The sequence below is a fragment of the Verrucomicrobiia bacterium genome (assembly GCA_035946615.1).
Classification (GTDB): domain Bacteria; phylum Verrucomicrobiota; class Verrucomicrobiia; order Limisphaerales; family UBA8199; genus DASYZB01.
The window spans coordinates 1-50,124 of the sequence record DASYZB010000053.1; the positions used below are offsets into that span (position 1 = coordinate 1).

48 protein-coding genes, 3 tRNA genes and 1 pseudogene are annotated in these 50,124 nt (G+C 57.1%); 28 read left to right on the forward strand and 24 right to left on the reverse strand.

Annotated elements, in window-relative coordinates:
- Positions 1 to 250: 250 nt before the first annotated feature.
- The 4 genes and pseudogenes from VG146_08565 (at position 251) to VG146_08580 (ending at position 2,096) form a co-directional block, all read left to right on the forward strand.
- Entirely contained in the window at positions 251 to 667 is a 417-nt protein-coding gene (locus VG146_08565) for a hypothetical protein (GenBank protein HEV2392402.1), read from the forward strand.
- Positions 668 to 855: 188 nt separating this feature from the next.
- Positions 856 to 1,038, forward strand: a pseudogene (locus VG146_08570) (prepilin-type N-terminal cleavage/methylation domain-containing protein).
- A 498-nt stretch (positions 1,039 to 1,536) separates the two neighbouring features.
- Positions 1,537 to 1,734 carry a hypothetical protein gene (locus VG146_08575; protein HEV2392403.1) on the forward strand — a complete coding sequence of 66 codons (198 nt, stop codon included), beginning with the start codon at positions 1,537 to 1,539 and terminating at the stop codon, positions 1,732 to 1,734.
- A gap of 128 nt (positions 1,735 to 1,862) precedes the next feature.
- Positions 1,863 to 2,096, forward strand: a complete 234-nt coding sequence (locus tag VG146_08580) for a ferredoxin (protein HEV2392404.1) — start codon at positions 1,863 to 1,865, stop codon at positions 2,094 to 2,096.
- On the opposite strand, the gene VG146_08585 is transcribed toward VG146_08580, so the two are convergent.
- Positions 2,093 to 3,361, reverse strand: a complete 1,269-nt coding sequence (locus VG146_08585; protein HEV2392405.1) for a competence/damage-inducible protein A — start codon at positions 3,359 to 3,361, stop codon at positions 2,093 to 2,095. The genes VG146_08580 and VG146_08585 overlap by 4 nt on opposite strands.
- A gap of 99 nt (positions 3,362 to 3,460) precedes the next feature.
- Between VG146_08585 and VG146_08590 the strand changes: the two genes are divergently transcribed.
- From VG146_08590 to VG146_08670, 17 genes are all read left to right on the forward strand, one after another.
- Complete coding sequence (locus VG146_08590) at positions 3,461 to 4,453, forward strand: hypothetical protein (protein HEV2392406.1); 993 nt, start codon at positions 3,461 to 3,463, stop codon at positions 4,451 to 4,453.
- A 3-nt stretch (positions 4,454 to 4,456) separates the two neighbouring features.
- Positions 4,457 to 5,056 carry a MotA/TolQ/ExbB proton channel family protein gene (locus VG146_08595; protein HEV2392407.1) on the forward strand — a complete coding sequence of 200 codons (600 nt, stop codon included), beginning with the start codon at positions 4,457 to 4,459 and terminating at the stop codon, positions 5,054 to 5,056.
- A 2-nt stretch (positions 5,057 to 5,058) separates the two neighbouring features.
- Positions 5,059 to 5,484, forward strand: a complete 426-nt coding sequence (locus VG146_08600) for a biopolymer transporter ExbD (protein HEV2392408.1) — start codon at positions 5,059 to 5,061, stop codon at positions 5,482 to 5,484.
- Between the two features lie 134 nt (positions 5,485 to 5,618).
- Entirely contained in the window at positions 5,619 to 5,864 is a 246-nt protein-coding gene (locus tag VG146_08605) for a hypothetical protein (GenBank protein ID HEV2392409.1), read from the forward strand.
- Positions 5,864 to 6,790 carry a sulfite exporter TauE/SafE family protein gene (locus VG146_08610; protein HEV2392410.1) on the forward strand — a complete coding sequence of 309 codons (927 nt, stop codon included), beginning with the start codon at positions 5,864 to 5,866 and terminating at the stop codon, positions 6,788 to 6,790. Before VG146_08605 ends, VG146_08610 begins: the two co-directional genes overlap by 1 nt.
- Before the next feature lie 10 nt (positions 6,791 to 6,800).
- Positions 6,801 to 7,733 carry a universal stress protein gene (locus tag VG146_08615; protein ID HEV2392411.1) on the forward strand — a complete coding sequence of 311 codons (933 nt, stop codon included), beginning with the start codon at positions 6,801 to 6,803 and terminating at the stop codon, positions 7,731 to 7,733.
- Positions 7,734 to 7,824: 91 nt separating this feature from the next.
- A complete protein-coding gene (locus VG146_08620; GenBank protein HEV2392412.1) occupies positions 7,825 to 7,980 on the forward strand; it encodes a small basic protein in 156 nt (51 codons plus the stop codon).
- A 19-nt stretch (positions 7,981 to 7,999) separates the two neighbouring features.
- On the forward strand, positions 8,000 to 8,695 hold the full coding sequence (locus tag VG146_08625) for a pseudouridine synthase (protein ID HEV2392413.1): 696 nt from the start codon (positions 8,000 to 8,002) through the stop codon (positions 8,693 to 8,695).
- 3 nt (positions 8,696 to 8,698) lie between these two features.
- Positions 8,699 to 9,847 carry an SH3 domain-containing protein gene (locus VG146_08630; GenBank protein HEV2392414.1) on the forward strand — a complete coding sequence of 383 codons (1,149 nt, stop codon included), beginning with the start codon at positions 8,699 to 8,701 and terminating at the stop codon, positions 9,845 to 9,847.
- Positions 9,825 to 10,727, forward strand: a complete 903-nt coding sequence (locus tag VG146_08635; protein HEV2392415.1) for a tetrahydrofolate dehydrogenase/cyclohydrolase catalytic domain-containing protein — start codon at positions 9,825 to 9,827, stop codon at positions 10,725 to 10,727. The genes VG146_08630 and VG146_08635 overlap by 23 nt, the downstream gene beginning before the upstream one ends.
- Positions 10,728 to 10,798: 71 nt before the next feature.
- Positions 10,799 to 11,239, forward strand: coding sequence for a hypothetical protein (locus VG146_08640; GenBank protein HEV2392416.1), 441 nt, complete (start codon positions 10,799 to 10,801; stop codon positions 11,237 to 11,239).
- A gap of 102 nt (positions 11,240 to 11,341) precedes the next feature.
- Entirely contained in the window at positions 11,342 to 12,160 is an 819-nt protein-coding gene (locus VG146_08645) for a hypothetical protein (GenBank protein HEV2392417.1), read from the forward strand.
- A gap of 31 nt (positions 12,161 to 12,191) precedes the next feature.
- Entirely contained in the window at positions 12,192 to 12,950 is a 759-nt protein-coding gene (locus tag VG146_08650; GenBank protein ID HEV2392418.1) for a LysM peptidoglycan-binding domain-containing protein, read from the forward strand.
- Between the two features lie 265 nt (positions 12,951 to 13,215).
- Positions 13,216 to 14,568: an outer membrane beta-barrel protein gene (locus tag VG146_08655; GenBank protein ID HEV2392419.1), complete on the forward strand. Its 1,353-nt coding sequence runs from the start codon at positions 13,216 to 13,218 to the stop codon at positions 14,566 to 14,568.
- A gap of 64 nt (positions 14,569 to 14,632) precedes the next feature.
- Positions 14,633 to 16,798: a polysaccharide biosynthesis tyrosine autokinase gene (locus VG146_08660; protein ID HEV2392420.1), complete on the forward strand. Its 2,166-nt coding sequence runs from the start codon at positions 14,633 to 14,635 to the stop codon at positions 16,796 to 16,798.
- Between the two features lie 24 nt (positions 16,799 to 16,822).
- A complete protein-coding gene (locus VG146_08665) occupies positions 16,823 to 17,533 on the forward strand; it encodes a polysaccharide biosynthesis/export family protein (protein ID HEV2392421.1) in 711 nt (236 codons plus the stop codon).
- Complete coding sequence (locus VG146_08670; GenBank protein ID HEV2392422.1) at positions 17,533 to 17,922, forward strand: FHA domain-containing protein; 390 nt, start codon at positions 17,533 to 17,535, stop codon at positions 17,920 to 17,922. Before VG146_08665 ends, VG146_08670 begins: the two co-directional genes overlap by 1 nt.
- 18 nt (positions 17,923 to 17,940) lie before the next feature.
- Here VG146_08670 and purH read toward each other — a convergent pair whose 3' ends face one another.
- Together purH and VG146_08680 are read right to left on the reverse strand one after the other, a co-directional pair.
- On the reverse strand, positions 17,941 to 19,494 hold the full coding sequence (purH, locus tag VG146_08675) for a bifunctional phosphoribosylaminoimidazolecarboxamide formyltransferase/IMP cyclohydrolase (protein ID HEV2392423.1): 1,554 nt from the start codon (positions 19,492 to 19,494) through the stop codon (positions 17,941 to 17,943).
- Positions 19,495 to 19,740: 246 nt separating this feature from the next.
- Entirely contained in the window at positions 19,741 to 20,466 is a 726-nt protein-coding gene (locus VG146_08680; GenBank protein HEV2392424.1) for a tetratricopeptide repeat protein, read from the reverse strand.
- Positions 20,467 to 20,732: 266 nt separating this feature from the next.
- Between VG146_08680 and VG146_08685 the strand changes: the two genes are divergently transcribed.
- Both VG146_08685 and VG146_08690 read left to right on the forward strand, forming a co-directional pair.
- On the forward strand, positions 20,733 to 21,143 hold the full coding sequence (locus VG146_08685) for a response regulator (protein HEV2392425.1): 411 nt from the start codon (positions 20,733 to 20,735) through the stop codon (positions 21,141 to 21,143).
- A gap of 51 nt (positions 21,144 to 21,194) precedes the next feature.
- A complete protein-coding gene (locus VG146_08690; GenBank protein ID HEV2392426.1) occupies positions 21,195 to 21,980 on the forward strand; it encodes a hypothetical protein in 786 nt (261 codons plus the stop codon).
- Between the two features lie 37 nt (positions 21,981 to 22,017).
- On the opposite strand, the gene VG146_08695 is transcribed toward VG146_08690, so the two are convergent.
- Positions 22,018 to 22,737 carry a hypothetical protein gene (locus tag VG146_08695; GenBank protein HEV2392427.1) on the reverse strand — a complete coding sequence of 240 codons (720 nt, stop codon included), beginning with the start codon at positions 22,735 to 22,737 and terminating at the stop codon, positions 22,018 to 22,020.
- A gap of 139 nt (positions 22,738 to 22,876) precedes the next feature.
- Complete coding sequence (locus VG146_08700; protein HEV2392428.1) at positions 22,877 to 24,127, reverse strand: MFS transporter; 1,251 nt, start codon at positions 24,125 to 24,127, stop codon at positions 22,877 to 22,879.
- A 286-nt stretch (positions 24,128 to 24,413) separates the two neighbouring features.
- On the opposite strand from VG146_08700, the gene VG146_08705 reads away from it, so the two are divergent.
- Positions 24,414 to 26,447 carry an ATP-binding protein gene (locus tag VG146_08705; protein ID HEV2392429.1) on the forward strand — a complete coding sequence of 678 codons (2,034 nt, stop codon included), beginning with the start codon at positions 24,414 to 24,416 and terminating at the stop codon, positions 26,445 to 26,447.
- 254 nt (positions 26,448 to 26,701) lie between these two features.
- Here VG146_08705 and VG146_08710 read toward each other — a convergent pair whose 3' ends face one another.
- From VG146_08710 to hisH, 3 genes are all read right to left on the reverse strand, one after another.
- Positions 26,702 to 27,790 (reverse strand): methyltransferase domain-containing protein, encoded by a 1,089-nt coding sequence (locus VG146_08710; GenBank protein HEV2392430.1) that lies wholly within the window; start codon positions 27,788 to 27,790, stop codon positions 26,702 to 26,704.
- Positions 27,791 to 27,795: 5 nt separating this feature from the next.
- Positions 27,796 to 28,212: a PAAR domain-containing protein gene (locus VG146_08715; protein ID HEV2392431.1), complete on the reverse strand. Its 417-nt coding sequence runs from the start codon at positions 28,210 to 28,212 to the stop codon at positions 27,796 to 27,798.
- Positions 28,213 to 28,279: 67 nt separating this feature from the next.
- Positions 28,280 to 28,930: an imidazole glycerol phosphate synthase subunit HisH gene (gene hisH / locus VG146_08720; protein HEV2392432.1), complete on the reverse strand. Its 651-nt coding sequence runs from the start codon at positions 28,928 to 28,930 to the stop codon at positions 28,280 to 28,282.
- A 180-nt stretch (positions 28,931 to 29,110) separates the two neighbouring features.
- Here hisH and VG146_08725 point away from each other — a divergent pair, with 180 nt between their 5' ends.
- Positions 29,111 to 29,740, forward strand: coding sequence for a superoxide dismutase (locus VG146_08725; protein ID HEV2392433.1), 630 nt, complete (start codon positions 29,111 to 29,113; stop codon positions 29,738 to 29,740).
- Positions 29,741 to 29,843: 103 nt separating this feature from the next.
- Here the strand turns inward: VG146_08725 and VG146_08730 are convergent, their stop codons facing one another.
- From VG146_08730 to VG146_08795, 14 genes are all read right to left on the reverse strand, one after another.
- Positions 29,844 to 30,746, reverse strand: a complete 903-nt coding sequence (locus tag VG146_08730; protein ID HEV2392434.1) for a methylated-DNA--[protein]-cysteine S-methyltransferase — start codon at positions 30,744 to 30,746, stop codon at positions 29,844 to 29,846.
- A gap of 235 nt (positions 30,747 to 30,981) precedes the next feature.
- Positions 30,982 to 35,136, reverse strand: coding sequence for a DNA-directed RNA polymerase subunit beta' (gene rpoC / locus VG146_08735; GenBank protein HEV2392435.1), 4,155 nt, complete (start codon positions 35,134 to 35,136; stop codon positions 30,982 to 30,984).
- An 18-nt stretch (positions 35,137 to 35,154) separates the two neighbouring features.
- Positions 35,155 to 39,009: a DNA-directed RNA polymerase subunit beta gene (gene rpoB / locus VG146_08740; protein HEV2392436.1), complete on the reverse strand. Its 3,855-nt coding sequence runs from the start codon at positions 39,007 to 39,009 to the stop codon at positions 35,155 to 35,157.
- A 226-nt stretch (positions 39,010 to 39,235) separates the two neighbouring features.
- Positions 39,236 to 39,625, reverse strand: coding sequence for a 50S ribosomal protein L7/L12 (rplL, locus tag VG146_08745; protein HEV2392437.1), 390 nt, complete (start codon positions 39,623 to 39,625; stop codon positions 39,236 to 39,238).
- A 9-nt stretch (positions 39,626 to 39,634) separates the two neighbouring features.
- Positions 39,635 to 39,760 (reverse strand): hypothetical protein, encoded by a 126-nt coding sequence (locus VG146_08750; protein ID HEV2392438.1) that lies wholly within the window; start codon positions 39,758 to 39,760, stop codon positions 39,635 to 39,637.
- 17 nt (positions 39,761 to 39,777) lie between these two features.
- Entirely contained in the window at positions 39,778 to 40,314 is a 537-nt protein-coding gene (gene rplJ, locus VG146_08755; GenBank protein HEV2392439.1) for a 50S ribosomal protein L10, read from the reverse strand.
- A gap of 22 nt (positions 40,315 to 40,336) precedes the next feature.
- Positions 40,337 to 41,029, reverse strand: a complete 693-nt coding sequence (gene rplA, locus VG146_08760) for a 50S ribosomal protein L1 (protein HEV2392440.1) — start codon at positions 41,027 to 41,029, stop codon at positions 40,337 to 40,339.
- Between the two features lie 113 nt (positions 41,030 to 41,142).
- A complete protein-coding gene (rplK, locus tag VG146_08765) occupies positions 41,143 to 41,568 on the reverse strand; it encodes a 50S ribosomal protein L11 (protein HEV2392441.1) in 426 nt (141 codons plus the stop codon).
- Positions 41,569 to 41,619: 51 nt separating this feature from the next.
- The gene (gene nusG / locus VG146_08770) at positions 41,620 to 42,168 is read right to left on the reverse strand and encodes a transcription termination/antitermination protein NusG (protein ID HEV2392442.1); all 549 of its coding nucleotides are present in this window, start codon (positions 42,166 to 42,168) and stop codon (positions 41,620 to 41,622) included.
- Between the two features lie 22 nt (positions 42,169 to 42,190).
- Entirely contained in the window at positions 42,191 to 42,451 is a 261-nt protein-coding gene (gene secE, locus VG146_08775; GenBank protein ID HEV2392443.1) for a preprotein translocase subunit SecE, read from the reverse strand.
- A gap of 110 nt (positions 42,452 to 42,561) precedes the next feature.
- Positions 42,562 to 42,651: transfer RNA gene (locus VG146_08780), tRNA-Ser, on the reverse strand.
- A 37-nt stretch (positions 42,652 to 42,688) separates the two neighbouring features.
- Positions 42,689 to 42,764, reverse strand: a tRNA-Trp gene (locus tag VG146_08785).
- An 11-nt stretch (positions 42,765 to 42,775) separates the two neighbouring features.
- Positions 42,776 to 43,966 carry an elongation factor Tu gene (gene tuf / locus VG146_08790; GenBank protein ID HEV2392444.1) on the reverse strand — a complete coding sequence of 397 codons (1,191 nt, stop codon included), beginning with the start codon at positions 43,964 to 43,966 and terminating at the stop codon, positions 42,776 to 42,778.
- A 45-nt stretch (positions 43,967 to 44,011) separates the two neighbouring features.
- Positions 44,012 to 44,087 (reverse strand) — tRNA-Thr (locus VG146_08795).
- Between the two features lie 430 nt (positions 44,088 to 44,517).
- On the opposite strand from VG146_08795, the gene VG146_08800 reads away from it, so the two are divergent.
- Complete coding sequence (locus VG146_08800; protein HEV2392445.1) at positions 44,518 to 45,600, forward strand: PRC-barrel domain-containing protein; 1,083 nt, start codon at positions 44,518 to 44,520, stop codon at positions 45,598 to 45,600.
- Between the two features lie 22 nt (positions 45,601 to 45,622).
- Positions 45,623 to 45,988, forward strand: a complete 366-nt coding sequence (locus VG146_08805) for a response regulator (GenBank protein ID HEV2392446.1) — start codon at positions 45,623 to 45,625, stop codon at positions 45,986 to 45,988.
- A 58-nt stretch (positions 45,989 to 46,046) separates the two neighbouring features.
- Here the strand turns inward: VG146_08805 and VG146_08810 are convergent, their stop codons facing one another.
- Positions 46,047 to 47,525 (reverse strand): serine/threonine-protein kinase, encoded by a 1,479-nt coding sequence (locus tag VG146_08810; protein HEV2392447.1) that lies wholly within the window; start codon positions 47,523 to 47,525, stop codon positions 46,047 to 46,049.
- A 56-nt stretch (positions 47,526 to 47,581) separates the two neighbouring features.
- The gene (locus tag VG146_08815; GenBank protein HEV2392448.1) at positions 47,582 to 48,361 is read right to left on the reverse strand and encodes a sigma-70 family RNA polymerase sigma factor; all 780 of its coding nucleotides are present in this window, start codon (positions 48,359 to 48,361) and stop codon (positions 47,582 to 47,584) included.
- Between the two features lie 209 nt (positions 48,362 to 48,570).
- Here VG146_08815 and VG146_08820 point away from each other — a divergent pair, with 209 nt between their 5' ends.
- Positions 48,571 to 49,956, forward strand: coding sequence for an APC family permease (locus VG146_08820; protein ID HEV2392449.1), 1,386 nt, complete (start codon positions 48,571 to 48,573; stop codon positions 49,954 to 49,956).
- The last annotated feature ends 168 nt before the right edge of the window (positions 49,957 to 50,124 follow it).

Genomic DNA, 50,124 nt, shown 5'->3' on the forward strand with positions numbered 1-50,124 from the left:
TCTACTCAGGGAACCGACTGGCTTGGTCGGGTTTTTAAGGCCAAGTTGCAGGTGAATGGGAGTGGCCGGCCGACCGGCTTGTCGATTGAGTACCCCCAAGAGCAACCGCATGCCGGGCGCAGTTTGAACTCGCAGATTGAAAGCGGCAGATTCGCTCTGCGAGCTATTTCTTCTTTTGCATTGCCACGGCGAGCGTCGTAGCCGTGGCGATCGCAAAAGAGAAAAAGAAAACCAAAACCAAAGCAGTAATATGAGACGAAGAAACACAAATATAATGTGCATTGCCGCCATTTGGGCGGCGCTCGTGGTGGGCAGCTACGCCCTTCATGCGTGCTGTTACCAACCAAGCAACACGGACGCTTGCCGAAACGTTCTGAACCCCCCACCCGACACCATAGTCGATATAAATGGCGAGGAGTGCGACATCACTACCGACTCCTCGTATGATGACCTCGTTGGCTGGAACTTCGAGACCTGTACCGGGCTCGGTACCATGTGCGCATGGAACACCACCTATTGTAACGTGGCATACGATTGTCCGTCGGGAATGGAGTCCATAGAGTATTATCTACCTTCTGGCCCGCCGACGTTAGTCGTAGTTTATGGCTCCTGCGGCAGTGACTGCAGCAACCCCGGCGGTAGTTGCGCAGACTGCCAGGACTTTTAGGGGTGCGTGGAGATCTCCACTTTAACGGGCGCTGAGAATTTTAAAACATCCCTCAACGAGGCGATCATTTGCGATAGAATTCATTCGCGCCCGCTCAGCGTCCTGGAGGACAGTCCCAGTGAGATCTTGATTTACCTGCGTACTAGTAGCGGGGTTGATGGTGTTTGAAACTAGACGGAGATACCGCCATGCGCACAAGCTTGTTTTGTGGTGAGCCCCCGAATTCTCGTGGGTTTACACTTATTGAACTGCTGGTGGTGATCGCCATCATCGCGATTTTGGCCGCGATGCTGCTGCCGGCGCTGAATCGCGCCAAGAGGAAGGCACACACGGTGGTGTGCCTGAGCAATCAACGGCAGATAAACCTGAGCTTTGGTGTGGCTAAAGACGGGCTGAATGGCAGGTTCGACCAGCCGGAACTGGGTGACTGGTACGCCAATGAGGTTGGACGGCTCGGCTCTCCGTGGATTTGCCCGAGCGCTCCGATAGTGCTTTCGTGGACGGATCCTATCTTTAACCGGGAGTTTGGAAACTATGGGGGTGCCGCCTCTGCCTGGATGTTTCCCGACTGGTGGGATTTCTATTATTTCAAGGGGGCGCCAAACGTCCCTTCTACAAAAAACGAGCGTCGGGCAGGAAGTTACGCGATGAATGGGTCATTTTTTGAAAAGGCTATAGATCTGCGGTTTCGACACAACGACTTTGGTACAACGATCGGTGGTAAAAATTGTTTCGTGACGGAGAATTGGATAAAGCAGCCGATGTGAACTCCGGTTGTCGCCGAGTGCAGGGAGAACACGTTGGAGCCAGCGGCGACGGACCGGCCCGCAATCAATCTCCGCGACTGTACTCCTGCTTATGTTTGGAGCATGGGCACAATGACTATGCCACGTCACGGCAACAGCCCTGCGTCGGCTCCGACGTACTGGCCGATGAATCAGCCGCTGCCAGGGGCGATTAACGTTTCATTTTATGATGGCCATGGCGAGACCGTCCAACTGGACCGCCTGTGGCAGTTGTATTGGGGACCGTATTATCAGCCGCCCGCCAGGCGCCCGGGATTGTGAGACAATCCCATCATGACCACGCAGCAATCCGCCACGCCCAACAACAGTTTCCCAGAATGCCCAGAATTAATGCGCTTGCCATGCCCCGGGGCGCTGCCCATATTGCGCGCCTGAACTGAAAGATTTTTATGGCTGATGTTGCAAACAAATACCCTGAAAATACAGCGGGCAAATATTACGTGGACAATCAATGCATCGATTGCGATTTGTGCCGCGAAACCGCTCCGGACAATTTCAAACGCAATGAAGACGGCGGCTATTCTTATGTCTATAAGCAACCCGAGTCGCCCGAAGAAGAAGCCCGCTGCAAGGAAGCCAAAGAGGGATGCCCGGTGGAAGCCATTGGTGACAACGGGGCTTAGCGCCCTGCTTGTATCGTTCGCCGCAACAAGTCCATTGCTTGCTGGCCGGTGATTTGCTTGAACGTTTCCCGGTCCAAAGGATTGTAGTTTCGAAGGACCTTGGCGCCAAACTCGCCGCTTAAACCGATGTACACCGTGCCGACCGGCTTTTCCGCCGTGCCGCCCGCCGGACCTGCTATGCCCGTGACCGACAAGGCATAATCAGCCCCGGTTTGGCGCCGCGCGCCTTCGGCCATCTGCCGCGCGACCTCCTCGCTGACGGCGCCGTGCTGGGATATAGAGGCGGCATCAACGCCCAGGAACTTGGTCTTTGCCTCGTTGCAATAAGCTACGATGCCGGCGAGAAGAACGGCTGAGGCGCCGGGCACATCGGTGATTCGATTGGCGATGCTCCCGCCGGTGCATGACTCGGCAAGCGCCAGGGTCTCGTGGCGTTGGGCGAGCAGTCGAACCAGCGTCCGTTCCAGCTCCTCTTCTTCAGAGCTATACAGGTCGAGCCCAAGTTGAGGGCAAACCAGGGCCTCGGCCTGAGCCACCAGGTCCGCAGCCTTTGGCCCGTGGGCCGCCAGGCGCACATCGACCTGGCCCGGACGGGCGCAATAACCCAATTCCAATCCGGCTTCCACCAACTGCAGCAAGAGCCCTCCGATTTTTCCTTCAACGCCTGATTCGGTTGTGCCCGTGGCGCGCAGTGTGCGGCATACAAAAATGGATTCACCGGCCGGAATGCGTCGCAGCAAAGGAATCACCGAATCAGTAAACATCGGGCGCAACTCACGAGGGGGGCCGGGCAACAGGATGAGCCAGCTCGATTGGCGCCCGGGACGGAAAAGATTGGGTTGCACCTCAATCGCCAGGCCCGGAGCAGTGCCGTGCGGGTTGGGCAATACCAGCGCACCGTCAGGCACTAGGGCTTGAACCCGCGTTTTCTGTGGCATCGCGCGGTTGCGCGCCTCGAAAAAGCCGCTGATATGCTTGAGGACAGCAGCATCTTCCCGCAGCGTTTTGCCAAGCAAATGCGCTATTCGGTCCCGCGTCAGGTCATCGGAAGTGGGCCCCAAACCCCCTGTGACAAAAATCAGGTCCGCCCGCCCGAGGGCTTCACGGACGGCGGTCTCTATCGAATCGGCGTTATCCGGAACAGCCACCTGGCGCTTGACGACATGGCCCAAGTCCGCCAGTTGCCGGCACAGCCATTGCTGGTGCGTGTTGAGAACCCGGCCCAAAAGCAACTCGCTGCCCGTATTGATCAATTCAACAGCCATGCCGGGCAGTGTCGGTAGGGATTTGGCGGGTGGCAAGTTTGTTAGGAGCGCTTCCTAAACAGTTGCCCCTCCAGCCGGGGTGCGGCAAGATGATAGCTGATGTCTGTTGCCGGAACGCCATCATTACACCAGGACCGGGCTGAGGCCTCGCGCCTGGTTTGGGCATTGGTCATATCATTGGCCATCCACCTGTTTTTTTTCGGCAGCTATTATGGCGCTAAGAAACTCCTCGCGTGGTATGATATCCATCACACGGCCTGGCTCCGCCCGCTCGCACAAGTGGCGGAGCTGTTGAACAAGAAACCAAACCCGCTCCAGCCCAGGCAGCAAGAGGCCCCGCTGATGTTCGTGGAAGTCACCCCACTCCAAGCCACCACCGAACCCCCTAAGGACGCCAAATACTATTCCGATAAAAGTTCCAAGGCCGCAAACCCGGACGCGAACAAAGACACCGCCACTCCGCTTATCAATGGCAAACAGACCGACATCGCCAAAACTGACGATGTCCCCCGCCCGAAATTTGTTCCACTTCAACCCACACCTCCTCCGCAGCCGGCCCAAAAGGAACTACCCGAGCTCAAACCACGCCCGACGCCCGAACCCGGGGACCTGACGATGGCGAAGCCTGAGCCAAGCCCGCCTAAGGACCCGGGAGAAGCGCCGGTTTCACGACCGCGGACGATAGCCGAGGCGCTGGCGCGCAAGCAGGACTTCAATCGCTTGGCAGGAGAAAAGATGAAAGAGGAGGGCGGAGTCAGCCGGCGTTTCAATACTTCACTGGATGTAAAGGGAACGCCCTTTGGAGCGTACGATTACGCATTTATCCAGGCGGTCGAGCAACACTGGTATGACCTGTTGGATGAGCGCCAGTACGCCTCGGACAGCCGCGGTCGAGTGGTGCTGCACTTCACTTTGCACTATGACGGGCGCGTTACCGATATGGAGATGGCCGAAAACACTGCCGGGGAGGTCCTTGGGTTGATCTGCGAAAAGGCCGTCCTGGACCCCGCCCCTTTTCAGCCTTGGCCGATTGAGATGCGGCGCGTGATGGGCGAAACCCGGAACATTCAATTCACCTTCATTTATTACTGATTTATGGAAACCATCGTTTATGTCCTGCTGGGCCTGACCTCGATTGTGGGTCTGGCATTTATTATCGAACGAGGGATTGCCTTGCGCTGGCGCCGGGTGCTGCCGGTTGAAATCGAGGCGGCGGTGCAATCCTGCCAGACTCCCGAGGATGTCCCGATGCTGCGCCGGGTTTGCCAGCAGCACCGCGCCCCCATGAGCAGCCTGCTCATCCTGACTGCCGACCACATGGATTGGCCCAAAGTCGAGAATGTCGAGGCCCTCCAAACCCGCGCCCGGCACGAGATCGCCAGGCTCGAACGCGGGTTGGTGGTGCTGGAAATCATTGTGGGCATTGCGCCGCTGCTGGGCCTGGTCGGCACCATCCTGGGCATGATGACCGTCTTTGGTGATGTAGGCGAGAAGGGCCTGGAGAATGCCGCCAAGCTGGCCCAAGGCATCTCTCTTATTCTACGGGCGACCCTCATGGGTTTGCTCATTGCCATCCCGGCGCTGATTTTCTGGAGTTATTACACCAAAAAAGTCGAGACCATCGCAGTCGAGATGGAGACGATTTGCGATGAATTTATCCGCCGCCAGTACCGCGAAGAGGTGGCAAAAAGGTAACCATGCGCTTTTACGTTCATAAACGGCGGCATCCGCCCGCCATTATTATTGTCGCTTTAATCGACATCCTCATCGTTCTGCTGATTTACCTCATGGTCACCACCACCTTCAAGCAGCAGCCCGCGCTCAAGCTGGCTTTACCCGAATCGTCCCAGGCCCAAAAGACCGGCGCGAACGAAAGCGCCCCGTTGGTTGTGAGCATCGATCCTAAAGGAAACCTGCGTCTGGGACCGGATGCCATCCCGGTCACAGCCGATGGCCTCAAGCAGCGATTGGTCGATGCAGCCGTCAAAACCCCGGGACTCAAACTGGCGATTAACGCCGACCAAAGCGCCCCGTTTGGCCAAATCGTTAAGGTCATGGACGCCGCTAAGGAGGCCAACATCAAAATGGTCAACGCCTTTACGAAGGAAACGCCAAAGCCATAGGAATCATCAAGCCAAGCCAGCGTCCCCTGGGGTAAAAACCGACTATAGGAGCGGCAGTCACCCGGCTAGGTTGTTCCGACTCGCGGGTGCTCGTGTGGATGCGGTATAATGTCGGCCGGCGCGCTCCGGGGACCATGAACCGGGAATTTAAAAATTCACTAAAATCCTTTTCCCTGGAGTTCGTGCTCTATGCCGCTCTGGTGGCGGGCTATTATTTTCTGGTGCTGCATTTCCTGGGCGCCTGGTTGTGGCGCCTTTTTCAAACCGAGCGCCGGGCCTATGCCTTCATCGCGTTGGGTCTGATTGTCGGCCAGGGATTGCTGCTGGAACTGCTCACTCGCCTGCTGCTGGCCTGGCTCAAACCACGCGCGGAGGATTGATGCACTTTCCCATCGCCGGCGTAGTTATCAATCCATTTTATCTGATCGGCGTGGGCTTTATTGTCGGCATCTTGGGCGGCTTTTTCGGCGTTGGGGGCAGCTTTTTGGCCGGTCCCGCCCTCTTTGCCGCCGGTGTGCCGATGAATTTTGTGGTGGGCACTGACCTGGCCCATATCGTGGGAAAATCAATCGTGGCGGCGCGCAAACATCGCGCGTTGGGCAACATCGATATCAAGCTGGGCTCGATTATGGTGGGCGGCACGATCGCCGGTGTGGAGGCCGGAGCGCAATTGATCCAAGCCTTGAAGCGCGCTGCAGATATCGACGCGGTCGTCGGCTGGACGTTTGTGGTGATCCTGACCGGCATTTCCGTGTTTATGAGCTGGGAGAGCATCAAGACCCTGCGCTCGCATGGCCCAGGGGGGCGCTCACGACCGGGGGCGCATCCATCTGGCCGCGATCATTCCGCAGCGGCCCACATTTGGCGCGCGGTGCATCGGATTAGTCTGCCCCCGCATATCAGCCTGCCGGTCTCGGGGATTAAGCGCATCTCAATTTGGGCGGTGTTGCTGGTGGCTTTTGTCGGTGGTTTCTTCAGCGGGTTTTTGGGTGGCGGCGCCGGCTATATCCGGATGCCGTGTTTTATTTATCTTTTGGGCATACCCACTCATATCGCTATTGGAACAGACCTCTTTGAGATCATCATCTCCGCCAGTTATGGCACTCTCACACACGCTCTTAAAGGCAATGTCGATATCCTCATTGCCCTGGTCATGCACACCGGCGCCGCTATTGGCGCTCAAATGGGCGCTACCCTGACCCAGTATTTCGTCGGCCCTCGCATCCGCCTGGCGTTCATCCCGCTGCCCATTATCGGAGCGCTCATCATGATCCATGGCCTCATGATGGGACACCACGGCCACTGATTCCCTGCTCATGAGCGCCACAATAGAAAAGAAAACAGATGCAGGCCCGCTCCGAATGCTCCTGTGCAGCGATGGCTCGGAGCAAGCGGACCGCGCCGTCCGCGTGGGCGCCGCCATCGCCGCCGGATGCCAGGCCGCGGTCACGTTGCTGGGGATTGTGGAAAACCCTGGCAATTTCAATTCCATTCTCGAGTCGCTCAAGCGCGGACAAGCTCTGCTGGAAGATAAGAAAATCCATGCCGAACTCATCACCAAGGCGGGCGAGCCGCTCGAGGAGATTATCCACCGAACGGAAGAGGCCGCCTATGACCTGGTGGTCATTGGCGCCGTGCGCAAGGAAACCCGCGGCTTATTCTGGATGTCCTCCAAATCCTACAAGATCATCAAAGAAATCAAGCCCCCCGTGCTCATCGTTGCGGGCCAGGTCGCCACTATCAAGCGGGTGCTCATTTGCAGCGGCGGCAAGCGCTATATCGATGACGCCGTCCGGTTGACCGGCCAAATTGCCCATGGCGCCCAGGCCGTCGTGACGCTGTTGCACGTGATGCCTGAGCCCCCGGCTATTTTTGCGGGCCTGCCTCGAATCGAACAGACCTCCGCCTGGTTGCTCGAATCCCCTTCGGAACTGGGCCGTAATTTGCGGCACGAAAAAGAGATGCTCGAATCCATGGGAGTGACCGCCGAGGTCCGCCTGCGCCATGGGCCGGTCTTGGAAGAAATTCTGCGCGAGGTGCAACGCGGTGATTATGACCTGGTGGTGACCGGGTCGGCACTCAGCCGCAGCTTGCGCACCTACATGTTGGGCGATATCAGCCGTGAAATCGTCAACCGCGCCAACCGCGCCGTCCTGGTCGTGCGCAGCCGCCACAAACCCCTTGTCCCATCGTGGCGATTGCCAAGCTGGTTCGGGGGCGGGCAACGCTCTAAACCGTTAGCAGATTAGCATTGGCATTCGACCCGCCCCGTGCTACATACACCCTCCGCTTGGAACTTTGAGCGGATTGAAACAACCGAATAAACAGGAATTTTGATTTATGTCACAACACCGGAGTTTGCGCGCCGCCGCCACCTTGGGGGGCAAACGCAATGTGCTGAAACGCTTTGAACGATTGGAGTTGTTGAAAAAGCGCGGTCAATGGAAACCGGGTGATCGCATCACCGGCTTGCGCAAAACCAAGGGCGAGGCCTAAGACCTGTATTCTGGTTCGTTTGCAAAAATATCTTGCCGATGCCGGGATTGCTTCCAGGCGGGCCGGGGAGCAGATGATTCTGGAGGGACGCGTGGCGGTCAACGGCCAATCCATCACGGCTTTAGGCGCCAAGGTCGATGAGGCGCATGACCAGGTCTCGGTCGATGGCCAACTCGTCCGCCCGAAACGCAAAATTTATCTCGCGTTGAATAAGCCGCGCGGGTTGGTTTGCTCACGAAAAGACGAATTCGAGCGCCCGACAATTTACGGGCTGCTGCCCAGAGAATGGGGCCACTTGCACTCGGTTGGACGGTTGGATTTCAATAGCGAGGGCCTGCTCTTTCTGACCAATGACGGCCAGTTGAGCCTGCGGCTGACCCATCCACGCTACGGCATGCACAAGCGCTACCTGGCAACCGTCGAGGGCCGGGTCCAGGAGCAGACCTTGCGCCTGTTCACGCGCGGAATCTCGCATCAGGGCGAAAAACTGAAGGCCGAAAAGGCGCGAATCATTTCCGCCGGAACCTCTCAAAGTGTCGTTGAACTCGATTTAGCTGAAGGCAAATATCGCGAAGTGCGGCGGCTCTTCGAGTCCCAGGGCATTTCTGTGAAGCGTTTGCAACGCATTCAGATTGGCAACATCAAATTGGGCGAGCTGCGCCCGGGCAGATGGCGGACATTGACATCAGCCGAAATTAAATCTCTACTGAGCTAAGTTATGAAAATGACCTGTTGGCTTTTTTTAAGCACGATGCTTTCGACCGGCTTGCTGGCTCAGCAGGCGACCGACGCGCCGCCCGCTGCGCCCATCCAGAGCCCCGAGTTGGCCCCAGCCATTACCAATGCCCCCGGCCCAACCCAGGAGAACTCGACAAACGCCCCGGCCGTCAAAGCGCCCAAACGCAAACACTCTCCCAGGAAACACAGCGCAAGTGCCGCCAGAAAAAAAGACCCCGCCGCTGAATTGAGAACGGTGCCGCTGGTAGCCGGCCCGGCGGTCGTGGATGCCAACCATGTCAATGTGCGCGGGCAAGCCAAACTGAAGAGCGAAGTGGTCACGCGATTGAGCAAAGGCCAGACCGTCACGGTGCTGGAAGAGATTACTCGAAACCACTCAGGACCCAGCGAACCCTCCGCCTGGGCCAAAATCCTTCTGCCAACCAATACGCATGTTTGGGTCAAGTCCTCCTATATCGACGCGACAAACCAAACGGTTCTGGCCAGGAAACTCAATCTGCGCAGCGGCCCCGGGGAGAATTATAGTGTGTTGGGCCGATTGAAGCGCGGGGATTCCGTCAAGGCCGTTGGGGCTAAGAACGACTGGACGCAAATCGAACCGCCGGCTGATGCCTACGCGTTTGTCGCCGCCCAATTCCTGAAGCAGGAGCCGGCGGAGACTGCGCCAACGCCTGCCGCCCCTGCCGAACCGCCCGCTGCCCCGGCGACCGTCGCCGAGGCCACTCCGCTGGCCCCTGCTCCTGCCGCTAACCCGGCTCCGGCGCCGGCCATCGAGAACCCGGCTCCAACCAATGCCCCGCCAGAAACGCCGATGGTTACAACTCCAGCGCCCGAGGAGCCGCCACCCAAGCGCATCGTGCAGCACGAAGGCGTGGTGCGCGGCACCTTCAGCATCCAGGCCCCCACGCATTTCGAGCTCATCAGCCCTGAAAATGGCCGGGTGATTGATTATCTCTACACCACCTCGCCAAACCTCGACCTGCGCCGCTACAAAGGCTTGCGCATCATCGTCACGGGCGAGGAAGCCCTCGAAGAACGCTGGGGAAATACACCCGTCATTACCATCCAGAAAATTCAGGTCCTGGACGATTTTTCCCCGCTGCCTAATGGCGCCGGCCAACCTAATTGACGGGCGCGCCATCGCTCGCCAACTCCAGAGCGAATTGGCCGGACGCATTGCCACTCTCAAATCGCGCGGCATCGAGCCGGGCCTGGCTTTCGTGCGCGTCGGCGAAGACCCCGCCTCCAAAGTCTATGTTGGCCGGAAGGAAAAGACGTGCCACGAATTGGCTATCTATTCCGAAACGCACGTACTCCCCCAGAGCGCCAGCGAAGCGGAGTTGCTGGCATTAATCTCCAGGCTCAACGTCAATCGGCGCCTGCACGGAATTCTGGTTCAAGCGCCGCTCCCGGCCCACATTCGCGCCTCGCGCGTTTATTCGAGCCTGTCGCCCGAGAAGGACGTCGATGGTTTTCATCCGGTCAATATGGGAAAGCTGATGTTGGGTGATACTACCGGGTTCGTGCCGTGCACTCCGGCGGGCATTCGCGAGTTGCTCACGCGCTCTGAAATCACCATCAGCGGCGCGGAGGTGGTCATTTTAGGGCGCGGTAACATTGTCGGCAAACCGATGGCGGCCCTGTTGTGCCAAAAAGAAAAAAATGCCAACGCCACCGTAACGTTGTGCCATTCGGGCACGCGGGACATCGGGACGCATTGCCAGCGGGCGGACATCCTGATCGCGGCGATGGGGGTCGCGCAGTTCGTCAAATCCGATATGGTCAAGCCGGGCGCAGCAGTGATTGACGTTGGAGTCAATCGAATCGTTGATGCTTCAGCCCCAAGCGGCTCGCGTTTGGCAGGGGATGTGGATTTCGCGGCCGTGCAACCGATTGCCGGCAAGATCACCCCCAACCCAGGCGGCGTTGGGCCCATGACCATCGCCATGCTGATGCACAATACCGTCCGGGCTGCCGAGTCCAGTGTGCAATCAACTTCCACCAGATGAGCCTTTCCTCCTGAACCAACTGCAGCCGCCCAGCTCTCAACGTCAATGCAAAACCCTCCTCCCCGAATCTGATGCAAGCCACCCGAATCCTCCCTGATTTGCAATGCTCACTCTTGTGCGAAGAAATCCGCCAGGAAGTCACTGGCAATTTTTTTCTCATCGGCGTGATTAATTTCATTCGAGTCCCCCAACTGCCCGTTGTGGCTCTCAAGCTCAGTTTATTCAATCGCTGGACTGCCGGAGTCGGGCAATTCACCGAAACGGTTCGTTTCATCGCGCCGGACCAAACGACGGTGCTGCGCAAAGGCGAAGTGAAATTCCAGTTGCAGGATGCGACGCTTCACGCGACCAATGTCACCGTTTTCGGCCAGGTCGAATTGAAGGCCGCAGGCGCTTACTACGTCGAAGTCCTCGTCGATGATGTCATGAAGATTCGCTACCCTCTCTCGGTCATCGTCACACCCCCTAACCAGCCGCCGCAGGCCCCGCCACCGCAGACGCCTGCCTCCTGAAGGCCCTGGCGACAGCCGCCGCCCCACCGCTGACCCAGCACTTAACATTTTGCCGCTGAAGCCTGTCGCCGAGCGGCAATTGATGTTAGAACATGAACAGATATGGACTCAGAGCCCTTGGCCTGGCAACCGCTGACCCCTCGATGCATCGCCGCTTTCGCGCGCGCCTCGTTTGGCCGGCTGTGGCTCATTCAGTTTGTGGTGAGTCTGCTTGCAGCCGGAGTCGTGGTTTGGTTCGTCAAAACGGATTGGTATCCCGTGATTGCCGAGGCGATTGGACAACTGCCCCCGCAGGGCCAGGTTCGCTCGAGCCGGCTGCTTTGGAATGCCGATTCACCCGTCAGCCTGGCCGAGAATCGGTTCCTGGCCCTCACCGTGGACCTTAACCATACTGGTGAGGTCCGTTCGCCCGCGCATCTGCAGGCCGAGTTTGGAACCAGCGATATAAAATTGATTTCGTTATTCGGTTTTCTGGAGTGCCCTTATCCGCGTGGCTACGTTGTCCCTTTCAACCGGACGGACCTGGGGGCGTGGTGGGGCGCCTGGGGCCCCATCCTGCTGGCCATAACCGCAGGCGCCGTCGTGCTCTGGCTTTTTTGTTCCTGGTCACTCCTGGCGACGGCCTACTGTTTGCCGGCCTGGTTGCTCGGCTTTTTTGCCAATCGCGATTTAACCCTGGCCGGCAGTTGGCGTTTGGCAGGCGCGGCCTTGATGCCCGGTGCGCTGTGGCTGATCGGGGCCATCCTCCTCTACGGCCTGGGTTGGCTGGATTTAGTGCGCTTGATGGTGGCTGGAGCAATCCATTTTGTTATTGGCTGGATTTATCTTGGTTTTGCAACCTTCAACGCTCCACGCCATCCCGTCGCAACGGAGCCTGCGGGCAATCCATTCGGCAAAACAGAAAACCCAACAGGTCATTGAATGTTCATCCGGCTTTGTTTAGTGTCCTCCTATGACTCGTTCGGCTGGTCTGGTTCGTGTTGCCCTAGGTCTGCTGCTCATTTTTTCCCTGGGCGGCTGCATGCCCGCAGCCAGCCAGTTGGATGAAGAACGAGAACCCCACTTCCTCGCCGGCAAAAGCCGAATCAGCACGATGGATTTTCAGGGGGCGATGGAGGCCTTCGAACAGGCCCTTCAGGTCAATCCCCAATCGGCTTCTGCTCATTTCGAACTCGCCTGCCTTTGCGACCAAAAAGAGTCCGACCCCGCCGCCGCTATTTATCATTATGATTGTTACCTCAAGCTGCGCCCGGGCGCTGAGAATGCCGGGGTGGTCAAAGAGCGCATTATGAAATGCAAACAGCAGTTGGCGCAAACCGTCTCTCTGGGGCCAGTGTCCGAAAAAGTGCAGCACGACCTGCAAGAACTCACGCAGGAGAATCAAAGACTCACCGAACAAAATCGGGTTTTGAAAGCTCAACTGGATAGCTGGCAAGCTTACGCCGCGCGCCTCGATGCGCTCACCAACCAACCACCCGCTGCCATCCCATCCAGAGCCCCTTCTCTTGTCGCTGCGCCTATTCCAACCAACCTTGCCGAGGCTCCCACTGCGCCAACCACTCACCGCACCCACACCGTCAAACCCGGCGAAACCCCCATCCTCATCGCAAAGAGATATGGAATCCGGCTCAACGCTCTCCTGGCCGCCAACCCGGGACTCGACCCGCGCCGATTGCGCGTCGGCCAGAACTTGAACGTGCCCGGTCGATGAAAGGAAAAAAAATCAAAAAAATCTTTGAACAATTCGTCAAGGCGTTAGTCAAAATCCAAATGGCTTCTTGCGTCCTCATGCGGAGCTTGGCGCAGGGAGAGCAGTGTAAGCGGGTGGCAAAGCAGTCTTGCTTTTCTCACCCCTGGACAATGAAAAAAATCTAAAAGATTTATTTGACGTGCTCGCGCAATTTGGATAAAACCTTACAGGATTTAAATTGTTCGCACACTCTCTTTGGGTGTAAAAGAACGCGAAATCAGAACCTATGAAAAAAATCGTTGCCTCCGTCGGTTTGGTTGCGCTCGGCGCGTCTGCAATTCAATCTGCCTGTGCCCAGGATTTGGGGACTCCGGATACCTCGAAGCCCTGGAGCATCTCGGTCGCGCTCCGTGGCTTTTATGATGATAACCCGGGCACACTCCCGAACGATACCCCCACTCCCGCGGGGTACCATCGAAGCTCGTTCGGTTTCCAGGTGAGCCCCCAGGCCGCCTTGGCGTGGTCTGTGGAGAATACCACTGTGAGCCTCGGTGTGCTTTATTCGATGATTTATTACGAGAATAAACCCGTCTTCAGCACCAGCCATATCGACCAGGATTTCACCTTCACCGGCAACCTCACCCACGATTTCAGCGAACAACTCCATGCGCGGGTCACGGATTCGTTCGTGATCGGCCAGGAACCTGACATGCTGCGCGCCGGCAATGCGTTCTCCACGTTTTATCGCGTCTCAGGCGACAACATCCGCAACTACGGCACCATCGCTTTGGATGCCCAGCTTACGCCTGTGTTTGGGCTGAGCCTGGGCTACGATAATGCCTATTACCATTATGTGGCCAATGGGGCGACCGCTGTGCCAGTGGGCCCCTTTGAGGATGTCATTCAACCCAGTATCGCCGGTGTGCTGAATCGGGATGAGAATCGCGCTCACATCGAGGGCACATTCCAACTGCAACCCGAGACCAAGGCCCTTTTGGGGTATCAATTCTCTGATTTCGATTACATGGGTGATGAATACATCGGTGGGTTCATTCCGGCGTTTGGCCCTCCAGTTGGCCTCATCACCAGCCGGATGCGCGACAACCGCGAGCACACGGTTTATGTGGGTATCGAGCACAATTTCCTGCCGAACTTAACCGCAGCCGTTCGCGCCGGCGGCAGCTATACGGATTATTATAACGATCCCAGCACCAAGGCCAGCTACACGCCTTACGTGAACGCGACACTGAAGTACACCTACGCTCCGGGCAGCTTCATCGAGGGCGGTTTTTCTTATGACCGCAATGCAACCGACATTGTCGGTTTCAGTTTCAACGGAACCGGTAGTGATTTCACGACCGATGCCGAGTCAGCGGTGGTGTTCCTGACGCTGCAGCATCAGCTTCTGGGCAACCTCTTTTTGAACCTCAACGGCCAATTCCAGAACTCGATTTACAACGGCGGCGCGTTCAACAACGACGCCGAACAGTTTTACATGGCGGGCATCGACCTGCAGTACCGGTTCACCGCCTTCTTCTCGGGCGATGTTGGTTACAGCTATGACCGGTTGGAATCCAGCATCATGGGCCGTGCCTTTGATGAGAATCGAGTTTACGTTGGCGTTACCGCCACATATTAGTTTAGGATTGATGTAGTAACCGGGGGGCTGGGCTAAAACTAGCCCCCCTTTTTATTGACGTTATATGGATCCATCGAAAACACCACCGCCGCAGGAGGCCAAGCTTCACTTCCTGGATTATTGGCGCATTATTCGTATTCGCAAGACGGTCATCCTGGCGGTTTTTTTGCTGGTAGTGATTACCGCCACCCTGGTGACATTCATTCTGCCCGAGTCGTTCTCAAGCAAGGCCCGCATTAAAGTCGAGCGCGACCAGACGGACATCTCCGGGGTGATGGGCAACCAGCCAATGCTGGGCGTTTATGATCCTTATTTCATCCAAACCGAGTTCGAAGTGATCCAATCCGAGGTTATCCTCGGCGATGTCATCAAGGACCTCAATCTGCAGGAAACCTGGGGCAAGAAATATAATAATGGGCAGCCCTTCACGCGCACTGAGGCCATGACCTGGATCAAAAACCATTTGGATTTGCGGCCCGTCCGCAACACCAGCCTCATCGAGATCGTCTATTACAGCGAGAGCCCCCAGGAGGCCTCCGACCTTGCCAACAAAATCGCTGAAACTTATCGCAAGCACCGTGTGCAAGAGCGCCAGAGCCTGACTCAGGGCGGCATTAAAGCCCTCGAAGAGCGCATCGGCGAACAGGAGAGCACAGTGGACAAGCAGCAGCAGGTCGTCGATGACCTGCGCGATAAACTTAAGATTTCCGACCCCCTCGGCTCATCGGAGGCCCCAACCATGATGCTCTCGGCGGAAACCTTGCGCCACATTGAAGGAATTCGCATCGAAAGCCAGGCTGAGTTCGTTGGGGCCAAGACGTTGCTGGACAGCTTGAAGGGCCTGCCTCCCGACAAACTGGCCCAGGCTATTCCGACCACCGGGGTGCAGGACTCCCTGTTGTCGGGGTTGCTCGAACAATTGACCCTTGCCGATCAAAAGCTGGTTGCCGCTGAGAAGCAATTAGGGCCAAAGAACACAGAGTATGCGACCATCAGCGCTCAGGTCGATGACATCAACAAGAAGATTAGAGAACGTGTGGACGGTATTGTCCTTGGGCTGGACATCAAGGCTGGCGCGCTCCAGCAGCGCCTGATTGACTTGAGCAACGAGGTCACCGCAGCGACCCAAAAGGACATCAACAAGTCCACCGAGAGCCGCCCGTATTGGGAAGCCAAGCGCAAACTCGAGGAGTACCAACGATTCCGCCAGGTCCTCTATATGAAGATCGCCTCGGAAAAGACCGAGTTGGATTTACCCAGGGCCTCGATGGTGGAAATTGTGGACCGCGCCGTGCCCGGCATCAAACCTGTTCGCCCCAACAAGACGCTCAATATAGCTTTAGGCATTATCATCGGGCTGGTGGTCGGGGTCGGGTTGGCCTTCTTCATTGAATACCTCGATACCAGCGTGAAGACCATCGACGATGTCGAACGCACCTTGGGCGCCCCCGTGCTGGGCGTTATCCCGCAGAATGTCGGCTTGCTCACCGAAGAGGGAGGAGAAAGCCCGCATGCGGAGGCCTATCGCGTGCTGCGCACCAATCTGCTATTCTCGCGAAAGGACGACAAGCTCAACACGGTGGCGGTCGTCAGCGCGGGCGCCGGCGAAGGCAAATCCACGACCGTGTTCAACCTGGCAGCCGTCTTTGCCCAGAGCGGCCAGCGGGTGCTCATGGTGGACTCCGACTTGAGGCGGCCCACCCTGCACAAGATGCTCCATGTCAGCAACAGCATCGGGCTGACCAATTATCTTCTGAAGCAAAACACGCTCGAAGAAGTCATCCAGACCTCCAATCTGCCGAGCCTCGACTTTATGGCGAGCGGCAAATTGCCGAGCAGCTCGCTGGGCATTCTCAGTTCGGCCCAGATGCGCGATTTGATCACTGAATTGAAGCAACATTATGACTTTGTCTTTTTCGACTCTCCCCCTGTCATGGGCGTGAGTGACGCCTCCATCCTGGCCAGCGAAGTCGATATGACCTTGCAAGTCATCCAGTATCGGCGGTACCCGCAACCGATGAATATTCGCGCCAAGCAGTTGATCGAGAAGGTAGGCGGCAACCTCATCGGCATCGTGCTGAACAACATCAATATGTCGCAGGATGAGAGCTACTATTATTACAGCGGGTATTACCACGATTATTACACGCATAATGAAGAGGAGCCCGCTGCGCCCGTAAAAGGCGGCAATGGCGAGAAAGACAAACTTGAAATCAAACAAAGATATTGAGAGTGAGATAGTGACATGACGAAGATGAGCGCAAGCAAGTTGGCGGGCGGTTGGAGGGCAGTGTGCGGTTTGGTGTTTGGCGTATTATTGCTGGCCGGATGCAAGAGCGGCGCGGGTGACCCGCGCTTCGCGGACATGCCGGGAGGGCCGGCTGGCTCCTCGGCGATTGCCTCGCCGGCAATTGCCGCCCCGGCTCCTGTCACAGGGGCCGCCATGGACCCAGGGTCCATGGACCAAACCAACGTCCTTGACGTGCTGCACCCCAATGACGCCGTGATTATCACGTTCAGCGATCTGCCAGTCCCACAGCCGCCCATCTCGGACCGGGTCAAGGAAGACGGCACCATTACTTTAATCCAGAACCAGACGTTCCAGGCCGCTGGCAAAACCCGCCGCGATTTGGAGAAGGAGATTCGCGCGCGGTATGTCCCGGATTACTTCAAGACCATGACCGTCCAAGTCGAGCATGCCGAACAGAGCCGGTTTTATTATGTGGGCGGTGAGGTGAAACTGCCTGCTCGCCAGATTTACATCAGCCGCATCACAGTCCTGAAGGCCATTCAATCTGCAGGTGATTTTACAGACTTTGCCAGAAAACGAGGCGTCGTTTTGACCCGCGCCAATGGCAAGACGGTCACAGTCAATTGCGTTCGGGCCCAGCGGCATCCGGAACTGGACCTCGAGATTTTTCCTGGAGACAAAATCTGGGTGCCGCGCCGCAATCCGTTCTGGTAATGGTCCAATTCAAAATCCTGTCCGGCAAACAGGCGGGCGCCACGTGGGTTGCCCGCCGTTTTCCTGTACAGGTTGGCCGCGGCTCACAGAACGGCCTGCGGCTTGAGGAAGATGGTGTTTGGGAGAAGCATTTCGTCCTGGATTGCGACGCGGCCGAAGGCTTCATTCTGAGAACGGAGGCCCAGGCCCTGGTGCGCGTCAACGGCCAGGCTGTCGAACGGCTTTCCCTGCGAAACGGGGACCTTGTCCAACTCGGTTCGGCCAGCCTGCAATTCTGGCTTGGGGATACCCGCCAAAGGGCGTTGGGGCTGCGCGAGGCGGTCTCCTGGGCGTCCATCTGCTTGGTTACCCTGGCCCAAATCGCCTTGCTTTACTGGCTCCTGCAATGAACGAACTCAGCGGATGGATTAATGCCTGAAATGCCGTATTCCTGTGAAGACCATGGCCAGGCCACGACTATCCGCCGCGGCAATAATCTCGGCATCCCGCACTGAACCGCCTGGCTGAATCGCCGCTGTGGCTCCCGCCTCGGCTGCTGCCACCAGCGCATCCGGAAAGGGAAAAAAAGCATCGCTGCATACGGTGCTGCCTGCAAGAGAGAGCCCGGCCTGGCCTGCCTTCCAAACTGCTAAACGGCTCGAATCAACCCGGCTCATCTGGCCTGCGCCAATGCCCAATGTCCGGTCTGCGGTTGCGTACGCAATCGCGTTGGACTTGACGTGCTTGACCACTCGCCAGCCAAATGACATCGCCTGCCATTCTGACTCGGTTGGTTGACGTTGCGTCACGACTTTGCCCCTTTCGCCCATAGCCGGTTTTGCGTCCGGTGCTTGCGCCAAATACGATTCGGCGCCCACACTGCGTATATCGAGACCTTCGGTACTATGAGGCGACCGGAGCATTCGCATCATGCGGAGGTTCTTCTTCTTTCTCAGCAAATCGAGGGCTTCGGGAGTGAAATCGGGGGCCACAATCACTTCGCTGAATATTTCCGCAATCGCCTCGGCAACGGCCAAATCGAGGATGCGATTGACAGAAATAATGCCGCCAAAGGGCGCTTGGCGGTCTGTCGCAAATGCCTTTTCCCAGGCCTCGCGCAAGGTAGCGCCCTGGCCAACACCGCAAGGATTGGTGTGCTTGAGAATCGCCAGGGCAGGGCCGTCGGCGGAAAACTCACTGATTAAGGCGGCAGCGGCTGTGAGGTCCAGAATGTTATTGTACGACAGCTCCTTGCCGTGCAGTTGCCGGAAGTACTCATGGAATCGGCCATAAAGACTGGCGCCCTGGTGTGGGTTTTCTCCGTAGCGAAGCGTTTGAGCTAACGGCGCATGGACCGCCAGAACACAAGGAAGACCTCCCGGCGCGACCACGTCAAAGCTTTTGCTAAAATAAGCGGCAATGGCGGCATCATACCCTGCCGTCCGTGCGAAGACCTTGGCTGCAAGCCTTCGCCGCAGGTCCAGGGTTGTATTGCCCTCGCGCTGAACTTGAGCAGCCACTTCCGCGTAATCAGCCGGGTCCACGACGACCGTGACGCTCTCGTGGTTTTTGGCCGCGCTGCGGAGCATCGAGGGGCCGCCAATGTCGATGTTTTCTATTGCCTCCTGGAGAGTCGCCTCAGGCCGGGCGACGGTCTGCTCGAACGGATACAGGTTCACTACCACGAGATCGATCGGCAGGATGCCATGCTCGCGAATGGCGGTTTCATGCGCCGGATTGGTTCGCACGTAGAGCAGTCCCCCATGAACTTTTGGATGGAGGGTTTTGACACGTCCATCCAGCATTTCAGGAAACCCGGTGTAGGCGCTCAGATCGGTAACTTGCAAGCCCCCCTCGCGCAGGGTTTTGGCAGTCCCTCCCGTGGAAATCAGTTCGACGCCGCCGGCTGCAAGAGTTTTGGCCAAAGAGACCAGGCCCGTTTTGTCTGAAACCGAAAGCAGCGCTCGTTGAATTCGACCCATAAGGCGCAATACCTTTGGTCAACCAGCCCGGCGAGTCAATGCACAAATCGGCTAAGCCGTAACCAGTCAATTTGAACAGGAGATAAGAGAGAAAACAGAGACGTGAACACGAAGCCAAAACTGTTTCTTACACCCTTGTGGCTGCTCACTAAATGGTGAGGCGCTGTTGCGCCTCCCTTGCTCACAAAGTGCTTCAAAAATCTCTGTTCTCTCCGTTTCCTCCTGTTGCATTTTGCGTGTTCCGGGCTAGGGAATCACTGCAGCGTCGCCTGCCTGTTCGATGGCGGGCTCCGCCTCGCGGGTAGCCTCTTCGGCGGCTTCCAGGGTTGCGTAATAAACCCCCAGATTGTGTTGAGCGGTTTTGTCTCCAGCTCGCGCGGAGCGGCAGAACCACTTTACGGCTTCGCGCACGTTCTGTGGCACACCACGCCCGGTCTCGTAACATAGTCCCAGATTGCACTGCGCTGGAGCGCACTCCTGCTCGGCCGCCAAACGGTACCAGCGGACTGCCTCCTCGTAATTCTGCGGCACGACCTGGCCCGTCTCATAAAAGACGCCCAGGTTAAACTGCGCCTGCGGCTCACCCTGTTCGGCAGCCGCATGATACCACTTGACCGCCTCGGCATAATTCTGCGGCACACCTTGCCCGGTCTCGTACAGCACACCCAGATTGAATTGCGCCGCCGGGTCTCCCTGCTCGGCTGCTTCCCGAAACCACTTGGCGGCCTGTCCAAACTCCTGCGGAACGCCCGTCCCGGTTTGAAAACAAAAACCAAGATAACACTGAGCTGACGAATCATTCTGTTCAGCGGCACGGCGGAACCACTTGACCGCTTCGGGATGGTCCTGCTTGACCCCCTGCCCGGTTTGAAAGCAAATCCCCAAATAGCATTGCGCGGCGGCATCGCCCTGTTCGGCGGCTCTTCGCATTTCATCGAACGATTGCCAGCTTCGGCGGTTTATCTGTGTCATACAGCCAGAGTTCAGTAGCCCAGGCCTCCATCGGTTTACCCCTCAAACCCGGTGCTTGCTTTATGATAAAAGTAAATGGGGCGATTTCAAGCCCTGAGTTGGGCCCAGCCATTCCTGCGTGTAGGAGACGACGTAAGGAGTGTCTGATCAGCAACTTCCGGGTGAACCAAAGGCGGCAGTTGACAGTCTTATCGGAGACTGCTGTCATTGGGCCCTGGCTTCCCCCTTGCCAGCAAGCCAGAGCGGGTGTTTACTGAAAAATGGAAATGGAAATTGAAAGGCCAACGGGCGAGCCATCTGAGGAGCGCCCGACCCGGACTTTGGTGTATGTGGTCGATGATGAGGCAATGCTTTTGGAACTGGCTACGGTCATCCTTGCGCCCTTGGGCTATGAAATCCGCGCTTTCCGTGACCCCGAGGCCGCCGTCCGGGCCTATGCTGCCGCCTCCCCTCGGCCGGCCCTGGTCATTACGGACTACGCCATGCATAATATGAACGGCATGGCGCTCATCCAAGCCTGCCGCCGGCTCGAACCGGCCCAGAAGATACTGCTGGTCAGTGGTACAGTTGGTCCGGAGATTTTTGATAAAATGCCTTCCAAACCGAACCGATTCCTGGCTAAACCTTATCAAGCCAAACAACTTGTGGACCTCGTTAAATCCGTTTTAGAAAGTTGAGACCAATTGCCCCTCGAACCCACCGCGCTTTTACCTTAATTCGCACCGTCTATGAAAAAAATCATCGTTCGCGTTTTAGTCGCCTTGGTCATTCTCGTCATTCTGGCGGGTGTGGCAGTCGCACTGTTCCTGGACACCGCTATCAAGCGTGGCATCGAAACCGCAGGGCCCATGCTGGCCAAAGTCGAGGTCAAACTCGACTCCGTCAACCTATCGCTCCTCTCCGGTTCAGGGAAGCTCAAGGGCCTTTTCGTCGGCAACCCACAAGGCTTCAAAACCGCCTCCGCCATCCAGGTCGCCACCGCCAGCCTCGCTCTGGAACCGCGCTCGCTCTTCTCTGACAAGGTCGTTATCCGGGCGATCGACCTGGAAGGGCCCGAAATCACTTTCGAAACGGATTTGAAAAAGAACAATCTCAACCAGATTCTCGACAACCTGCAGGACAGCACAGGTGGCGAAAACGCGCCTCCCAAACCCAACGAGCCCGCCCCGGTGCAACAGGCCAAAGCCACCAAGAAACTGCAGGTGGACGATTTCCTAATTCGTGGCGGCAAGGTGCATGTCAGCGTAACTGGTTTGGGTGGACGGGAGATGAGTGTGGCGTTGCCGGAAATTCACTTGACGGCTTTGGGCCAGGGGCCTGAAGGCATTACACCGGCGGAGCTTGCCAAAGAAGTGCTGCAAGCGGTTGAGAAAGAGGCGGCACAGGCCTCCAGCGCATCGGTGGCCGATTTGAGCAAGCAGGCAACTGGCCTGCTCAAGGGTGTGACGCCAGGCAGCAATAGCGCCGTGGATAACATCAGCAAGGGCATCGGCGGCCTGTTCAAGAAGAAGTAAACTATTGGGGCTCGAGGACGCCTGTAATCTTGGGCGGCTATTTCTGACCCGAGTCTGCTCCAATTTTCGTCAGAATCGCCCGCTTGAACTGCTCCTGATCACTGTACTGGGCGACGTTTCCTGGAGGATCAAATTGGCTCGAATCAGGCTGGATGAATTTAATCTGGCTAAAACGCACAAAGGAGTTATTGCCGTTTTCGGTGGTTTGGATTTGGATTGGAAAATCCTTCAAATCTTTGGCATTCCAAACGATGGCCTTTGTCGTGTGCCCCTTCTCGTCGGTCATGGTGAGCTGGTTCTTTACGCAGGGATGACCTTCCAGAACCTCCTTGCCCAGCGGCGTGGTCGTGATTTTGACTCCGCTTTCCAAGGGACCGCTTAAGAGTATTTTCTGGTCTGGATAGATGAAATACACGGTCTTCTTGTCCGGACGAAATACGCTGACGACCCGAGCCAGTCCCATCTGCTTGAGACTATTGGCCATGCCGGCCGGCATGTTCCGGTTTCTTGCCTGGCTCAGGTCCATTTCTACACGCATCTTTCCGTCCAGAAACGCAAACTCCATCGGCGTATCGATTCGCTCCTGTTGCGAATCATCCAGCACTTGCACCTCGGTCTTTGCAGTAAACGCGCTGATACTGCCGAACATCTGACCGAGTCCGGCCATAATGCCTGACGAGGCGGTTGGCCCGGGCATTTGAGCGCCGGCGCTGAGTCGCATCAGCAGCAGTACCATCGTGCCCACTGTAAATTTCATGCTCAAACAATTGAGTCGTTTCACCATAATTATCAGCATAAAGGTCAAAACCAGCTCCGCCAGCCAAATCTGAGGACACGAAACTGGAGACTGGCAGGAGGTTCAAGCATCACACGCTCTACGCTCTAACGCTCCAGGCTCAACGCCCCAGCCCCTCCCCGAACCGCGCGCCGCGGCGCTCTGAGCCCAAAGCGATAACTATTACCCCAGTAATGAATACCACCACGGCCGTCAGGGCCATGGCCGTCGCATAATCGAGGTTCTTCGCAAAGAGGGCCTCGAGATAGCCTACGCTACCCGCCAGCAACACTCCACATTGGTAGGCGAAACCGGGTAAAAACCCTCGAACCGACCCAGGCGACAGTTCGGTAATATGTGCAGGAATGACGCCCCAGGCACCCTGAACCATAAACTGCATCAGAAACGAGCCGAGCACCAGCAAAGCGGTGGTCGGGGCATAGGCCCAAAGCGGGATAAGGATAGCTGCCAGAACGAACGCCGTCATCATTCCACGGCGGCGCCCCCAGCGGTCAGAGACCCACCCGAAAACTATCCCCCCGCTCAAGGCGCCCAGGTTGTAAATCACCGCTATGATGGCTACCTGGCGCGGCGAGAAACCCCGTTGCTCCTTGAGGAAGGTCGGGTACATGTCTTGCGTGCCGTGTGAGGCAAAATTCATCATCATCATCAGGGTGGTCAGGTAGAGAAAGACTTTCCAGTTCGACAGGATGGCCTTTGTCAGATTGCCCCAGTTCTCCTGCCTTTCCTGCTGCCACACAGCCGATTCCTCGACCTTGAATCGTACGAATACCGCCAGCAGCGCCGGCAACCCGCCCACAAAGAACATTGGCCGCCAGCCCCAGCGAGGAAACACCACAAAATAGCAACAAGCTGCCGGCAGGTACCCCACCGCATATCCTTCCTGCAGCAAACCAGATAAAACACCTCGCCAACGCACAGGCGCCTTTTCCATCACCAGAGATGCCCCCACACCCCATTCTCCTCCCATCCCTATGCCAAAGAGAGCCCGCAACAGCAGAAAGGTCGTGTAATCCGGAGCCAGCCCGGAGAGGACCTCAATGACCGAATAAAAAATCAAGTCCGCCATGAGTGGCCCTCGACGGCCATAACGGTCTGCCAGCAATCCAAAAATAAAGGCCCCCACCGGCCTGAAGGCCAGAGTCACCGCGACAGCTCCCATTATTGCTTTGATATCTGTGTGGAAATCCTTGGCTATTGCTGGTACGGCAAATATCAGGACAAAAAAATCGAATGCGTCCAGAGTCCAACCCAGAAAACTGGCCAGTAATGCGCTCAGATAGTCGCCTGAGGCAGGCAACGCAATGGGCTGATTAGCAAGATGATTGAGGCCCGGAAGGGGATTTTGCACAGAATAGATTGGCTCAGGAAATGCTCTTTCTCAAATGAATCAGTTCGGGGTCGGCTTTCTAACTGGACACTCTTTGTTTCGCCAGAACGAAAGAGCCCCAAAGCGGCCAGTAAGTCGTTCGGCCCAGTCGAAAACCGCCGCTGAATAATTGTAAGTCTTTAAAAATGAGAGACGTAGGTAATCGCCGGTCGCGTGAAAGAGTTTCCGTCAGCTCCTGGCTGACTGAATCTCCCAGGGCGTTTTGCTCCCGATTGCGGTCAATCCACTTACCAACCCATAACTTCCAATGATTGGCGTCAAAGGTTTCGATATTATCTTTCCGCGCGAGTACCTGCGCGCAGCGCTGCTGGTCTCACTGCTGAGCGTTTGGGTCCTGGTAGGGCTCTTTTACTACCTGAATCGCTATACCAAACGGTATTATTTCAATATCTGGACAGCCGCCTGGCTCTTTTATGCCCTGTGGCTGACCATTGGAATTAATGTGCCCAGCCCCGCGCAAGGCTTTTTTGTAGTCATGATTCGGGACTGGTGCATCTCGCTTTCTGCCGCCTTTTTGCTTTGGGGCAGCCTCTCCTTCATGGAATACAAAACGCCCCAAAGTCTGTTTGGCTGTTTTATAGCTTTTCTTCTGGCTTGGGGTTATGCCGGGCGCCTGATTGCCCACGACCCCTTCTACGTTCAATGCCCCACGTTCGTGCTGACCGGCCTGGCCAGCATGTTCGCCGGTTTTAGCTTCTATCGTTTCCGCCAACACCGCCCCTTTGTGGCCGTCGGCATGCTCTTTCTCGGGTTCTTTCTCTGGGGCATTTACTTGATGACCTACCCCATCTCGCAAAAGTTTGATACCCTTATTAACGCAGGGTTTCTCTTCTCGGCTGTGCTCCAGCTCTTCATCGCCGTGAGCATGATCGTGCTCGTGCTCGAGGAAGCGCGGCACATCAACAAAAAAGTGCTCGAACAGATTCAATCGATTGATTCTGAGAAACGCGAACTCCAGATCAAGGTGCTTTCTGCCGAAGAGAAGTGCCGCAGCCTCTTTCAGCAGGCCAGTTTGCGCGAGGAACTCCAGAACGCCTATGACGAATTGCGCCAGACCCAGCAATCGGTCATGCAGCAGGAGCGCTTGCGCGCCCTGGGCCAGATGGCCAGCGGCATTGCCCACGACATCAATAATGCCCTCTCCCCTATCCTCGCTTTCTCCGAGATGTTGCTCAAAAAAGAGCCGACCCTCACCGACAACTCCCGGCGCAACCTCGAGAACATCCGCACCTCGGCTGAGGATATCGCCGAAATCGTCTGCCGGATGGGCGAGTTCTATCGCCGCCGCGAACACAAAGACCCTCTGCGCCTGGTCTCGCTGGAAAAGCTGGTCCAGCAAGTCATCGATTTAACCAGCCCCTGTTGGAGGGACATCCCTCAAAGCCGCGGCACGGTCGTCCAGGTGCGCACCCGCTTCGAGGACCCGTTGCCGGAGCTTTATTGCAATGAATCCGAGTTGCGCGAGGCTTTTACCAACCTGGTGCTCAACTCCGTTGATGCCATGCCCCAAGGTGGATTGATCACCCTTGGCGCCCGCCCCGTCAACCTCGCCACGACTCCCGGCCAGAGCCAAAATCCAACTCACATCGTGCTGGAAGTCACCGATAACGGCACAGGCATGGACGAAACCACCCGCCAACGCTGCCTCGAACCCTTCTTTTCAACCAAACGACAGCGCGGCGGCTCCGGCTTGGGCCTGGCTATGGTCTATGGCACTGTCGAGCGCCATGAAGGTAAAATCGAAGTCCAAAGCGAGCTCAACAAGGGCACCACCGTTCGCCTGGTCCTGCCTCTGCGCCAACCGCCCAAACCGAAAGAGCCGGTTTTGTCTTCCGCGTCCCGCCCCGGCTCCTCGTTGCGGGTGCTGTGCATCGATGATGAACCATTGCTGCGTGAGTTGCTTAAAGAGGTGCTCGAGTTCTATCACCATGAGGTCGAAGCGGCCGACGGCGGCGAACTGGGTCTGGACATATTCAAAAAAGCAAAAACCGCCGGCAAGCCCTTCGATGTCGTCATCACCGACCTGGGCATGCCCGGCCTCAATGGCCGTGAGGTGGCTGAGAGGATCAAATCCGAATCGCCCGGCACCGGTGTGATCATGCTGACTGGCTGGGGGACAATGCTCGAAGAACGAGGAGAAGACGTCGCCAAGGTCGATGCTGTGCTCAGCAAACCCCCGCGTGTCAACGAACTCGTTGAGACCCTTGCCAAAGTCACCGGCACTGCTATGCCTAAGGAAGCCTATGTCGCGCGCGAACCTGCCGAAGCAGCTTGTAACTGAGGGCGCTTCGGCTCCTGGACCCTCCCTGAGATGGGATGATAGTACGCTCCTCACCGACGGCGCCCTGCGCGTACTGCGCACCGGCCCGACGCCCACCCGACTAACATTGTCGTCTCGGTAGCTGCGGGCCAAATCACCCTCTCCTGGCCCAACGATTACCTCGGTTGGACACTGCAGGCTCAGACCAACGTTTTCTTTTCGCGATAATTCTCGTAATTCTCCGCCTCCCTTTGCCACTCAACGTAACTGGGGATTTACAACTTGAGGCTCGCGCGCTGGGCAATCACCAGGTGAACTTCGTAATTCATTGTGCTGCGATCGTGGAGTCGAAGGCGCCACGGGAGCTTCTCACGTTCCGCCACGAGCTTGAGAGTGGTGAGCGAACCGGGATGCGCCCCGGGAGTCAGGAGCGCTCGAAGAACGGCCTCGCAGGAGCCACCCAATGGCCCGCGTTGCGAATGGCCTCCTACCCACGCTTCCAACGCCGTGGCCGTGGGTGACCAGTCGTATGGACAGGTCAATATCGCCTTGCCCCCCTCCTTGAGCAGCCTCCCTATGGAAACGAGTAATTCGCGCGGAGAGGAAACGCAGTCCAGCACATTGAGGTTAACCGCCAAGGCAAATGTGTCCGCTGGGAGGGGGAGCGCAGTGGCATCACAGGCCCAGAAATCCACCTGTTCCGGATGAGCAAACCTGGTGGCGAATTCCCGCCGTTCGTACACTAGACCGGCGCGGCGCAGTGGATAACGCACCGTGCCTTCATGAAGGACTTCCGAGGCGAAGCGCAACATTGGATAATTTAAATCGACGCCCAGGACCAGTTCAGACCCCGCCTCGGCCAAAGCCAATGAACTGCGGCCTACTGAACAGCCCAGATCAATGATTGGACCCGCCTGCAAGGTCGCGGCAAGCTCAAGACCAGCTTGCAGTGACTCCATCATCGAACCCGGTTTGAATTCTCCTGTAGCAAATCCCGGGTCCAGGTCTCCATAGTGCTCCCACACATACGAGCTGATCTGTTGGCGGGTTTGATCGAAAGCAGAGCCAGGCCCGCAACAATCCCCTAGGATGCTCTCGATCAGCGGACTTATATCCCGCCTCATGGAGATAAGGCCAAAGTTGTCCGCCACATACTGGCGCAAGTTGCCAATCAGCAGAGGGATGCCATCAATGATCGGGTACTCCCGCCGGCAATCGGTGTTGCCGCAATGCAGCACCCCCTCCAACACATCGCCCTGTCGCTCCCGGCATACTTGAGCAATGCGGAGCGGAAAATCGCCGTGGCCGGCCCCGCGGCAGACCGGGCAAACTGGGCGCAGTGTTTCGAAATGGCGGAGTCTCACTTGGGTCAACCCCCAATGAGCACCGTTGGGCAGCCGGGAGGCAGAATCATGCCCGTCGGGCTGGGAATTGGAGCGACGCAGGCCGAGTGCATGGTCATGTCGCCCACCCGCGCAGCCGGCAATCCACCGACCAAGACAGTGGCAGAAGCCTGCATAATCATCCCGGGGCCGCCTGGGACACAACCGGGAAGCAAACAAGGCGCCGTCATATCGGTCATACGGGCCGCAGGCGCACCGCCAATGAGAACGGTCGGCTCTCCTTTAATGATGGCCAACGGCAGGGCCGGGTGCGGCACGGGTGTGGGGACGGGCGCTGGAGGATGAATAGGCGCATGACAATGAGGGGCCTGTTGAAGCACTAAATCGCCCATGCGCGCAGCGGGGTTGCCCATAGTTTTACCAAGGATAACCGTTCCGGGCATGGAAGCAAGCCATGTCGCCGTATGCGCGACTTTGCATAAGGCCGCTTGACAAACCAGCCCGGGCCGCTCATCGGGAACGGGTGTCAGCCGAGCTTGAGATTCCGTTCTTTATTTCGACAAAATTCCTTAGCAATTGCAGCCCCGCATTCTGGCTTTTCTCGGGATGAAATTGGGTGGCAAAGATGTTATCCCGCCAAACCGCTGATGCGAAGGTTTGACCATAATCCGTACGGGTCGCGACAATCGAGTCATCAACGGGCTGAGGAAAGAAGCTGTGGACAAAATAGAAATAGCTGCCATCAGGAACACCGTTGAAAAGAGGGCATGCTTTGTTTATAATTTCGATCTGATTCCACCCAATCTGAGGGACCTTCAGCCCATTTGACTGCTCAAATCGAACGACCTTCCCTTTAAAAACTGCCAAGCCGGCAGCGCAACTGTTGAACTCCTCGCTATGCTCAAACAGGGCCTGGTAACCGACGCAGATGCCAAGAAAAGGACGGCCCGACTTGATAAATTCCCGTGTTGCGTCGAGCAACTCCTGCCGTTTCAAGGCAAGCATGCAATCGTCAAAAGCCCCTACACCCGGCAACACGGCTGCTCCGGCGCCGTCCATTTCGTGTGGGTGTCGCGCAATGCGAACCTCTGCGCCAACCTTTAGCAGCGCCTTGTGCACGCTGCGCAGGTTGCCGGAACCATAATCCAGTAATGCGATCACCAGTTCACATTATGATCAGAGCCCGGGTGTTGCAACACAGGCCGCGATAGCTTTTTAGCTTTTTTTGATCTCCGCTTGACTCCGGTACAGAAGTGCTATGTTTTGCTGGTTATTGGATGTATCCCCTGGCTAAAGGGCCTGATGGCATTTACGGAATGAACAATTAACTCAAGAATATTTATGGCATACGAATTACCACCGCTACCCTATCCGAAAGAGGCGCTCGAACCGCATATTGATGCGCAGACCATGGAGATTCATCACGACAAACACCACGGCGCGTATGTGGCAAATGTTAATAAGGCCATTGCGGGCAAAGCCGATTTGGAACGAAAATCTGTGGAAGAGCTGATCAGCAACCTGGATGCGGTGCCTGCGGATGTGCGCGGCGTGGTGCGCAATAACGGGGGCGGCCATGCCAACCACTCGATGTTTTGGAAACTGCTTGCGCCCCGGGCGGGCGGCGCCCCGGCCGGCAAGCTGGCCGATGATATCAAAGGCGCCTTTGGGAGTTTCGACGCGTTCAAGGAAAGGTTCGAGGCTGCGGCGATGGGGCGTTTCGGCAGCGGTTGGGCCTGGCTGGTTGTCAACCAGGGCAAGCTCGAGATCGTTTCTACCGCCAACCAGGACAATCCTCTAATGGGCCGCGGCGTAAGCGGCGCTGAGGGCAAACCGGTCTTCGGCTGCGATGTCTGGGAACACGCTTATTACCTGAAGTATCAGAACCGCCGCGCGGAATATCTCAAGGCATTCTGGAACGTGGTGAACTGGCCTGAGGTGGCAAAGAACTACGAAGCAGCGAAGAAGTAGGTTGGTTCAGAGCTTGCGCCGTCAGCAGTAGTCCGGGGAAAAACGGCAGAGGACTGCCACAGTCCAAGACGCTTCGCGCGATTGAGGCCGATCTGCTCATCCCTCATCCTTCTTCCTTGATCCCCTCGTTACTCATTCCCCTTGCTGCTTCCCAGGCGAGGATGGCCTGCTTGCGGGGCTGTCCCCAACGATAACCGCCCCAAAGGCCTTGCTTGCGGATAACCCGATGGCAGGGGATGAGATAGGCAATGGGATTCGCGCCCACGGCCGAACCGATAGCCCGCGAGGCGCGGGGGGCGCCGATAAAATGTCCCAAAGCCTCATAGCTGACAAGGGCACCCATAGGAATTCGCAGTAGCGCTTGCCAGACTTTGATTTGAAAATTACTGCCCATTAGCAACAGGCTCAGGGGCTTTTTATTTCCATGGCCGATATTCGAAAAAATCCGGTTCACAAGTGAAAGGGTTTGCGCACCGCCTTCAATCAACTCGGCGTTGCGCCAGAGGTCCTTTAGGCCGTCCAAGGCGGTCTCCTCGCCGCCATTGCCGAAGAAACTCAGCCAGCAAATGCCGCGTCCAGTCCGCCCCAGCAAACAGCGGCCAAAAGGTGTTGCCGCAAATCCATAATGAATTTGGATTCCTCCTCCACGGGTTTTGTACTCTCCCGGGGTGACCGCTTCGATATTTAGAAAAAGGTCATGCAACCGGCTTGGGCTCGACAGGCCCGAATCCAGAGCTGCCTCGAGCACGGGTTTGGAATTCAGCAGTTGCTGTTTGGCATGTTCAATGGTTAGGAATTGAAGAAAGCGTTTTGGGCTGATGCCGGCCCAGCGACTGAAGACTCGCTGGAAATGATATTCACTCATGTGAACGGCGCGAGCCACGGTGGCCAGGGCCGGTTGTTGGAGGTAGCGCTCTTGCAGGAAGAGGATGGCGCGTTCGATGCGAGCGTAATCCAAGGCGGCCTGGCTGAGGGGGACAGTGGGGCTATTTGCCATTGAGTTCATTACAGAAGAATACGGCTTAGAGGCCAAAAGCCCCCACCCGATTCTTGCTGAGGTGTGATTCAGGCGAAATCAGAGCCTCCTCACGTCGGCTCCTGCAATTCTAAAGGGCTTTCCAAGACCCTTAAAGCGACGGAGGACTGCCGCAGCCCAAGACGCTAGCGCGCCTCCCGCCAAGCCAACAGGCGAGCGCACGCCAGAGCAGTCCCGCTGCCTTGGCGTGCGCGTCATTATTGCCTTACCCGACAAGTGGATTCTCCGCAGCGGCTAAAGCAGGTGGCGCGAGGGCTTCCTCCGGCTCGGGTTCTTCCTGTATCTCGACGAGGGGTTTGAGGCGTACCTTGCGGTGATAATCGAATCCTGTTCCCGCCGGGATGATGTGGCCCATGATGACGTTTTCTTTGAACCCGCGCAGGTAATCGACTCGGGCGCGAGTTGCGGCCTCGGTTAGAACGCGCGTGGTATCCTGGAAGGATGCGGCACTCAGGAAGCTCTCGGTTTCAAGCGAGGCCTTGGTAATGCCAAGCAGCACCGGCTGCGCCTCGGCAGGCTTGCCGCCCATTTTCTCCACCCTCTGGTTCTCTTCTTCGAACTCGAGCTTATCGACCTGTTCGCCCCAGAGGAAGGTGGTGTCCCCGGGCTCAGTGATGCGAACCTTTCGGAGCATTTGCCGGACGATAATTTCAATGTGTTTGTCATTGATGGTCACACCCTGCAGGCGATAGACCTCCTGCACCTCGTTGACGAGGTGTTCCTGCAACTCCTGCGGGCCGCAAATATCGAGGATTTCATGCGGGTCAATCGGGCCTTCGGTCAACTGCTGTCCTTTTTTGACATAGTCGCCCTTGAACACGATGACGTGCTTGCCGATGGGGATGAGATGCTCCTCTTCGACCTGGGTTTGCTGGTCCTTGATCAGGATGCAGCGCTTGCCCCGTACGCTTGGTCCGAAATCGACGATACCGTCGATCTTCGAGATTTCAGCGGCGTCCTTGGGCCGGCGCGCCTCGAACAACTCGGCCACACGGGGCAGACCGCCGGTGATGTCCTTGGTCTTGGAAGTCTTGCGCGGGGTCTTGGCCATGAGGGTGCCGGCCACAATCCGATCCCCCTCGGCGACCACAATATGGGCTCCGGAAGGAATGGGGTAGTTGGCCAGCGGCTCATCCTGGTTATCCAGGATTATAATCTGGGGATGCAGGTCTTCCTTGTGCTCGATGACGACCATGGCTTCCTGCTGGGTCTGCTCATCAAGTTCCTGTTTCATCGTAACCCCTTCGATGATGTCGGCGAACTTCACCCGGCCAGCTTTTTCGGAGAGGATGGGGACGTTGTATGGGTCCCACTGGACAAAGGTTTCACCCTTCTTAACCTTGCTCCCATCCTTCACCGCGATAACCGAGCCGATGACAACGTTGTGCTGTTCCAACTCCCGGCCATCGTCAGCCAGAATAGAGACGGAGCCGTTTTTGTTGAGCACTATGTTATTGCCGTCCTCCAACTCGACCAGGCGCAGTTCATTATAACGGACGGTGCCGTCGTACTTGGCCTTGATCTGGGGCTGTTTGAACACCTGCGATGCCGTTCCACCGATGTGGAAGGTGCGCATGGTGAGCTGGGTTCCAGGCTCACCGATTGATTGGGCGGCGATAATCCCCGTCGCCTCCCCAAGTTTCACCCGAGCGCCCGTGGCCAGATTTCGGCCATAACAATTGACGCAGACGCCGTGTTTGCTCTCGCAAGTGAGCACCGAGCGTATTTTCACCCGCTCGACACCGGAAGTTTCGATCTGGCGCGCCTTGATTTCATCGATCTCGTCGTTGGCACGTACCAGCAATTCCTTCGGGTTCTGTGGATTGAAAACGTCATCGCAAGAATGCCGGCCAATCAGCCGTTCACTCAGCCGGACCACTTCGTCCTCGCCTTCAAAGATGGCTTGGACCCAGATGCCGTTGGTTGTGCCGCAATCGTCTTCGCGGATAATCACGTCCTGGGCGACATCGACGAGTTTGCGGGTCATGTAACCCGAGTCGGCGGTTTTGAGGGCCGTATCGGCGAGACCTTTTCGTGCGCCGTGGGTCGAGATGAAATACTCCAGGACGGTGAGGCCCTCGCGAAAGTTCGAGAGAATGGGTTTCTCGATGATATCTCCGGAAGGTTTGGCCATCAGACCGCGCACGCCGGCGAGTTGGCGCACCTGCTGTCGATTGCCACGCGCGCCGGAATCAACCATGAGCGAGACGGGATTATATTCGCGTTTGCCCTGGTTGGTTTCGAGGGTGCGCAGCATGACGTTGGCAATCTGGTCCGTGCAGTGGGTCCAGATATCGATGATTTTGTTATACCGCTCACCCGGGGTGATGACACCTTTGCGATATTGTTTCTCGACCTCGCGGATTTGCTTTTGCGCGGCCTCGATTTCTTGCTCCTTCTCTTTGGGAATGATCATGTCATCAATCCCGATGGAAACACCCGCCCGCGTGGCTTCGCGGAAGCCGAGTTCCTTGAGCTTATCGAGCATAATGACGGTCTTTTCGTGGCCGCAAATCTTGTAGCATTTCCAGATCAAATCGCCCAATTCGCTCTTCTTGACCGGTTTGTTTGGGAAACCCATCTCGGGCGGCCAGATTTCGCTGAACAAAATGCGGCCAACGGTGGTCTCGATGACCTTCTTGGTGGCATCGCCATACTCGGTCTTCTTGCCAAAATCAGGATTGGCAAGGCGGACGCGTTCATGGGTGGTGGTAGCGCCGTCGCTATAGGCGAAGATGGCCTCGGTTTTGGAGCCAAACAGCCGCAACAGGTTGGGATTGGTTGCAGGGGGCGTGCGCGGATCGGCGGTGAGATAGTAGCAGCCCAGGGTGATGTCCTGGGTGGGCGTGATAATGGGCTTGCCGCTCGATGGGCTGAAGATGTTATTGGGGGCCATCATCAGCAGTCGCGCCTCCAACTGCGCTTCGACCGAGAGCGGGACGTGCACAGCCATCTGGTCACCATCAAAGTCGGCATTGTAAGCCGTGCAAACCAGCGGATGAATACGAATGGCTTCGCCCTCGATAAGCTGGGGTTCGAATGCCTGCACCGAAAGCCGGTGGAGTGTTGGGGCGCGATTGAGCAGCACCGGGTGCCCCCTGGTGACCTCTTCGAGGATGTCCCACACCTCGGTCGTCTGCCGTTCGATCATTTTCTTGGCAGACCGGACGGTGTGAACGTAACCCAGTTCCTTCAAACGCCGGATGATGAACGGCTCGAAGAGCACCAAGGCCATTTTCTTGGGCAACCCACACTGGTGGAGCTTGAGTTCCGGACCAATGACGATGACGGAGCGGCCAGAGTAATCGACACGCTTGCCCAGGAGATTTTGGCGGAACCGGCCGCTCTTGCCCTTGAGCATATCGCTGAGCGATTTGAGAGCGCGATTGCCGGCGCCGGTGACGGCACGGCCATGCCTGCCGTTATCAAACAAGGCATCCACGGCTTCCTGCAACATCCGCTTTTCATTGCGGATGATGACCTCGGGAGTCTTGAGCTGGAGAAGGTTTTTCAACCGGTTGTTGCGGTTAATGACCCGGCGATACAGGTCATTGAGGTCTGAAGTGGCGAACCGGCCGCCTTCGAGCGGAACGAGCGGGCGCAAGTCGGGCGGGATGACGGGCAGAACGGTCAGGATCATCCATTCCGGCCGGCTCTTGGAGGATTGGAGGCCCTGCAGGAGCTTGATGCGTTTGGCCAATTTCTTGCGAATCTGCTTGCTCTTGGTTTCGGTCATCGCCTGCTGCAAGTGCTCGATCTGCTTGCCCAAGTCCACCCTGGATAAGGCATCGCGGACGGCTTCGGCGCCCATCTTAGCCACAAAGCCCTCCGGACCATAGGTCTCCCGGGCCTCCCGGTATTCATGTTCGCTGAGCAACTGGTGTTGCTTGAGCGGGGTCGAACCGGCGTCCACGACCATGTAATCCTCGTAATAAATGACGCGTTCGAGATTGCGAGCGGTCACATCGAGGACCAAGCCGATGCGGGATGGCATGCACTTGAAGAACCAGATATGGCAAACCGGAACCGCCAGCTCGATATGGCCCATGCGCTCGCGGCGGACGCGGGCCAGGGTGACCTCAACGCCACAGCGATCACAGACTACCCCACGATGCTTGATGCGCTTGTACTTCCCGCACGAGCATTCCCAGTCCTTCACCGGGCCGAAAATGCGTTCGCAAAACAAACCGCCTTTTTCAGGCTTAAAGGTGCGGTAATTGATGGTTTCGGGGTTCTTGACCTCCCCTTTGGACCAGGACCGGATGGCATCGGGCGACGCGACAGCGATCGCGACGTACTCCACTTGGTTGACCTTGTCCAGCCCGAGTAATTCCCGGGCGCTTTCTTTAGTGCTAATCATAAGAGTGAAATAAAAGTTTTAGACTGCCGTAAGGACTGTGGCCGGTTCCGGTGGCTGGTCCACCGGATTGGTGTAGCCGACTTTGACGTCCAGACCCAAGGACTGCATTTCCTTGACCAGCACGTTGAAGGATTCGGGAATGCCCGCTTCGAGGCTGTTGTCGCCTTTGACGATGCTTTCGTAAATGCGAGTGCGGCCCTGGACATCATCGGACTTAACCGTGAGCAATTCCTGAAGGGTGTAGGCTGCGCCGTAGGCCTCCATGGCCCAAACCTCCATTTCGCCGAAGCGCTGGCCGCCATACTGGGCTTTGCCGCCCAGGGGCTGCTGGGTCACCAGCGAATAAGGGCCCACGGCCCGCGCGTGGATTTTGTCAGCCACCAGATGGCCCAGCTTCATCATGTAAATGTAGCCGACCACGATCTCCTGGTCGAAGGACTCTCCGGTCCGCCCGTCGAAAAGCCGGGTCTTGCCGTGTTCGGGCAGGCTGGCTTCCTTGAGGTAATTGCGGATTTCCTTTTCCTTGATGCCGTCGAAGACAGGCGTGGCAAAGCGCAGTCCCAGAAGCCGGGCGGCCCAACCCAGGTGGGTTTCGAGCACCTGCCCGACGTTCATGCGCGAAGGCACGCCCAGCGGATTAAGCACGATATCGACCGGGGTCCCGTCTGCAAGAAACGGCATGTCTTCCTCGGCTACAATCTTGGCCACCACACCTTTGTTACCGTGGCGCCCGGCCATTTTGTCTCCAACCGACAGTTTGCGTTTGGATGCGATATAGACCTTAACGGATTTGATAACGCCGCTATCGACCCCTTCGCCGGACTCGGCGCGTTCGAGTTCTTCGTCATACTGCATCTGGAGGTCATCGAACTTCTTTTTGAAACTGCCGATGATCTCGTTGATCTTGTTGCGGATGGGAGACGGATCGATCTCGATGCGGTCATAGACCATGGCCAGCTTGCGCAATAATGTCTTTGTAATCTTGCGGTTAGCCGGGATGATGATCTCGCCGGTCTCGCTGTTGACCACATCCAGCGGAATCTTTTCTCCCAGCAGGATGTTGCTCAGGGCCTCGGTGAGCTGCTCTCGCAACTCGTCCATCTTTTTCTTATATTCCTCCTCGACCTCTTTGGCGTGGCGCTTCTCTTCGGAGGCATTGGCGCGCAAGTCCCGGTCGGACTCCTTTTTGGCCGAGACCTTCACATCCATAACGATGCCGTAGGTGCCGGAGGGAACTTTGAGCGACGTGTCCTTCACGTCGGCCGCCTTTTCGCCAAAGATAGCGCGCAACAGCCGCTCCTCGGGCGCCAACTCCGTCTCGCTCTTCGGGGTGATCTTGCCCACCAGGATGTCGCCCGGTTTGACTTCGGCGCCGACGCGGATGACGCCATCCGGACCGAGGTTTTTCAGGGCCTCATCGCCCAGGTTGGGAATATCTCGTGTGATTTCCTCGGGGCCCAGTTTGGTATCGCGGGCGCCGACCTCGAATTCGTCAATGTGAATCGACGTAAAGACGTCGTCCTTAACGATGCGCTCACTGATCAGGATAGCGTCCTCGAAGTTATAGCCGTTCCAAGGCATGAAGGCGACGAGGATGTTGCGGCCCAGGGCCAATTCACCACCCTGGGTGCAAGGGCCATCGGCGATGACCTGGCCCTTTTTGACGCTCTCACCTTTCTTGACCAGGATTTTCTGGTTAATGCAAGTGGCGGCATTGGAGCGCATGAACTTGCGGACCGGATAGACGTAAAGGCCCTTCTCCGGATCGGATTTGAGCTTCTTTTTGCCTTCCGGGAGCTTGCCATCCTCGGTGATGATAATCTGGCTGCCGTTCACGGAAGCGACTTTGCCGGCTTCCTCGGCAACAATGACAGCCCGCGAATCGCGCGCGACGCGCTCCTCCAGACCGGTTGCCACCAGGGGTGCTTCAGTTACCAACAGGGGCACAGCCTGTCGTTGCATGTTAGAACCCATCAGAGCGCGGTTGGCGTCATCATGCTCGAGAAATGGGATTAAGCTGGCCGCCACCGAAACCAATTGTTTGGGAGACACGTCCATGTAATCGACGCGCGCCGGCTCGACGTCGATAAAGTCACCCCGGCCACGGCAGACGACGCGATCGGTTGAAAAGGCGCCTTTATCGCTCACAGGCGAATTGGCCTGGGCAATCACGAAGGCCTCCTCCCGATCGGCGGTGAGGTAATCCAGGTGAGTGGAGACCTTGCCGGAATCGACTTTGCGATAAGGAGTCTCGAGAAAGCCAAAATCATTGATTCGGGCAAAAGTCGCCAGAGAGGCGATGAGGCCAATGTTGGGGCCTTCGGGGGTTTCGACCGGGCAAATGCGGCCATAATGCGAGGGGTGCACGTCACGCACCTCGAATCCGGCGCGGTCGCGAGAAAGGCCGCCGGGCCCAAGCGCCGAGAGCCGGCGTTTGTGGGTTAATTCGGCCAGGGGATTGATCTGGTCCATGAATTGCGAGAGCTGGCTGCGGCCAAAGAAATCCCGGATGACTGCCGAAAGGGCCTTGGGATTGATCAGCTTCTGGGGCGACATGGCTTCCACTCCCTGATCGAAGAGGGTCATGCGCTCTTTGACAAGGCGCTCGGTCCTGGCCAAGCCCACACGGCATTGATTGGCGAGCAATTCGCCAACCGTTCGCACCCGGCGGCTGCCCAGGTGATCGATGTCATCCAGCGAGCCTTCGCCCTTTTTCAAACGGAGCAAATACTTGGTGGCGGCCACCAGGTCGGCCTTGGTCAGAATGCGCGAGTCGCCGCCTTTAATGCCCAGTTTCTGATTGATTTTGTAGCGGCCAACGCGGCCCAGATCGTAGCGTTTGGGGTCGAAGAACAGGCGTTTGATCAAAGCGCGGGCATTGGCGGCCGTCGGGGGGTCGCCTGGGCGCAAGCGCCGATAGATGTCCTTGAGGGCTTCCTCCTCGTTTTTTGCGGGGTCTTTCTTCATGCACTTGATAACGATCCCCTCATCGGCAGTCGTATCGACGACTTTGATTTTATGGATACCGAGTTCGGCGATTTGCTTGACGACAGCCTTGGAAAGCGGCTCGAACGCACGGGCCACAACGAGGCTCTTTTCCTCGTCCGTCACATCTTGGATAAGGACTTTATTGGCCAGATCGTCCCGCTTCTCGGCTTCTTTGAGGTTCAGGTCCTCGACATCATAGAAGAGTTTCAGGATTTCCTCATCGGTTCCCCTGAGCGAAGTTTCCTTTCCTTTGCTTTCGCTATCGAGGAAAGCCAGCGCGCGGAAGAAAGTAGTGGTGAGGAACTTGCGCCGGCGCTTCTTGCGGTCCAAATAAACGTATAGCAGATCGCTGGTGTCGAACTGCGCTTCGTACCAGGAGCCCCGGTCCGGGATGATCCGGAAAGAATGCAGTGTTTTGCCGTTGGGATGGATAGTGGCCTCGAACGCCAAACCAGGAGAGCGGTGCAATTGGCTGACGATGACGCGTTCGGCCCCGTTGATGACGAAGGTGCCTTGGGGGGTCATCAAGGGCAGTTCGCCCATGAAAACCTTCTCCTCCTTGGTGCCTTTCTCCTCTTTGAGGAGGAAAGTCACATAAAGAGGCGCCCCGAAAGTCAAGCCCTCGCGGAGGCACTCGAGCCAATCGACTTTGGGCTCGCCGATTTCATAGGAATGAAAGTCCAGGACGCATTTGCCGTCGTAGCTCTCGATGGGGAAGACCTCGGAAAAGACCGCCTGAAGCCCCAGGTTCTTCCGTTTGGAGGGCGGCTGGTCCGCCTGCAGAAACTCCTTATACGAATTGGTTTGCAACTCAATCAGGTTCGGTGGGGCGATAATCTCTTTGATTTTACCGAAATTGATTCGTTCACTGGTTCGCGATGGCATTTGGACCTTTATTTCTTTGTTGGCAAAACGTGCCAGACCGTTAAGTTACTGCTAAACGACAGAAGGCAAGCCCCCCGCGTTCAAGAGCGGGCTTGCCGTAGGCTCGACCACTCATCGTGGTCGCGTTGATTTTCTGTTTTCTAATTGAGAATTTTTGTTTTTCTGCTGAAAGCCAACCCGGGGCGGCTGCAACAACCGGCTGAGCCGCCCTCGGAGAGTGTGCCTCTTATTTTACTTCGACCTTAGCGCCTGCATCTTCAAGTTTCTTTTTGGCCGTGTCCGCCTCAGTCTTGGGCGCCCCTTCCAGCACGGGTTTTGGCGCCCCTTCAACCAGGGCCTTGGCTTCGGCCAGGCCCAGTCCGGCCTTGACCTCACGAACGGCCTTAATTACGGCGATTTTCTTGTCCGCCGGGACCGAGGCGAGGATGACATCAAAGGTAGTCTTAGCCTCAGCGGCAGGAGCGGCTGCAGCGCCTCCCCCCGGGCCGGCGGCTACTGCCACTGGCGCGGCGGCACTCACACCCCACTTGCCTTCGAGTTCCTTCACCAAATCCGCGATTTCAATCACGGTGGCATTACTGAGTTCATCTACGATTCTTGTTTTGTCTAGAGCCATTTTAACCTTTCATTGCGTCTCGTCGTCGCCCGTGGCCACGAGCGGTTTGAGTTTGCAGCCGGCAAACCGACGATTTACGTTGTTGTTGTTGTCCAGTTCCCACCCCAGATCGGCTTTTCCAGGGGTGAAATTCATTCTTTACTACTCGCCCCTCAAGCGGCAGCCGGGGCCGGCGTTTCGCCGAGCTTATCCTGGCGCGCCTTGAGAATCCGAGCCATCTGGCTGGCCGGGGTGTTCAGCAACCGCACCAGCTTCGAAGCCGGGGCATTCAGAACGCCCAGGAATTGGGCGCGCAGCACTTCCATCGAGGGCAAATCCGCCAAGGTCAGGATGGCCTGCTGTTCGAGCCGTTCGTTGTTCAAATACCCGAAATGGACCTTCAACCGGTCGAACTCGGACCCGAATGTTTTGACGACCTTGGCTGCGGTGGAGATATCGCGCTGGCCAGTGACCACCGCCAGTTGGCCGGTCAAGGCCCCGTTCAGTTCGCCCACACCGGCTTCCTTGGCTGCCAGGCGGAAGATGGAATTCTTGACGATGTGGATTTCAGCGCCGGCTTTGGTGAGGCGTTTGCGCAACTCGTTGAAGTGCCCCACATTAAGCCCCTTGTAATTCACCACGATGAAGAACGGCGACGCGTTGAGGCGACTTATGTACTCCTTGGTCAGGTTTTGTTTCTCCGGACGCATGTTGGTAATTCCTTAAAAATGGTTAAGCGGAAAATTCTTTGAGATCAAGCCGGACGGCCGGACTCATGGTAGCCGAAAGGGTGCAGGTCTGCACGTAAATGCCTTTCACGCTGTTTGGGCGGGCCTTAACGACCGCGTCAATGACGGCGCGAGCATTTTCTTCGATCTGGGTTGGGGTAAAAGAGGCCTTGCCAACCGGCACATGGATGTTTCCGGCCTTGTCGATCTTGAACTCGACGCGCCCGGCTTTGACCTCTTTGACCGCGCGGCCCGTATCATCGGTCACGGTGCCGGTTTTTGGGTTGGGCATCAGCCCGCGCGGGCCGAGGACCTTGCCGAGCTTGCGCACTTCGCCCATGGCCTCGGGAGTGGCAACGGCGACATCGAAATCCGCCCAGCCCTCCTGGCACTTCTTAATCATATCGTCGAAGCCCACGTACTCGGCTCCGGCCGCTTTGGCAGCCTCGGCTCCGGGACCGCTTTTGGCAAAAACAAGCACACGCACCGTTTTGCCGCTGCCATGGGGGAGCGGCACGGTGCCGCGCACCATCTGGTCCGACTGTTTCGGGTCCACACCAAGCCGAAAGGCCAGGTCAATCGTTTCGTTGAACTTTGCTTTCGGAAACTTGCTCAGGACCTCGACGGCTGATTTGAGCGGGTAGGCCTTTTTGCCTTCCACCAACTCGCTTGCTTTTCGATATCGTTTACTTGGCATGTTTTGATTTGCGGTGCAAATGAGCCTGAACTGTCAGACTCTCCCGCGTACTTGTTGTTTATTAACCGCCCTCCACGCCGGCAACGCCGCTGCGAGGATTGGCAAATTTCAATTTAACCGACTACTTCGATCCCCATGCTGCGAGCGGTGCCGGAGACCACGCGGAAGCCCGCCTCCTCGGAAGTAGCATTTAAATCCTTCATTTTGAGCTTCACTATATCGAGCACCTGCTTGCGAGTCACTTTGCCAACCTTTTCCTTGTTCGGCTCCTTGGAGCCGGCGGTGATGCCCGCGGCTTTCTTGAGCAGCACGGAGGCCGGAGGCGATTTGGTGATAAAAGTAAAAGACTTATCCTGATAAACCGTGATGACCACGGGAATGACCATGCCGGGCTGGTCTTTCGTCTTGGCGTTGAACTCCTTGCAAAAGGCCATGATATTGACGCCCTGCTGGCCGAGGGCCGGCCCGACCGGGGGCGCCGGATTGGCTTGTCCTGCAGGAATTTGCAGTTTGATACTACCAGTAATCTTTTTTGCCATAAATCTCTCATCGACCGTCGGAGTCATATCGCTCCAACGCTCGTTTGTCTCTTAGCCCTTCTCCACTTGCCAGTACTCGAGTTCGACAGGGGTGTTGCGGCCAAAAATGTTGACGGTCACTTTCAGTTTGCCCCGTTCGGGTTCGACTTCCTCGATGACCCCGCTAAAGTTGAGGAATGGGCCGTTGTTAATCTTGACGGTCTCGCCCACATCGAAGCTGATCTTTGGTTTCTCGTGCTCTTCAGAGGCAGAAATCTGGCTCTTGATGGACTCGACCTCTTCGGCTGGGGTCGGCGTGGGGGGTTCGCCGCCTACGAACCCGATGACACCCTGGGTTTCTTTAATGAAGTACCAGGGCTTTTCAATAATCCGGTTGTTCTCATCCAGCAGCACCATATCGACAAACACATACCCAGGCCAAAGCTTGCGCGTCGAGACGGTCTTTTTTTGGTTGCGCACCTCGACGACCTTTTCCATGGGAACGAGGACTTCTTTAATGAAATCACCCATTTCCTCGGGTTTAATGCGCTTTTCGATACTCTCTTTGACCTTCTGCTCCTGGCCGGAAAGAGTATGGATGACAAACCACTGGCTTCGCATGGATTGAATGAGCAACAGGAGTTCAGGTTATCCAGCGGATGACCATCGAGAACACGAAATCCACCAACATGGTGAACCCGCCCAGGATAGCTATGGAAATGAATATCACGACGGTCGAGCCCTTCAATTCCGTCCAACTAGGCCAGGAGCATTTGCGCAGCTCCTCGCGTGTTTGCTGCACGTAATCGGCAAGGCGCTTGAGATGGCCCGCCCACCAAAGCCAGCCGAAAGTGCCGGCAATGAGGACTGCCCAAACGATGATCCAGATTGTACTATTCTGCATGTTGTTGCCATATTAGCCCGCCGGGTGCGGGGTTGTTCCCCGCCATTCGCGGTCCATCATTAAATCCATCATCCGACACTCAAAAGTCAGTTTCATTCATTCACAAATCCTGGCGGAGAGGGAGGGATTCGAACCCCCGTCGGCGGTAAAGCCGAAGCGGTTTTCAAGACCGCCGCAATAGACCACTCTGCCACCTCTCCGGCAGCTCGGCAGAGGCAGGACTGTGTCCCACTCGGTTGGCAGGGCGGGAGGGACTCGAACCCCCAACCGACGGTTTTGGAGACCGCTACTCTACCAATTGAGCTACCGCCCTACCCAAGCGCATCAGGCGATGACTTCGGTCACCCGCCCGGCGCCGATGGTCCGACCACCCTCGCGGATGGCGAAGCGCTGGCCTCTTTCCATGGCCACAGGCGCTATCACATTGACCTCAACCGAGACATTGTCACCGGGCATCACCATCTCGACGCCTTGCGGCAGGGTTACCGTCCCGGTCACGTCCGTGGTCCGGAAGTAGAATTGGGGACGGTAGTTCGTAAAAAACGGCGTGTGCCGTCCGCCTTCTTCCTTGGAGAGGACATAGACTTCCGCTTTGAAGTGGGTGTGAGGTGTAATGGAGCCGGGCTTGGCCAACACCATGCCGCGCTCGACTTCATCCTTCTTGGTCCCGCGCAGCAGCACGCCCACGTTGTCGCCGGCGTTGGCGGAATCCAGCAGCTTGCGGAACATCTCGATGTCGGTGGCGACCGTCTGGCGCGTGTCACGCAACCCTACGATCTCGACGTTATCCATCCGCTTGAGCTGGCCGCGTTCGACACGGCCCGTGACAACCGTCCCGCGGCCTTCAATGTTGAACACGTCTTCAATGCACATCAAAAACGGTTTATCGACTTCGCGCGTCGGCAGCGGGATATGCGCATCGATGGCTTCCATCAATTGCTGGATGGCCTTCTCGCCCTCCGGTTCTCCGGCCAGGGCCTTCTTGGAACTGCCGCGGATGACCGGGGTTTTGTCGCCCGGGAATTCATATTTATTGAGCAGGTCGCGCACTTCCATCTCAACTAGGTCCAACAGCTCCGAGTCGTCCACCAGGTCCACTTTATTGAGGAATACGACTATGGCGGGGACACCGACCTGGCGGGCCAGCAACACGTGCTCCTTGGTCTGGGGCATGGGGCCCTCGGAGGCATCGACCACCAGGATGGCACCGTCCATCTGGGCGGCGCCGGTAATCATGTTTTTGATGAAGTCCGCGTGGCCGGGGCAATCGATATGGGCATAGTGGCGCTTATCGCTTTGATATTCTACGTGGGAAACGGCGATAGTGACCGTCTTGGTTTCATCCCGCACGGTGCCGCCTTTGGTGATATCCGCGTAGGAGATCGGTGTTGCCAGGCCCTTGCGCGACTGAGTGTGAACGATGGCGGCCGTTAGCGTGGACTTGCCATGGTCAATGTGCCCGATGGTCCCGACATTGACGTGCGGCTTGGTTCGTTGAAATTGCTCTTTAGCCATTTGCTCTCCTGCTGTTGTATTGTCTGTTTTCTGTAATTGTAATTCTGGAGCCCATGATCAGGATTGAACTGATGACCTCGTCCTTACCAAGGACGCGCTCTACCAGCTGAGCTACATGGGCATCTGCCGCTCCGTACCGGACGGGGCGGGCCAAATTGTATCGATCCTGATAAACCTATAAACGACAAAAACCCATTACCCCTGCTTGTCTTTCCTAAAAAAGCTCAGGGGCTAATGACTTTCGACTTTTTACGGCCCGATTGCACCGCCAAAATAGGTGAAGCTGGGGATGGTGTCAATGGTTTTGGAAACTTTTTTCTCAAAACAGAGGAAAAGGGGGGTGCGCTCGTCCCCGGGCGCAGTATCACCCAAGGGCACACAAGCAAATGCGATATTAAGAGGTTGGCATGACTGCCGCTTTGTCGATTCCAGGTTTAATAAACCTGTAGTGAATATGCCAAAATCTGCGGTCCTCCGCACGGGCCACCCGGGTGAGAGCGCGTGCTGCTTGCACACATGCACAGGACATTCTGTCCCATTTTAATTCATTCATGAAACTCACATACCTAATGTTCAACAGGCTCCAGTTTCTCGGTTTGATGCTCTTTGGCGCGGTCACGCTGGCTTCAGCGGCCTCGAGCCCAGAGGATACGACGTGTTCCTCCGAAGGCGCGCGCCTGGGTCTGCTCAAGCAAACGACGCTCTTGCTCGGCCAGAAAGTTCTCGACCGCAAGGAAAAGAACATCGGCAGAATCGAAGATGTGGTTCTCGACCTGGCCAATGGCCAGGCGGTAGCCACGCTGGTGGCGCCCGGCTCAAAGACCCACATCCTCCTCCCTTCCCCGCTGTATTCCTATGTTTCCACAGGGAAAATCCTTCTTCGAGTAGATCGAAAGGCCTGCCAGAGCGCTCCAAGCCTGCCGGCCAGTTCTCAAGTTGCCTGGCCTGCCGAGGTGCTGTCGCCGGCATTCGCTCATTTTGATCAGCAACCGCCCACCGCGCCCGCGCGCCTGATGTCGGCAAAGAGTTTGCTGGGCGCCAATATCATGGGACGAGGAAGCGAGCGGCTTGGCACGATCAAAGACATTATGGTGGACCTGCCAGTCAGCCGCTTGGTTTATATTGTCGTCTGTCCCGCAGGCAACCAGAACCCGGCTGATCTTCTGTACCTGCTTCCCCCATCGATACTCCAAACCGACGGGGAAACGCTCCGGCTCGACAGCGATACCGCGCCGTTCATCGCGGGGCCGCATTTTGGGAGCCAGTTTTGGTCTGATCTGGCTTTTCCCGACCTCGCGGCAGCCGTGGACAAGTATTATGGCCTTGGCGCAGCCGGCATGGCCACCCCGGCCACAACCGCAGCGTCTGTCGAAAGACCAAATGGTTCTGCTCCTCCCGGCTCGCCACGTTCTGATCACGAGATGACCCAGGCAATCCTGGGAGAGATTGTAAATCAAACTCATGGATTCACCAAACTGGCCATTGTGGTAACAGCGAACCGGGGGCGGGTGACCTTGCGCGGGACCGTGAAGAACGAGCGACAGAAAAGAGAGATTGTTGCGGCTGCAGAACGGGTGGCCGGCCCAGGGAATGTGGATGACCAACTCGAAACAGGCGCCCGTAAGAGAGGCTAAGCCTTGCTTAATTGGCCGGCTTATGACCGAACGAGTTTTCCGCAAACGCGTCCTTTTAGTCGAGGATGACCCCGGCGCGCGGGAATCGATCAAACTGCTGCTGAGAATCGACCGGCATCTCGTGGTCGAGGCAGCCAACGGCCACGATGCGCTGGAGCTCCTTCTGACCCAGCGTTTTGATCTCGTCATTCTGGATTATTTTATGCCGGAGATGCGCGGCAATGAACTGGCCTTGAGCATCCGTCAAATCGCGCCCTCACTGCCCCTGATGATGGTCAGCGCGTATCTCGAAAAGCTCAGCGCCGGCGATATGCCGGTCGATGCCGTGCTGGGCAAACCCTTTGCCATCGCAGATTTGCGCCAGGCGATTGCCCGGTTGATTTGTTGACCATGGAGCGGAACGGAAGAACCAGCGTGCTCCCCACATCCGAATAAAAGAAAAGCAGCTATCTTCCAATCGCCGGCGCGGGCCCGGAACTGGTCCGGACGCCTGATGCGGAGGCGGCATGGAGTCCAAAGGCATCCTTCACTTCCGGCTGCGAGAGTACAATGAGCGCCCAAATCCCAACGGGAAGCCCAATCAGGCTGCACGAGATGATCGACAGGATGCCTGCCGCGATTGCCCACGCATAGCTTTGCAGCCGCAGCATTTGGAGCGCGCCGAAAAAGATGAATATGGCCCCAACGACTTTGAAAAAACCGATTCCGATGCTTGCCAGGATACCCCAGTGATGAAAGGCGCCAAAATCGAAGCCGGGGAAAAACATTTTCATCCAGTAGGTGAAGGGCAAGGCGCTTGCGCCAACAAGGAAAAACAAGGCAGTGGCTGCAGACAGCACCTTCCACGCGGCGGCCACCATCAGGGCCACCGCTGGGGCTGTGACCTTCGAGGCAACGGCGTGGGCCCTGGCTGTTGGAGGTTTGGGCAGGGGCAAAGGTGGAGACGAACTGCTTGCAGGGCTGGGCGCAGACGGGTTCGGCGTGCCGCTGATGTGCTCCACGTCAGTTTTGATCTGGCTGGCATGCTGGTAACGGCGCTCCGGCTCCTTTTCCAGCGAATGCAGCACGACCTGATCGAGCCGCACGTCCACTTGTACCTTTTTGGAAGGCGGCTGGAATTTTCCCAGAGGCAATTCGCCGGTGAGCATCTCGTAAAACACGACACCCAGGGAGTAAATGTCGGCGCGGTGATCGACTGTTTGGGGTTTCTCAATTTGCTCCGGGGCCATGTAATGCGGTGTGCCGACGACATCCCTGGCGCCGGTCAACGAGGCCTTGCCGGCGGGAACACCGATAATTTTTGCGATGCCGAAGTCAGTAATCTTTAGCCTGCCCTTTTTATCCAGCAGCAGGTTTTCCGGCTTGATGTCCCGGTGCACGATGCCCTCGCTGTGCGCGAACTGGAGGGCCTCGCAAATCTGGGGCACGATTGCCAAAGCCTGGTCAGCCGACAACCGGCCAGCCTGTTCGACTTCGCGCAAGTTGGCGCCATCCACAAACTCCATCAGCAAATAATGCAGCAGACCTGCCTTGCCGAAATCATGCACCGCCACAATATTCGGATGATTAAGCCGGGCCAGGGCGCGGGCCTCGCGGTTGAACCGCTCAGCAAATCCAGGGTCGCCAGCAACCGCCGGGGGCAGCACCTTCAAGGCGACGAATCGGTCCAAGGCCGGCTGGCGCGCCTTATAAACCGCGCCCATGCCGCCCTGGCCAATGAGGCCGAGGATCTCCAGTTGAGGGAACAGTTGCGCGATTTCCTCGACAGGCGGTGGCACGAAACGCGCGCTGGCCGCTTCGCTCGTTACACCAGGGGCGCCTTCGGTTGGGAATCCCGTGCGGATGAGGCACTCCGGGCACAACCCCAGCGGCACGTCCGCAGGCAGAGGCTTGCGGCAATTCGGGCAAATTTTCTGTGTTTCCATACCATTTTGTCTTTCCATCCATTACTTAGGAAACGGCGACAAAAGGTTGCAAAAAATTATCGGTTTCCCACCACCGCGAACAAATGTCTTAGCTCTTCGTCCACTTCAGCGGGGTTGGCTACCGTTTGGGCGATTTCATTGCGCAGCAACTGGCGATAGCGCTGGCGCAGGCGATGCACGGCTGTTTTTACCGCCCCTTCGCTGATACCAAGCCTGCCCGCCAGGTCGGCATAGGGCTGCTCCGTCCGGTTGCCGACCAGGCATGGGTGCAGCTTGGAAAAAAGCTCCTCCTGTCCTTTCAGTTTGTATTCCGCGGCGACTTGCCGCAGCACTTCTTCAAGCAGCGCCAAGGACCACCGGCGGTCATAGCTTTGTTCAGGGGTGGAGCTATCGGCAGGCTCATAACCATAACGAGTCTCTGCCGTATCCAATTGCAACGGAACAGCACTTTGGCCGCCACCGCGTTTTTGGGCCCGCGCCTTATCCCATTGATCCGACAGAAAATGGCTCATAGCCGACAAGAGAAACGAGCGGAACCTTCCCTTTTGGCGGTCGGCTCGTTCGACCCAGTTGCGTTCAAGCAGGCGCGCGAAAAAGCCTTGCGTCAGGTCCTGGGCATCCTCCGGTGAGTATCCACGCCGGCGCACGTAGCCATAAAGAGGGTACCAGTAGGCTTGGCAGAGCTTTTCCAGGGCCGCCTGTGCCTGGAATGAATTGCCGCCCCCGGCTTTAAGCACCACAGACCAACGCGTTGAAACGAATCGGGATGATGCTTGGGCTCTGTCGTTGCTGGTGGTCGAATTCCCAAGCGAAGCAGTGTGCGTCGAAATGCTCACTAGAGTTGATTGTAGCGAAAAGCGGGTGCAGACGCAATGCTGGTAATTATCGATCTGCTTCACAACGGGCTGGTAGCTCGGTGCGGAAATCGCATGGCCATTCCGTGTATTCCGAGTGTTCCGGTTTAAAAAGTTCTTTAGGCGAGGTTTTGGATTGCTCCGGCAGGATTGACAATTCATTCGTTTCATCGTGAAGTGGGCCGAGCACCATGCAGCCCAGTCTGAGCGCACCCGCAAGCCAGCCAATGGCCGGCGCCGGGTCTCCTGGATTAAAACGTGTGCTGGGGCTTCCCGCGCTGCTCGTGTACGGAATCATTCTCATCCAGCCAACTGCCCCCATGCCGCTCTTTGGCGCTGCGGCAGTCAAAGGCCAGGGGCATGTCGTGACAACCGTTTTGATCGGCATGGTGGCGATGTTGTTCACTGCAGTCGGCTATGGCCGCATGGCCAATGCCTATCCCAGCGCCGGTTCGGCTTATACCTACGTCAGCCGCGAAATCCATCCCGCCCTGGGTTACTTTGTCGGGTGGGGCATGATGTTCGATTATGTGATGAACCCGATCATCTGTGTCATCTGGTCGGCCAAAGCGGCGCTGAACTTTCTGCCGGAAATCCCTTTCGCTGTGTATGCCACGTTCTTTGCCGTCCTGTTCACCGTGATGAACCTGCGCGGCATCGAGGCCAGTTCGCGCACCAATGCCCTCATCGCCTCCGGCCTGGGTGTGGTGATTCTTCTCTTTTTGGGCGCGGCGGTCCGCTATCTCTGGTTGCGGCCACCGAATGGTTTTGCAGGTTGGACCCAGCCATTTTATGACCCAAAGACCTTTTCGTTTTCAGTGATGTCGGGCGGGGCCTCGCTGGCCGTGCTCACCTATATCGGGTTCGATGGAATTTCAACATTGTCCGAAGAGGTGCACAATCCACGCCGGAACATCCTGGTGGCAACGGTGCTGGTGTGCCTGATTACAGGCGTGCTGGCCTCGATCGAGGTTTATGCCGCCCAACTCGTCTGGCCAGGCACGAGCTTTCCAGACGAAGACACGGCCTTTTGTTTTGTGGCCGGCAAGGCCGGAGGCGCCTGGCTGTTCCAGGTGGTGAACCTGGCGCTGCTGGTGGCCACCATCGGCTCGGGCTCAGGCGCCCACCTGGGCGCTGGCAGGCTGTTGTACGGCATGGGACGCGATAATGCCATTCCCCGGAAGTTCTTTGCCGCGATTAACCCGCGGACAAGGATTCCGAGCAATAATATCATCCTGGTGGGGGTTCTGACCTTGTTGGGCGCCTTTGTCCTGACGTATTCCCTCGGGGCGGAGTTGTTGAATTTCGGGGCGCTGATTGCCTTCATGGGCGTGAACGCGTCTTCGTTTACGCATTATTTTCTGCGCAACGACCAGAAGCGGGCGGGCAGCGCCATCGCGCCTGTGCTGGGTTTTGTTATCTGCCTTTATCTTTGGCTGAGTCTCGGGGCCAAAGCGAAGATTGCCGGGCTGGTTTGGCTCTCTGCCGGGGTGCTCTATGGGGCATGGCGCACCTCGTTTTTCCGGCGACCGCTCCAGTTTGATCCAATCGCCAGCGACGATCAGCCCAGGATTTAAGGCCAAGTCCTGGTTAAGCTTCAATTTTAACTCACATTTTGGCGCTAATTTAGGCCCCGAACGGGCTCACAAATAGCCTAGCTCTTCGGCTCTCAGTTGAACGGCGACTGCGTGCGGGCTGATTTGCAGGGCGTCACTGAGGAAGCTCTCCACGGTCTGATCAATGGC

Bases quoted from the DNA above. Each gene is read 5' to 3' on its own strand.
- VG146_08655 (HEV2392419.1), top strand. From the start codon at position 13,216: ATGAAAAAAATCGTTGCCTCCGTCGGTTTGGTTGCGCTCGGCGCGTCT.
- purH (HEV2392423.1), bottom strand. From the start codon at position 19,494: ATGGGTCGAATTCAACGAGCGCTGCTTTCGGTTTCAGACAAAACGGGC.
- VG146_08635 (HEV2392415.1), top strand. From the start codon at position 9,825: ATGGCGCCGGCCAACCTAATTGACGGGCGCGCCATCGCTCGCCAACTC.
- VG146_08715 (HEV2392431.1), bottom strand. From the start codon at position 28,212: ATGCCCGGAACGGTTATCCTTGGTAAAACTATGGGCAACCCCGCTGCG.
- VG146_08820 (HEV2392449.1), top strand. From the start codon at position 48,571: ATGCAGCCCAGTCTGAGCGCACCCGCAAGCCAGCCAATGGCCGGCGCC.
- VG146_08705 (HEV2392429.1), top strand. From the start codon at position 24,414: ATGATTGGCGTCAAAGGTTTCGATATTATCTTTCCGCGCGAGTACCTG.
- VG146_08650 (HEV2392418.1), top strand. From the start codon at position 12,192: ATGACTCGTTCGGCTGGTCTGGTTCGTGTTGCCCTAGGTCTGCTGCTC.
- secE (HEV2392443.1), bottom strand. From the start codon at position 42,451: ATGCAGAATAGTACAATCTGGATCATCGTTTGGGCAGTCCTCATTGCC.
- VG146_08810 (HEV2392447.1), bottom strand. From the start codon at position 47,525: ATGGAAACACAGAAAATTTGCCCGAATTGCCGCAAGCCTCTGCCTGCG.
- VG146_08575 (HEV2392403.1), top strand. From the start codon at position 1,537: ATGGGCACAATGACTATGCCACGTCACGGCAACAGCCCTGCGTCGGCT.
- VG146_08665 (HEV2392421.1), top strand. From the start codon at position 16,823: ATGAGCGCAAGCAAGTTGGCGGGCGGTTGGAGGGCAGTGTGCGGTTTG.
- VG146_08630 (HEV2392414.1), top strand. From the start codon at position 8,699: ATGAAAATGACCTGTTGGCTTTTTTTAAGCACGATGCTTTCGACCGGC.
- VG146_08805 (HEV2392446.1), top strand. From the start codon at position 45,623: ATGACCGAACGAGTTTTCCGCAAACGCGTCCTTTTAGTCGAGGATGAC.
- VG146_08685 (HEV2392425.1), top strand. From the start codon at position 20,733: ATGGAAATTGAAAGGCCAACGGGCGAGCCATCTGAGGAGCGCCCGACC.
- VG146_08670 (HEV2392422.1), top strand. From the start codon at position 17,533: ATGGTCCAATTCAAAATCCTGTCCGGCAAACAGGCGGGCGCCACGTGG.
- VG146_08585 (HEV2392405.1), bottom strand. From the start codon at position 3,361: ATGGCTGTTGAATTGATCAATACGGGCAGCGAGTTGCTTTTGGGCCGG.
- VG146_08640 (HEV2392416.1), top strand. From the start codon at position 10,799: ATGCAAGCCACCCGAATCCTCCCTGATTTGCAATGCTCACTCTTGTGC.
- VG146_08620 (HEV2392412.1), top strand. From the start codon at position 7,825: ATGTCACAACACCGGAGTTTGCGCGCCGCCGCCACCTTGGGGGGCAAA.
- VG146_08565 (HEV2392402.1), top strand. From the start codon at position 251: ATGAGACGAAGAAACACAAATATAATGTGCATTGCCGCCATTTGGGCG.
- VG146_08690 (HEV2392426.1), top strand. From the start codon at position 21,195: ATGAAAAAAATCATCGTTCGCGTTTTAGTCGCCTTGGTCATTCTCGTC.
- VG146_08645 (HEV2392417.1), top strand. From the start codon at position 11,342: ATGGACTCAGAGCCCTTGGCCTGGCAACCGCTGACCCCTCGATGCATC.
- VG146_08610 (HEV2392410.1), top strand. From the start codon at position 5,864: ATGCACTTTCCCATCGCCGGCGTAGTTATCAATCCATTTTATCTGATC.
- rplA (HEV2392440.1), bottom strand. From the start codon at position 41,029: ATGCCAAGTAAACGATATCGAAAAGCAAGCGAGTTGGTGGAAGGCAAA.
- VG146_08725 (HEV2392433.1), top strand. From the start codon at position 29,111: ATGGCATACGAATTACCACCGCTACCCTATCCGAAAGAGGCGCTCGAA.
- VG146_08605 (HEV2392409.1), top strand. From the start codon at position 5,619: ATGAACCGGGAATTTAAAAATTCACTAAAATCCTTTTCCCTGGAGTTC.
- VG146_08680 (HEV2392424.1), bottom strand. From the start codon at position 20,466: ATGACACAGATAAACCGCCGAAGCTGGCAATCGTTCGATGAAATGCGA.
- VG146_08800 (HEV2392445.1), top strand. From the start codon at position 44,518: ATGAAACTCACATACCTAATGTTCAACAGGCTCCAGTTTCTCGGTTTG.
- nusG (HEV2392442.1), bottom strand. From the start codon at position 42,168: ATGCGAAGCCAGTGGTTTGTCATCCATACTCTTTCCGGCCAGGAGCAG.
- rpoB (HEV2392436.1), bottom strand. From the start codon at position 39,009: ATGCCATCGCGAACCAGTGAACGAATCAATTTCGGTAAAATCAAAGAG.
- VG146_08730 (HEV2392434.1), bottom strand. From the start codon at position 30,746: ATGAACTCAATGGCAAATAGCCCCACTGTCCCCCTCAGCCAGGCCGCC.
- VG146_08595 (HEV2392407.1), top strand. From the start codon at position 4,457: ATGGAAACCATCGTTTATGTCCTGCTGGGCCTGACCTCGATTGTGGGT.
- VG146_08580 (HEV2392404.1), top strand. From the start codon at position 1,863: ATGGCTGATGTTGCAAACAAATACCCTGAAAATACAGCGGGCAAATAT.
- rplL (HEV2392437.1), bottom strand. From the start codon at position 39,625: ATGGCTCTAGACAAAACAAGAATCGTAGATGAACTCAGTAATGCCACC.
- VG146_08660 (HEV2392420.1), top strand. From the start codon at position 14,633: ATGGATCCATCGAAAACACCACCGCCGCAGGAGGCCAAGCTTCACTTC.
- rpoC (HEV2392435.1), bottom strand. From the start codon at position 35,136: ATGATTAGCACTAAAGAAAGCGCCCGGGAATTACTCGGGCTGGACAAG.
- tuf (HEV2392444.1), bottom strand. From the start codon at position 43,966: ATGGCTAAAGAGCAATTTCAACGAACCAAGCCGCACGTCAATGTCGGG.
- VG146_08590 (HEV2392406.1), top strand. From the start codon at position 3,461: ATGTCTGTTGCCGGAACGCCATCATTACACCAGGACCGGGCTGAGGCC.
- VG146_08750 (HEV2392438.1), bottom strand. From the start codon at position 39,760: ATGAATTTCACCCCTGGAAAAGCCGATCTGGGGTGGGAACTGGACAAC.
- VG146_08600 (HEV2392408.1), top strand. From the start codon at position 5,059: ATGCGCTTTTACGTTCATAAACGGCGGCATCCGCCCGCCATTATTATT.
- rplJ (HEV2392439.1), bottom strand. From the start codon at position 40,314: ATGCGTCCGGAGAAACAAAACCTGACCAAGGAGTACATAAGTCGCCTC.
- rplK (HEV2392441.1), bottom strand. From the start codon at position 41,568: ATGGCAAAAAAGATTACTGGTAGTATCAAACTGCAAATTCCTGCAGGA.
- VG146_08615 (HEV2392411.1), top strand. From the start codon at position 6,801: ATGAGCGCCACAATAGAAAAGAAAACAGATGCAGGCCCGCTCCGAATG.
- VG146_08695 (HEV2392427.1), bottom strand. From the start codon at position 22,737: ATGAAATTTACAGTGGGCACGATGGTACTGCTGCTGATGCGACTCAGC.